The sequence below is a fragment of the Pelotomaculum terephthalicicum JT genome, from assembly GCF_022410535.1.
Classification (GTDB): domain Bacteria; phylum Bacillota; class Desulfotomaculia; order Desulfotomaculales; family Pelotomaculaceae; genus Pelotomaculum_D; species Pelotomaculum_D terephthalicicum.
This window is the reverse complement of the sequence record NZ_JAKNBL010000003.1, coordinates 115,344-173,014: the sequence shown is the minus strand read 5'-3', so window position 1 is coordinate 173,014 and position 57,671 is coordinate 115,344. Positions and strand designations below refer to the sequence as shown.

Annotated in this window: 39 protein-coding genes, 1 other RNA gene, 1 pseudogene and 1 other annotated feature (2 of these 42 cut by a window edge); of the genes and pseudogenes, 31 read left to right on the top strand and 10 right to left on the bottom strand. The window is 53.3% G+C overall.

Features of this window, described 5'->3' with window-relative positions:
* From L9W92_RS04305 to L9W92_RS04205, 21 genes are all read left to right on the top strand, one after another.
* A protein-coding gene (locus L9W92_RS04305; protein ID WP_240082511.1) for an Ig-like domain-containing protein crosses the window boundary here: on the top strand, nucleotides 1-1,156 show its end. It extends 2,333 nt beyond the left edge of the window; only the last 1,156 of its 3,489 coding nucleotides appear in the window; the start codon falls outside the window, past its left edge; the stop codon is at nucleotides 1,154-1,156.
* A gap of 355 nt (nucleotides 1,157-1,511) precedes the next feature.
* Nucleotides 1,512-2,615: a DUF3383 family protein gene (locus L9W92_RS04300; protein ID WP_240082510.1), complete on the top strand. Its 1,104-nt coding sequence runs from the start codon at nucleotides 1,512-1,514 to the stop codon at nucleotides 2,613-2,615.
* Nucleotides 2,616-2,781: 166 nt separating this feature from the next.
* Nucleotides 2,782-6,996, top strand: a complete 4,215-nt coding sequence (locus L9W92_RS04295; protein ID WP_240082509.1) for a leucine-rich repeat protein — start codon at nucleotides 2,782-2,784, stop codon at nucleotides 6,994-6,996.
* A 351-nt stretch (nucleotides 6,997-7,347) separates the two neighbouring features.
* Nucleotides 7,348-11,013, top strand: a complete 3,666-nt coding sequence (locus L9W92_RS04290; protein ID WP_240082508.1) for an Ig-like domain-containing protein — start codon at nucleotides 7,348-7,350, stop codon at nucleotides 11,011-11,013.
* A gap of 253 nt (nucleotides 11,014-11,266) precedes the next feature.
* Nucleotides 11,267-11,845, top strand: coding sequence for an ECF transporter S component (locus L9W92_RS04285; RefSeq protein WP_240082507.1), 579 nt, complete (start codon nucleotides 11,267-11,269; stop codon nucleotides 11,843-11,845).
* The gene (locus L9W92_RS04280) at nucleotides 11,793-11,951 is read left to right on the top strand and encodes a hypothetical protein (RefSeq protein WP_240082530.1); all 159 of its coding nucleotides are present in this window, start codon (nucleotides 11,793-11,795) and stop codon (nucleotides 11,949-11,951) included. Before L9W92_RS04285 ends, L9W92_RS04280 begins: the two co-directional genes overlap by 53 nt.
* Nucleotides 11,948-12,520 (top strand): ECF transporter S component, encoded by a 573-nt coding sequence (locus L9W92_RS04275; RefSeq protein ID WP_240082506.1) that lies wholly within the window; start codon nucleotides 11,948-11,950, stop codon nucleotides 12,518-12,520. The genes L9W92_RS04280 and L9W92_RS04275 overlap by 4 nt, the downstream gene beginning before the upstream one ends.
* 46 nt (nucleotides 12,521-12,566) lie before the next feature.
* A complete protein-coding gene (tsaA, locus tag L9W92_RS04270) occupies nucleotides 12,567-13,382 on the top strand; it encodes a tRNA (N6-threonylcarbamoyladenosine(37)-N6)-methyltransferase TrmO (RefSeq protein ID WP_240082505.1) in 816 nt (271 codons plus the stop codon).
* 555 nt (nucleotides 13,383-13,937) lie between these two features.
* Nucleotides 13,938-14,351 carry a hypothetical protein gene (locus L9W92_RS04265; RefSeq protein ID WP_240082504.1) on the top strand — a complete coding sequence of 138 codons (414 nt, stop codon included), beginning with the start codon at nucleotides 13,938-13,940 and terminating at the stop codon, nucleotides 14,349-14,351.
* A 125-nt stretch (nucleotides 14,352-14,476) separates the two neighbouring features.
* Nucleotides 14,477-16,156 carry a chitobiase/beta-hexosaminidase C-terminal domain-containing protein gene (locus tag L9W92_RS04260; protein WP_240082503.1) on the top strand — a complete coding sequence of 560 codons (1,680 nt, stop codon included), beginning with the start codon at nucleotides 14,477-14,479 and terminating at the stop codon, nucleotides 16,154-16,156.
* 44 nt (nucleotides 16,157-16,200) lie between these two features.
* Nucleotides 16,201-18,939 (top strand): S-layer homology domain-containing protein, encoded by a 2,739-nt coding sequence (locus tag L9W92_RS04255; protein WP_240082502.1) that lies wholly within the window; start codon nucleotides 16,201-16,203, stop codon nucleotides 18,937-18,939.
* A gap of 67 nt (nucleotides 18,940-19,006) precedes the next feature.
* A complete protein-coding gene (locus L9W92_RS04250; RefSeq protein ID WP_240082501.1) occupies nucleotides 19,007-24,232 on the top strand; it encodes a cadherin-like beta sandwich domain-containing protein in 5,226 nt (1,741 codons plus the stop codon).
* A 23-nt stretch (nucleotides 24,233-24,255) separates the two neighbouring features.
* Complete coding sequence (locus L9W92_RS04245; protein ID WP_240082500.1) at nucleotides 24,256-25,860, top strand: purple acid phosphatase family protein; 1,605 nt, start codon at nucleotides 24,256-24,258, stop codon at nucleotides 25,858-25,860.
* 14 nt (nucleotides 25,861-25,874) lie between these two features.
* Complete coding sequence (locus tag L9W92_RS04240; RefSeq protein ID WP_240082499.1) at nucleotides 25,875-26,369, top strand: hypothetical protein; 495 nt, start codon at nucleotides 25,875-25,877, stop codon at nucleotides 26,367-26,369.
* 229 nt (nucleotides 26,370-26,598) lie between these two features.
* Nucleotides 26,599-27,189: a hypothetical protein gene (locus L9W92_RS04235; protein WP_240082498.1), complete on the top strand. Its 591-nt coding sequence runs from the start codon at nucleotides 26,599-26,601 to the stop codon at nucleotides 27,187-27,189.
* Between the two features lie 558 nt (nucleotides 27,190-27,747).
* The gene (locus tag L9W92_RS04230) at nucleotides 27,748-29,571 is read left to right on the top strand and encodes an S-layer homology domain-containing protein (protein ID WP_240082497.1); all 1,824 of its coding nucleotides are present in this window, start codon (nucleotides 27,748-27,750) and stop codon (nucleotides 29,569-29,571) included.
* An 11-nt stretch (nucleotides 29,572-29,582) separates the two neighbouring features.
* Entirely contained in the window at nucleotides 29,583-31,157 is a 1,575-nt protein-coding gene (locus L9W92_RS04225) for an S-layer homology domain-containing protein (RefSeq protein WP_240082496.1), read from the top strand.
* Nucleotides 31,158-31,226: 69 nt separating this feature from the next.
* Complete coding sequence (locus tag L9W92_RS04220) at nucleotides 31,227-33,080, top strand: S-layer homology domain-containing protein (RefSeq protein ID WP_240082495.1); 1,854 nt, start codon at nucleotides 31,227-31,229, stop codon at nucleotides 33,078-33,080.
* A gap of 157 nt (nucleotides 33,081-33,237) precedes the next feature.
* The gene (locus L9W92_RS04215; protein ID WP_240082494.1) at nucleotides 33,238-33,822 is read left to right on the top strand and encodes a molybdopterin-dependent oxidoreductase; all 585 of its coding nucleotides are present in this window, start codon (nucleotides 33,238-33,240) and stop codon (nucleotides 33,820-33,822) included.
* Between the two features lie 106 nt (nucleotides 33,823-33,928).
* A complete protein-coding gene (locus tag L9W92_RS04210) occupies nucleotides 33,929-35,425 on the top strand; it encodes an S-layer homology domain-containing protein (RefSeq protein WP_240082493.1) in 1,497 nt (498 codons plus the stop codon).
* 101 nt (nucleotides 35,426-35,526) lie between these two features.
* The gene (locus tag L9W92_RS04205) at nucleotides 35,527-36,681 is read left to right on the top strand and encodes an Ig-like domain-containing protein (protein ID WP_240082492.1); all 1,155 of its coding nucleotides are present in this window, start codon (nucleotides 35,527-35,529) and stop codon (nucleotides 36,679-36,681) included.
* Nucleotides 36,682-36,717: 36 nt separating this feature from the next.
* On the opposite strand, the gene L9W92_RS04200 is transcribed toward L9W92_RS04205, so the two are convergent.
* Nucleotides 36,718-37,599 carry an Rpn family recombination-promoting nuclease/putative transposase gene (locus L9W92_RS04200; RefSeq protein WP_240082491.1) on the bottom strand — a complete coding sequence of 294 codons (882 nt, stop codon included), beginning with the start codon at nucleotides 37,597-37,599 and terminating at the stop codon, nucleotides 36,718-36,720.
* Between the two features lie 291 nt (nucleotides 37,600-37,890).
* On the opposite strand from L9W92_RS04200, the pseudogene tnpA reads away from it, so the two are divergent.
* The 4 genes and pseudogenes from tnpA to L9W92_RS04180 all read left to right on the top strand — a co-directional run bounded on the left by tnpA (nucleotide 37,891) and on the right by L9W92_RS04180 (nucleotide 40,784).
* Nucleotides 37,891-38,345 (top strand): annotated as a pseudogene (gene tnpA / locus L9W92_RS04195) (IS200/IS605 family transposase).
* Nucleotides 38,346-38,669: 324 nt separating this feature from the next.
* On the top strand, nucleotides 38,670-39,395 hold the full coding sequence (locus L9W92_RS04190) for an energy-coupling factor ABC transporter ATP-binding protein (protein WP_240082490.1): 726 nt from the start codon (nucleotides 38,670-38,672) through the stop codon (nucleotides 39,393-39,395).
* A complete protein-coding gene (locus tag L9W92_RS04185; protein WP_240082489.1) occupies nucleotides 39,377-40,069 on the top strand; it encodes an energy-coupling factor ABC transporter ATP-binding protein in 693 nt (230 codons plus the stop codon). Before L9W92_RS04190 ends, L9W92_RS04185 begins: the two co-directional genes overlap by 19 nt.
* Nucleotides 40,059-40,784: an energy-coupling factor transporter transmembrane component T family protein gene (locus L9W92_RS04180; RefSeq protein WP_240082488.1), complete on the top strand. Its 726-nt coding sequence runs from the start codon at nucleotides 40,059-40,061 to the stop codon at nucleotides 40,782-40,784. The genes L9W92_RS04185 and L9W92_RS04180 overlap by 11 nt, the downstream gene beginning before the upstream one ends.
* A gap of 286 nt (nucleotides 40,785-41,070) precedes the next feature.
* On the opposite strand, the gene gap is transcribed toward L9W92_RS04180, so the two are convergent.
* Nucleotides 41,071-42,081 (bottom strand): type I glyceraldehyde-3-phosphate dehydrogenase, encoded by a 1,011-nt coding sequence (gene gap / locus L9W92_RS04175; RefSeq protein WP_240082487.1) that lies wholly within the window; start codon nucleotides 42,079-42,081, stop codon nucleotides 41,071-41,073.
* A 332-nt stretch (nucleotides 42,082-42,413) separates the two neighbouring features.
* On the opposite strand from gap, the gene L9W92_RS04170 reads away from it, so the two are divergent.
* Both L9W92_RS04170 and L9W92_RS04165 read left to right on the top strand, forming a co-directional pair.
* Nucleotides 42,414-43,250 (top strand): DnaD domain-containing protein, encoded by an 837-nt coding sequence (locus tag L9W92_RS04170; RefSeq protein ID WP_240082486.1) that lies wholly within the window; start codon nucleotides 42,414-42,416, stop codon nucleotides 43,248-43,250.
* 48 nt (nucleotides 43,251-43,298) lie between these two features.
* A complete protein-coding gene (locus L9W92_RS04165) occupies nucleotides 43,299-44,033 on the top strand; it encodes an ATP-binding protein (protein WP_240082485.1) in 735 nt (244 codons plus the stop codon).
* Between the two features lie 35 nt (nucleotides 44,034-44,068).
* Here the strand turns inward: L9W92_RS04165 and L9W92_RS04160 are convergent, their stop codons facing one another.
* On the bottom strand, nucleotides 44,069-44,941 hold the full coding sequence (locus L9W92_RS04160) for a DUF2225 domain-containing protein (RefSeq protein ID WP_240082484.1): 873 nt from the start codon (nucleotides 44,939-44,941) through the stop codon (nucleotides 44,069-44,071).
* A 271-nt stretch (nucleotides 44,942-45,212) separates the two neighbouring features.
* Here L9W92_RS04160 and L9W92_RS04155 point away from each other — a divergent pair, with 271 nt between their 5' ends.
* Entirely contained in the window at nucleotides 45,213-45,914 is a 702-nt protein-coding gene (locus tag L9W92_RS04155) for a cell wall hydrolase (RefSeq protein ID WP_240082483.1), read from the top strand.
* A gap of 80 nt (nucleotides 45,915-45,994) precedes the next feature.
* On the opposite strand, the gene L9W92_RS04150 is transcribed toward L9W92_RS04155, so the two are convergent.
* The 6 genes from L9W92_RS04150 to hisS form a co-directional block, all read right to left on the bottom strand.
* Nucleotides 45,995-46,861, bottom strand: coding sequence for an Asp23/Gls24 family envelope stress response protein (locus tag L9W92_RS04150; protein WP_240082482.1), 867 nt, complete (start codon nucleotides 46,859-46,861; stop codon nucleotides 45,995-45,997).
* A gap of 160 nt (nucleotides 46,862-47,021) precedes the next feature.
* Complete coding sequence (locus tag L9W92_RS04145; protein WP_240082481.1) at nucleotides 47,022-48,335, bottom strand: replication-associated recombination protein A; 1,314 nt, start codon at nucleotides 48,333-48,335, stop codon at nucleotides 47,022-47,024.
* A gap of 90 nt (nucleotides 48,336-48,425) precedes the next feature.
* Nucleotides 48,426-48,755, bottom strand: a complete 330-nt coding sequence (gene trxA, locus L9W92_RS04140) for a thioredoxin (protein WP_240082480.1) — start codon at nucleotides 48,753-48,755, stop codon at nucleotides 48,426-48,428.
* A gap of 285 nt (nucleotides 48,756-49,040) precedes the next feature.
* Nucleotides 49,041-49,221: non-coding RNA, 6S RNA (gene ssrS, locus L9W92_RS04135), on the bottom strand.
* An 87-nt stretch (nucleotides 49,222-49,308) separates the two neighbouring features.
* Nucleotides 49,309-51,114, bottom strand: a complete 1,806-nt coding sequence (gene aspS / locus L9W92_RS04130; RefSeq protein WP_248285851.1) for an aspartate--tRNA ligase — start codon at nucleotides 51,112-51,114, stop codon at nucleotides 49,309-49,311.
* A gap of 75 nt (nucleotides 51,115-51,189) precedes the next feature.
* Nucleotides 51,190-52,470, bottom strand: coding sequence for a histidine--tRNA ligase (hisS, locus tag L9W92_RS04125; protein WP_240082528.1), 1,281 nt, complete (start codon nucleotides 52,468-52,470; stop codon nucleotides 51,190-51,192).
* Between the two features lie 52 nt (nucleotides 52,471-52,522).
* Nucleotides 52,523-52,756 (bottom strand) — a binding site (T-box leader).
* Nucleotides 52,757-52,931: 175 nt separating this feature from the next.
* Here hisS and L9W92_RS04120 point away from each other — a divergent pair.
* Together L9W92_RS04120 and L9W92_RS04115 are read left to right on the top strand one after the other, a co-directional pair.
* Entirely contained in the window at nucleotides 52,932-53,513 is a 582-nt protein-coding gene (locus tag L9W92_RS04120) for a TetR/AcrR family transcriptional regulator (protein WP_240082478.1), read from the top strand.
* Nucleotides 53,514-53,685: 172 nt separating this feature from the next.
* Entirely contained in the window at nucleotides 53,686-55,248 is a 1,563-nt protein-coding gene (locus L9W92_RS04115; RefSeq protein ID WP_240082477.1) for a sigma-54 interaction domain-containing protein, read from the top strand.
* On the opposite strand, the gene L9W92_RS04110 is transcribed toward L9W92_RS04115, so the two are convergent.
* Nucleotides 55,237-56,706, bottom strand: a complete 1,470-nt coding sequence (locus L9W92_RS04110) for a PAS domain S-box protein (protein WP_240082476.1) — start codon at nucleotides 56,704-56,706, stop codon at nucleotides 55,237-55,239. The two genes, L9W92_RS04115 and L9W92_RS04110, sit on opposite strands and share 12 nt — an antisense overlap.
* A 538-nt stretch (nucleotides 56,707-57,244) precedes the next feature.
* Here L9W92_RS04110 and L9W92_RS04105 point away from each other — a divergent pair.
* Nucleotides 57,245-57,671, top strand: the 5' portion of a protein-coding gene (locus L9W92_RS04105; RefSeq protein ID WP_240082475.1) for an acetate uptake transporter family protein. 209 nt of this gene lie beyond the right edge of the window; only the first 427 of its 636 coding nucleotides appear in the window; its start codon is at nucleotides 57,245-57,247; the stop codon falls past the right edge of the window.

Below are 57,671 nucleotides of genomic sequence, written 5' to 3'. Positions count from 1 at the left end.
CCTCCAGGCCAACTGGGCCCCTGTCTTTGAACAGTGTGAAGTGGACGCGGCTTTCGTCGGGCACCAGCATGTCTATATGCGGACTAAGCCCATTGAAGCCGGCCAGGTTGCCACTGACGGGAACGGCATCGTCTATGTCATGGGGAACGCGGGGACAAGTTATTTCGCTCCAGGCGACAACCTTGACTACATCGCCAAAGAAATCGCCTATGTCAGCAACTATGAGCTAATTAACATTGACGGCAACACATTTACCTTAACCACCAAGGATGCCAACGGACAGGTGATCGACAGCTATGTGATGACCAAGAATGCGGCGCCCATCACCTTAAGCGTGGAACCGTCCAGCGCCACCCTGGACGTGGGCGGTACCCAGGCCGTCTGTGTCACCACTGACCCGGCTGACGCCGTCCTGAGCTACGCTTCCGACAATATGTCCGTGGCCACCGTCAGCGCCGGCGGCATAATCTCCGCCGTGGCTCCCGGCAGCGCCACCATCAGCGTCACGGCCGAAAAAGCCGGTTACACCACGGCCACAGTGAATGTGCCGGTAACTGTGTACGCGGCGCCGTCCACCGATACTGCAGTTCCCGTCTGGCCCGCCGGCAACTCCTTAAGCGCCGCTGTTTCCGCCGACGGTCAGAGCGTTTCTCTTACTTGGAGCGCGGCCACCGATAATACCGGCGTAACAGGATACAGGGTCTACCGGAACGGCACTCCGGCAACACCGGCACCCGTGAACGGAACCAGCTATAATATTACCGGCCTGGCTGCCGACACCCAGTACACCTTCCGGGTTACCGCCGGTGACGCCGCGGGCAACTGGACCGTGACCGGCCCCAGCGCAACTGTAATCACAACCACACCATCCTCTGATCGGTCCGCTCCCTACTGGCCGGCCGGCAGCAGCGTGACGGCATCCGGTATTACCAATTCCGGGCTAACTCTGAACTGGTCCACTGCTAGTGACAACGTAGGCGTGACGAGCTACCGGATTACGCAGAACGGCACCCGGATCGCCACAGTGGACGGCACTACCAGCTACAGCATAACCGGCCTTAGCGCCAATACCCGTTACACCTTCCGGATCACCGCCGGCGACGCCGCGGGCAATTGGAGCCGGAGCAGCGTCTATGTGACCGTAACCACTCCCTAATCTGCGCGCAGTTGAACAACTTCCTCCCGGCCGGTAACGGACGGGAGGAAGATCCCAAACATCCATTTCAACCCGTTAATGACACAATAGAGTGGGCAATTGAACATGTTAGCTTGAGATTTACTTACGAGGAACCGGTACCCGCCATCCTCAATAAACGGCGGAGTGGCAGTACGGCGCGAGGGAATTTGTGCCGTTAAGGTTTTCTGGATGGTGAGATGTTGCCTGTACCTGGAAACAAAGAAGGGGGGATGTTTATGAACAACGGATGATAGCACTCATAGCTGGACAACACCGCAAAAACTATTGGCTATTATAGTCGGGCACAATTAATAAATAATAAGGAGAGATGATCATGATCATGCGTCTTATTCAATCGGGGCATAAGCTAAAGAGCTTGAAAACGGTCAGTTGCCTGGCCATATTGGCCGTTTTGTTCAGTTTGGCCTGCATTGTTTTCCCGGGTAACGCCGGCGCTGATTACGGTACTACCAGCTATCCTGCGTCGACACTGGAGATCAGGACCGGCTATTCCGGCGGGACCTATACCACTGTGGAAACTTTCACCCGCAGCGAGTTGGAGGCAATAGGCACGGAGCAGCATGCCTACAGCTTCATCGACAACATGCCCTGCACGGTGACGGACTCGGCAACGGGGGTGCCCCTGGCAGACATCCTGAGTGAATGCGGTATCGACGGGGCCGACGTGCTGAACTTCCGTTTTTGGACCACCGACATTACTGGCGGGCCCTATGAAACCTTAACCAAGGATTACCTTTTAAACACCACTCGCTACTACTTCCCCCACTGGGCGGACGATGAGGACAGTTGGAATTCTGACGGCGACGATATAGAATTTCCCGAACCCACCGAAGCCGCGTCCGGCATGGTTACGGTGCCGACGATGATAGCCATCCACGACAACTGGCAGAGGGAGTTCGCCGGTTCCCCCGTCACCCCGTATTATACCGACGGCGCCGCCGGCACTTGGACGGGTGCTTCCGGCGGCAGCACCGACATAAGCGGCGCCACCAGCCCCACTTTTAAGATTTCCGCCGACGGCTCATCCGCGACAAGCGTTACCCTGAACCCGTCCGGACTGACCAGCGGCGCGGCTATAGCCTCGGGTATGCAGAGCGCCATCCGGGCTCTGGGCGGCGGGTACAGCGATATCACCGTGTCGTATACCGACGGTAAATATGTCATTACTTCCGGCACCACCGGCTCCAATTCAAGCATCAGGGTGACGAACGGCGATTCCAACGATATCGCGGCCACCCTAAAACTCGACACGGCTAATGGCGCGACATACATTGACGGGACAGGGCCGGGAACCGACTCGATCCGTTACCGGCTGGTGTTCGGTAAGACTAACGATCTGGGCGCCGCCAATCCCGAGCATACCGCTTCCAAGTCCGCCAAATGGATTTACCGGATTGACGTGACCTTGGAACAGTAGCTGTGAACACCTTCGCAGCTGGAACAAAAGCAAATAATTAGCTAGCGTTATGGAAAAGGCGGGGGTGGACGTCATCAAGAGCAGACCGCATCCAGGCGATGGCCGTTCACCTCGCATTTCCAATCGCTGTTGGCATAAGAAACAATTTGGAAGAGAGGAAGGAGAAATGAAGCATTTTTTTGAAAACACCCTGGCCCGGCGGATTCACGGCCACACGTGCGCGTGTTTTTTGCTGGCCGCCCTGGTGTTTACCTGCGTCCTGACACTGGGACCCGGTCCTACGGATGCGGTAGAGTTCCAGGTCGATCATATCAAATACGAGCCTTCCGGAACTACGGCTACCGTCTCCGGTTATGACCCATCCCACCCCGGAGGTGCGGTTACCATTCCGGCGAGCGTCAACTTTAACAGTACGGATTATCAGGTGACAGCCGTCGGGAATAACGCGTTCAGGGGCAACACGAATATTACCTCCATAAGCATTCCCGACAGCGTGACGAGTATCGGCACGAACGCGTTTAGGCAATGCACGATGTTGGCTTCGGTAACGCTGCCGCAAAACCTGGACAAAATCAATGATTACATGTTCCAGGATTCTAAGGCGTTGACTTCGGTAACAATTCCGGAAAGCGTGACAAGTATCAACAAGAGCGCGTTTAAAAACTGTGAGGCGTTGACTTCGATAACAATTCCGGGTAACGTGACCAGCATCGGCATTGGCGCGTTTTCCGGCTGCAAAGGCATGGAATCGGTAACGCTGCCGCAAAGCCTTACCGTCATCGACCAGAACGCGTTTAACGGTTGTGAGGCGTTGACTTCGATAACGCTGCCGCAAAGTCTGCCCAGCGGAAGTCTCAGTATCAACCAGAGCGCGTTTAAAGGCTGTACGGAGCTTATTTCCGCAACTATTCAGGCAAACATAACTAGTACGGGTGACAGTGTGTTTTACGGTTGTACGAAGTTGGCTTCGATAACGCTTCCGGCAAGCGTGAACAGTATCGGCAGCAACGCGTTTTACGGTTGTGAGGCGTTGACTTCGATAACGCTGCCGGCGAACGTGAATAGCATCGGCCAGAGCGCGTTCCAGAATTGCAAGGAGTTGACTTCGATAGCAATTCCGGAAAGCGTGACAATAATCAATCTAAACACGTTTAACGGCTGCGCAAAGCTGGGCTCTATATCGCTGCCGCAAACCCTGGAAAGCATTGGCCAGCAAGCGTTTGAAAGCTGCAAGGCGTTTACTTCAATAACAATTCCGGAAAACGTGACCAGCATCGGCGTGGGCGCCTTTGGCGACTGCACGGCGCTGACCTCTATAACAATTCCTGAGAGCGTGACAAGTCTCAACAATAACATGTTTTCCGGTTGCACGGCGCTGACCTCTATAACTCTGCCACAAAACCTTACCAGTATTGGAGAAAGTTGCTTTAACTCTTGCACAGATCTGACTTCTGTAACTCTGCCGCCACATCTGAACAGCATCGGCATCAATGCTTTTAAGAGTTCGGGGTTGACCTCGCTGACGCTGCCGCAGAGCCTTACCAGCGTCGGTAATTGGGCGTTTAACGGCTGCACGGTGCTTGGCGCTGCGTACTTCCTGGGCGGCCAGCCGGCGTTCGGTGCGGATGTTTTCAAAGATACACCGGCCAATTTCATTTTGCACTACCATGTCGGCAATGCCGCCAGTTGGTCCGGCTACACGACCTATCCGGCCCAATCGTTCTGCACTCTGACTCTGGATCTGCAGGATGGCAGCACGCCGGCAGGCAGCTATGCGGCGGTGGACAGCAACGGCCATATTGCCGCTCCCACTGATCCCACCCTTCCAGGCTACACCTTTGGCGGCTGGTATAAGGAAGCGTCCTGTGCCAACGCCTTTGACTTCGGCAGCGAGACGGTAACCGGAGATATCACGCTGTACGCGAAGTGGACCAGCAACTCTTCCACAGTGGCAGTCACCGGCGTCAGCCTCAATAAGACCAGCGCCACCATTACCGTGGGTGGCACGGACCAGTTGACGGCGATCATCGCCCCGGCCGACGCCACCAACCAGAACGTGACCTGGGCATCCGACAACTCAGTGGCGGCCACGGTTTACAACGGCCTGGTGACGGCATTGGCGGCAGGCAGCGCTAATATCACCGTAACCACGGCGGACGGCGGCTACACCGCCACCTGCGCCGTAACCGTACAAGCCGCGGCAGGCGGCGGAGGCGGCGGTAGCAGCACCACATCTAGTATTATCTTGAATGTGACTCCACTCACCGTCACCCTGAATACCGGCGGCACTCAGACCGTCAGCGCATCCGTTTATCCGGACGGCGTCATCCTGAGCTATGCTTCCAGCAGCACAGCGGTGGCCACCGTCAGCGCCGAAGGCGTAATCACCGCCGTGGCTCCCGGCAGCGCCAGCATCACCGTTACCGCCACCATGGACGGTTACACCACGGCCACGGCAAGTGTTGCTGTTACCGTGGCAAATGCCGCGATTAACGGGACTGTGGCCACGCCGACCGTGTTCCCCGGCGGCGGAGCTGTGCCAGCCGGCACCCAGGTGACCATGAAGACCGCCACCAGCGGCGCAACCATCCACTACACCCTGGACGGCAGCACACCGACTACGGGCAGCCCGGCCTACACCGGACCCGTCACCATCGACCCGGCAGTCACGCTCAAAGCCATCGCCGTCAGGGACGGGATGGAAGACAGCGCCGTACAGACAGTTTCATACACTCTCGCTAAACCGATTAATTCCACAACTGTTAATGTAAGCGCAGACAACAAAGACTTGGCCATTACCCAGGCTACATTGCAACTGGGTGCTCCCACCACCGTGACTGTACCCAACACTGTGACCGACGCCAGGATCAGCGTGGCCGCGCTTATGAACGAGAATGCCGACGGTACCATAACCACCGGCCTCCTGCCCGCTCTGAACATAGCGGCCAGCACTGCCATTAGCGCCACTCCCGTGCAGGTAACCATCCCCGCCGGAGCAACAGTGAGCGCGCCGGCAGAGTGGAACGGTATTATCAACCTACCCAGTGTCCAGGAGAGAGACACCGTGTCGGTGACCCCGGACGCCGGCAAGACCGCCTCCGCCAACACAGTTATCGAGATTGGCTTTGGCGACGTGCCGCTGACCTTCGATAAGGCTGTGCGCATCTTAATTCCCGGACAAGCCGGGAAAGAAGCCGGGTATATCAGGTCAGGTGTGTTTACCAAAATAACAAGGGTGCTGAGCGCCGATTCCCAGGCCGCCGGAGACGCCTTGCCGGCCGGCGGGGACGGCAAAGTTGATGTTGACTCCGACCTGGTGATCTGGACCAAGCACTTCACTAAATTTGTCACCTACACCCAGACCGCGACACCCACCGGCGGCGGTGGTGGCGGTGGCGGCGGCAGTACAACACCGCAGCCAGTTACTTCCACAACCGGGTCGGCCAAAGTCACACCAGGCGCGGGCGGCACCATCAGCCTGGGCAGTGATGCTGCCGTTGTCGTGCCGGCCGGCGCGCTAACGGGGACCAGTTCAGTGGAAGTAAAAGTGCAGAAAGTAGCCGCGCCTCCCGCCGTGCCCTCAGGCTTCAAGCTGGCCGGCAGCGTATACGAGCTCAGCGTGGGCGGCAAGAACAGCTACAGCTTTGCTAAGAGCGTGACCATAAAACTCAGCTTCGATCCCGGCGCTGTCGGCGCGGATGAGACACCGGCCATCTACTACTATGACGAAGCTCTGGCTGAATGGGTGAACATCGGCGGCACCGTATCCGGCAGCACCATAAGCGTACAGGTGGACCACTTCACCAAGTTCGCCGTCATCGCGGCCGGGAAAGACGAAGATAAAACACCAGAGAAGCCGGCCGTATCATTAAATGACATTGCCGGCCACTGGGCCATGGACAATATTAACAAGCTGGTGGCCCTTGGCTGCATCAGCGGTTATCCCGACGGCAGCTTCAAGCCCGACAGCACCATTACCCGGGCCGAATTCGCCACCGTGCTGGTACAGGCGTTTAAGCTTGAGAACAACGGCGGCAAGATCTTTGCCGACACCGCGGCGCACTGGGCCAAAAACTATATCGCCGCCGCGGCGGCCAACGGGGTAATCAACGGCTACGACGCCGACACCTTCGGTCCCGACGACCCGATTACCCGCGAGCAGATGGCCGTGATGATCGTCAAGGCAGCTAAACTGGACATAGTGACAGAAGAGACTGCTTTCGCCGACAGCGGGAGCATCTCCGGCTGGGCCGGGGAAGCCGTGGCCACAGCCGCCAAGAACGGGATCATCAAGGGGTATCCCGACAACACCGTGCGGGCGCAAGGCAACGCGACCAGGGCGGAGGCCGTTACAGTTATTTTAAACGCGTTAAATCAATAAAGAATAGGTCGGTGCAATTAGCTATGAGACGGGTGTGCCGACGGCAACGCCGATAAATTAGAGCACTTTCATAATAAGGACAGACAGGAACACAAAGCAATCACAATTAGCTGGCGTTAGGGAAATAAGCGAGTGAACGTGATTAAAATGAAAGTCGTCAAGCAGTGAGCGTTCACCCTGCATTTCCTATAATTAATACCGGTTAATACCGGATTCTACAAATGGACAGGTTGTAGACGGTTTATCAAGAAAAAATTTGTTCACAATAAGAGGAGTGACAAAATGTATTGCATGAAAAGAGGTTTTAGAGGCGCACCCAGAAAACTTTTCAGCGGCATAGTGTTGTTGACCATGCTGATCGGTATGCTGGTTGCTTTCAATTCAAGCCCCGCGCTTGCGGAAGGCAGCGTCTGGGACGGCTCGGTCGACGTCACCTGGTACAACACCACCGATACCGTATTCTACATCGACACCCCGGCCAAGCTGGCCGGTCTGGCGGCCATTGTCAACGGCCTGGTGCCCCCCGGCGCCACAATTATCGGCAATTCTGCTTACATCCAAGCCAATGGCGACGAAAGCGGCCTTACCGGATCGACCTCGGCGACTTATCGCGGGATGGATGATTTTAAAGGAAAAACCGTTCAATTGACCGCTGATTTGGATATGGGCGGTGTCTATAACAGCGGTACCGGCGAATGGAGCGGCCCCAACTATATGCCGGTCGGCGGCCAGTATATGATAGACACTGCAGATACCAATACATTGCTCAATGCCCCCTTCAACGGCATTTTTGACGGACAGGGGCACACGGTCAAAAACATCTATTGCAACCGCTATACAACCGTAGGCTTTGATTGGAGCCAGTCGGTAGGCCTGATCGGCCGTCTTGGCGTTCACGATCAAGACGCTGTATCCTTGCGGGCCGACAACCCGGCCGTCCGCAATGTCGTGGTCACCGGTTATATCTACGCCAGGCGCAGCGTCGGCGGCATCGTCGGCAAAATCGGCAAAACCAACAATGGCGGCATCATCGAAAACTGCGCCAACTTTGCCACAGTCAGGGGCACCGATTCCAAGGGCACCGGAGGTATTGTGGGCGCGGGCTGGAACGGCGGTTACATCAAGAACTGCTATAACGCCGGCAATGTGATAAACAACTACAACGATGGGAACGGCGGCATCAGCGGCGCCAACGAAGTCAGTATCTACAACTGCTACAACATAGGCACCATTACGGGACCCGCCAGCTGCACCTATGCCATCGGCCACAATAACGGCGGCATTCACACGATAAGCAATTGCTATTGGCTGACCGGTTCGGCGCCCGGCGGCGGATATTCATCCGGTGGCGGGGTAACCGAAAGAACCGCGGCCGAGATGAAGACAGCCGCATTCCTTGAGGCGCTCAACGGCGACGGCAGGGCCTTTGTGGCGGATACCGGCAATATCAACAACGGCTATCCCATCCTGCGGGTCCAGGTGGGGGACAGCGCGACCTTAACCAGCATCACCAAGGAATCCGATCCCGCCAAGCTCAACTATGTGGCAGGACAGACCTTTGACACCGCCAGCCTGGCCATCTGGGCCAATTACAGCGACGGCACCAGGGAAAAGATCACCAACTACACGATCAGCAAAACCACTGCCCTCGAAACAACAGACACCACCATCACCGTCAGCGGCGTCTACGGCGGAACAGCATACAGCTACGACTTCACCATTGCCGTTCAAGCCAATGCCCTGGCCGGCATCGCCATTCAGACTCCGCCCGCCAATCTCCTGTATGCCGCGGGTGAGACCTTCAATCCCGCCGGCATGGTCGTGAGGGCCACGTATACCAACGGCATCACCGCGACCCTGACGGCCGATGCGTATACCCTCAGCCCCGACACCGGGACCGCGCTGACTCCAGCCGACACCAAGATCACCGTCAGCTACACTTACGAGGGCGTGACCATGACGGCGGAGCAGGCCATCACGGTTTCGGCTTCGCCCGCCCCCGGCAAGGACGCTGATGATGTCTACGAGCTTTCCACCGCCGACCATATGCTGTGGTTCGCCAACCAGGTCAACACCGGCCTTAACAATGCCATCAAAGGCAAGCTGATGAACGACATCGACTTGTCTGAAGTGACCTGGACGCCCATCGGCAACAGCAGTACCAAGAAATATGCCGGCGCCTTCGACGGCAGCGGCAGGACCGTCACGCTGACGATTAACGCCAGCTCGAACTATACCGGCCTGTTTGGCTATGTGCAGGATGTTACGGTGAAAAACCTGACCATGGCGGGCGCCGTCTCCGGCAATCAGTATGTCGCGGGACTTGTTGCTTATGCCCAGGGCGTATCTGTCATTGAAAACTGCGTCAACAATGCGGTCGTCACCGGGACTTCCCAGCGTGTGGGCGGCATTGTCGCTTATGCCAGCAACACTGCCACGGTAACCGGATGTACCAACAACGGGGCTATCACCGGAACCTATAACGTGGGCGGCGTCGTAGGGTACATCAACAACACCGTTACGGTAACCGGATGCACCAATAACGGGGCTGTCACCGGAACCTATAACGTGGGCGGCGTCGTAGGCACTAATCAGGACGCCTGCACGCTCAACAGGTGCGCCAATACGGGCGCCGTCACAGCGACGAGCACTGCTGCCTCCACAGGCTACAGCGTGGGCGGCATAGTGGGTTATGCTTATGCCGCCACGACGATGGATCAATTCTCCAATACCGGCGCGGTCAATGGCGGCGTGATGAACGTGGGCGGCGTGGTCGGCTATATGAACAATGGGTCCGCCATACTGACAAACGCCTACAACACCGGCAGCGTGACCAGTGTAAACACCTCCGGCACTGCCCGTACCGGCGGCGTGGTCGGCTGCACCAATAATGCTGCCTGCACCGTGCAAAACACCTATAACGCCGGCTCCATCACCGTGAGCAATACCGGTGCGTTTACCGCCGGCGTGATCGGCAATGCCAAGGGCAACACCAATGTCAGCAACAACTACTATCTCAACACCACAGCCTCAATAGGTCTTGGTTATGCAGCAGATAACGCTGTAAGCAAAACCTCCGACGAGCTGAAGGCCTTGGCTCCCGCATTGGGCCAATACTTCAAGCAAGGCAGCGTCTATCCCATCCTCACCTGGCAGCCCGACGAGACATCCACCATAAACGTAACAGGAGTCAGCCTCGACAAGACCAGCGACACCATCACCGTGGGCGGCACCGGCCAGCTGACGGCGACCGTTGTACCGGCCGACGCCAGCAACCAGAGCGTAACCTGGGCGTCCGACAACACCGCGGTAGCCACAGTCGACGGCAGCGGCCTGGTAACAGCAGTGGCCCCCGGCAGCGCCACCATCACCGTGACCACGGCGGACGGCGGCTACACCGCCACCTGCGCCGTGACCGTCAGCCTGGATTCATCTGCTGATAGCTCAGCCCCCGTCTGGCCCGCCGGTAGCTCCCTGAACGCCGTGGTTTCCGCCGACGGTCAGAGCGTGGCTCTAACCTGGAGCGCGGCCACCGATAATACCGGCGTAACAGGGTACCGCATCTACCGCAACGGCACACTGGCCACACCCGAGCCCGTAAGCGGGACCAGCTACAGCATTGACGGCTTGGCCGCCGACACCCAGTACACCTTCCGGGTCACCGCCGGCGACGCCGCGGGCAACTGGAGCGTCACCGGCCCCAGCGCGACTGTAATCACAACCACGCCGGCATCCGACAGGTCGGCCCCTTACTGGCCGGCCGGCAGCAGCGTAACGGCCACGGGTGTGACCGCAACCGGCCTGACCCTGAACTGGACCGCCGCTGCTGATAACGTGGGCGTGACGAGCTACCGGATCACTCAAAACGGCACCCAGATCGCCACGGTGGACGGCGCCACCAGCTACAATGTCACAGGCCTCAGCGCCAAAACCGGCTACACCTTCCGGGTCACTGTCGGCGACGCCGTGGGCAACTGGAGCCGGAGCAGCATTTATGTAACCGTAACCACTCCCTAGTCTGTGCCTTGAACTGTGCAGCAAAGAAACTTCCTCCCGGGCCGGCAACGGCCCGGGAGGAAGTCCCCCAAAAGTCCTCTGTGTAAAACTATTAATAACGCAAGCAATGCAATGCGGACAAAGCCTATTCGGGCCAGCCAGGTTGCAAATGACAGGAACGGATTGTCTGGTATCTAGGGAGATAGATTTAGGATATGGAAGGGAATAAGAATATTATATGAGCATATGGCAAAAGTTTCTGGATAAATTCTCAATGTTTGATTTAATCATTATGGCCATGATGTCCGCCTTGGGAATAGCCATTAAGCCGATAATTGTTCCCCTGGCGCATATTATCAGCGGGCCGCTCTTTATCCCTTCGGGGGCCGTGGCAGGCGGGTTCTATATGATGTGGCTGGTCTTAGGATTCGGTATTACCGGTAAACGGGGCACCATGACCCTGATTGGTCTTGTCCAGGCCATTTTGGTTATGGCCACCGGCATAGTCGGCTCGCATGGGGTAATAAGTTTAGTGACATATACCGCGCCGGGTATTCTGGCCGACCTGGGGCTGCTCCTGATCGGTCACCGGGTATGCTGCCTGCCGTGCGCCTTTCTGGCGGGGATGTTATGCAATATTGCCGGTTCCATTATGGTGAATTTCGTATATTTCCGCCTTCCTTTAATTCCCCTGGTCTTAAGCTTGAGTGCCGCAGCCCTGTCCGGCGGGCTGGGCGGAATTGTTGCTTATAAAATCCTGCAGCAAATATTGAAATTCCAAAAACGGGGTGGGAACACAAGTGAAGAACGAGACCCGAACATCGGTGGCTCCGGCGGCGGTACTGGCTCTTAAACCACCGGTACTAATCCCGGACGAAGTAATGTTCCAGCGTGATAAAGCCGGCAGAAGGAAGAAGGCCGCCGCTTTGGAAAGACTTAAACGGAGTGAGAATTCATGAGCGTTTGGCGAAAGTTTTTAGACAAGTTTTCTCTCTATGATTTGATCGTCATAGCCATGGTGTCCGCCCTTGGAATTGCCGTCAAACCAATAATCGCCCCCCTGTCGCATATCCTTGCCGGCCCGCTCTTGATTCCGCCGGGCGCGGTGACGGGCGGCATCTATATGATGTGGCTGGTCCTGGGGTTTGGCATTACCGGCAAAAGAGGCACTATGACCCTGATCGGTTTGGTCCAGGCCATTCTGGTAATGGCTACCGGCATGGTCGGCTCACAAGGGGTGATGAGCCTACTGAGCTATACCGCGCCGGGTATTCTGGCCGACCTGGGGCTGCTCCTGATCGGTCACCGGGTATGCTGCCTGCCGTGCGCCTTTCTGGCGGGGATGTTGTGCAATATTGCCGGCACCGTTGTGGTGAATTTAGTATATTATCGCTTTCCCGCGGTCCCATTGCTGTTAAGTTTGAGCGTGGCCGCCCTGTCCGGCGGTTTGGGGGGGGTTATTGCTTTTAAAATCGTATGGCAGATTCGGAAATTTCAAAAACAGGACCAAAATATAAGTAAAGGATGAGATATATATAATTAAATCCCTGCATTGGAGAAAGGATGTGTTAAAGGTGGCTGCGAGTGATGAGACCGGTATGATTAACATAAAACCAATAGGAATTGTCAAGTCCGAATTTAAGGCGCCGGAACAGGTGCCGATTACGGGAGGAGGCTCCCTGATCGAGATATTTCCTGAATACCGGCGCGGATTGTTGCGTATTGAGGAGAATTCTCATTTATGGATTCAAATGTGGTTTCACAAGGCGAGGCGCGATATCCTGACGGTCGTTCCCGGGAAGGTTAACCCCAACCTGCCCGAATATGGAGTTTTCTGCCTGCATGCTGTCAGCCGGCCCAACCCTATTGCCTTATCGCTGGTCCGTTTGGAGCAGGTGCGGGACAACCTTCTTTTTGTCAGCGGCCTGGATGCCATAGACAGGACTCCCGTGCTGGATATCAAACCATATTATGAGCAGGAAATTGTTTTCTCCCCGGTTACTCCGTACATCCGTCCGTTAAAAAGGGAGATGCGTCAGGAAATTTTCATGAAACAGGCCATGCTCCACCACCAGGAAAAGTGCGCCGGATTATTGCTGGGCGTACGCATGGCGCTTGTGGCCGACGATTATTTGGGCCAGCTCAATTCGAGAGTGTTGAAAGTAACGGTAAACGGTTCACCGTGCCTGGCCGATGTGGTGCAGGGTTTAAGCAACGCCCGTTTTGCCAATCCTCCGCGGTTCAGATATAACGAAACCGGTGACTTGGGGCAAAGCGTTTGGGAAAAGGACGGTTCCCGCTTGACGATAACCGCCAGGCGGCCGGTAACGGCGGACGAATTTTTTAATACTGACGATCAGCAAATTTTTTCAATTGAGTTTAAGGAATAGCGAAAAGAAGGAAGAGGACCGGCGACGTCTTAAAATGGGCATCGCCGGTCCTTTTTTTATTGGACTTTGTATGTGGCATTACATCGCCTTACATAAATAGACTTTATTGCGATACAATTATGCAAATCATGAATTGACATTTATGTTATGAGGATTTATATTGTGTGTAATAATGTTATATTGATCCATGTTAAATAATTACATACCCGCATCATGTTCACTTCAAAATCACTCCAAGTAATTTAGCACTGGTTAGTATCATGTACGTTCAGCGTTACAATTGAATTCGCGTAGGCCGGAAGCAATATATTTCCCGGCCATAGTCACTGTTTGAGGCGGTATTGGTCAACGAGTTGATATCCTGCTTCATACAAGCAATGCGCACTATTGCCGGATTAGGGGGGATGGCGATAACTAACAATAGCGTTACAATAGCATGATGAAAATATGAGTAGATGCACGGAAACCGTATGCGTTGGCGTAACGTCCCAACCTGGCGGGATCTGGCGACGCGGCAGTCGCAGTCAAAAACCACTACAAAAAAGGATGATAGTCATGAAAAAAATGTTTGGTATGTTATTAGCGCCCATTATCTGCCTGTGTTTAATGGGAGCTGCCTTAGCCGGGGGTAATGAAGCGTCAGTCAACCTTAATTCACCGAGTTCTTCCCAAAGCTATAAGCCGGGAGACAACGTCCGGATTTCCGGAGAAGCGCGAAATATCGACCAGGTCACCATTCTGGTGCGCAACGCCAAGGGGGGCATTGCCTACGCGGCGCAGCCGCCGGTGAAAAACGGCGCTTTTTCCACGGAGTTTCAGCTAAATGATGACGCGGTGGAGGGTCAATATACCATCGCCATAGGAGCGGACGGACTGGCCGCGCCGGTTGATTTCTTTTTCCAAGTTGGTAAGAGCGGCGCACCCTCCATTAACACCAGCGGCAATAGTGATGATATCGGAATGTTGTAAGCGGTTGTGATGACCGGCAGTACCGTCCGGCGCCAGGGCGGTGACGGTCATTGTGAAGGCGGTGAATAAGTAGTTGAAAATGATTATTTCTCATTATCATTTAGTGCTGTGAAAGGTGGAGAATAATGGAACATTATAGAAGGTTAAATTTTCGCAAACTAGCGGCCGGCCTGGTGATGCTGAGTGTTGTTATCGGGTTCCTGGTTACGGCGACGCCGCGAGTGTCGAGCGCGGACGACACGATCGCGTTAACGGTAAGAGGCAACGGAGTTGAGAGAGAAGTAAGCTTTACCATGGACGAGCTTAGGGCGCTGCCGCAAGCGACTTATACCTATTCCGGGTATAATCACTGGCCGTCCCTGCAAATTTATAGAGACAGCACCGGGCCAACCCTTAAAACGATTCTGGCCGTGGCCGGCTTAAAGGACAGCGCCACGATGTTCAGGTTTAAACAGGCCAGCAGCGGGTATCACGATATTACCAGAGCGCAGCTGCTGGAAGATCTCCGGTATTATTTTCCGGCAGGCGAAGCCACCGGTGACTTGAGTACATGGCCGCCGACCAATCGCTCTGAAGAAGGAAAAGTTCCGGTTGAGGCGATGATTGAAATCGGGCATTCGGAAGGAACATTAATGTATGGGCAGCGGTCGCCGATTGAACCGACCGCCTGCCATAGTGAGCAATTACAAAATTTGGTGCCGGGTGGAATAATTGAAGTGACTACAGCACCCCCGCCGCAGTGGGAGGCGCCGGACGCTTATCCCGCTCCCGGCACGGTTACCCCGGGCACGGAAGTAACGCTGCAGCACGGGGACGGAACGCCTTACGGAGCTATTGTGTACTATACCCTGGACGGGAGCGAGCCCACGGTAAAAAGCAATATTTTCAATATCAGCTATCCCACTTTTCAGCCGAAATTGAATAAACCAATACCAATAACAGGAGATATGACAATAAAAACCAGAACCATCGGGATAGGCAAATTAGACAGTGAGGTGGTCACTTATCAATATAATTTGGGAGCCCTGGCCTGCACCATTGAAGGCGAGGAATTGAGCAAGCCAGTCAAATACGCGGTTGAAACCTTGAAAGAGATGGACCCGGCCCAGGGAACCTATCAGTGTAAGGAGGACGGCAGTTCTGTCGACCTGGCCGGCAAAGGGGTGCTTCTGGGCACACTGCTCGACAGCCTTGGTGTTTCTGGTTTGAGCCAAGTTAAGTTTGTCACGGCCGGCGGCGAGGAATACAACGGCGGCACGGTGCAGGAATTAAAAAACCAGCAGTGCCTGCTGGCCTATGAAGTCAACGGCGCGGCAGTTGCCGATGCATCCGGAAGCGAGACGGTATATATACAGATTTTACGTAGCTTGAACAATGATTATTCACCGGACAACAGGCTGAAATACGTGAATAAGATCAAGCTGGTTAACGTTGCGGATAAAGTGACCATCAGCAACGTTACACTGTTGGATTGCCAGGGCAGGCAAATAACTTCCGTCGCCGCGGGCGGCGGGTACTGTATTAAAGCCCGGCTTGTCAATGCTATTAATGCCGCCAAGGACGCTTTGCTGATAATTCAGCTGCGCAACGGGGCAGGGGCGACAGCGACAACCGGGGGCAGCGTGGTGGGCTGCGCCGCCGTGCAGGCGGTGGTGGCAGCTTCCGGAGGCGAGGCCGTGGCTGAATTTACCCTGCCCGCCGGCCTGAGCGGTAAAGCCTATGTAGACGTCTTTATCTGGGATAATTACGATAATAAAAACCCGCTTGGAAGATCATACCATGCATTGAATTTTGATATTACCTAGATCGCCGGCGGCTCCTCTTTGGTTCAGGCAGGAGAAAGGAGAATATGATGAAGCTACTGCAGATCAGGAAAAAATTATGTGTTCTGATGATCCTGGCGATATTGTCTTCGCTGTTCGGCGTTGCTTATGCGGATAGTGGGATTGCCTATGTAAATCTGACTTCGCCTCAGGCCCTACAAGTGTACGGGCCGGGCGACACGGTTGAAATAAGCGGCACGGCGCAGAATTTGGTAGAAGTTTCGGTAGCTGTCCGAAACGCCCAGGGTGTATTGGTATTTGGCGCCCAGCCCAAAGTGGTGAACGGCACCTTCGCGACCAGCTTTACCCTTGAGTCCGACGCGGCCACAGGTAAATATACCTTTCTCCTCGGCGGATTGGGCCTTTCGGAGATGGAAAGAAAGTTTGTGGTCGGAGGCAACAGCGAAGCCGCCGTTGCCCTGGCAAAACCGGCGGCGGACGAAGAATTTAAAGCCGGAGACGTGGTGGAGATAGCCGGCACGACCCAACAGGTGAGTGATGTGGCTATTAACGTGCGCAACGGCAAAAACGGGCGGGTTTATGTGGCTCAGCCGCCTGTGGTCGACGGCGGCTTTGCGACCAGGTTTACCCTAGATGACGGCGCGATGGCCGGTGATTATGCCATTGCCATTACCGGAGCCGGGCTGGCCGCCGCCCAGACTTCTCACTTTACGGTAATTTCAACAGGTGAAGATGAATTAGGTGAAGAGGATGATTCATGGAAAAAACCAAACGCTATTTTATTCATTACTGGCAACGGGGTGTCTAAAAAAGTGTCTTTTACCCGGGCTGAACTGGAAGCAATGGACCAGGAAAGAGTGTTGTATTCAACGACAAGTGACATGCCTCAAGATAAATTTGTAGCTGCCGAAGGTGTTTCGCTGAAAACTTTATTGAATCAGGCCGGAATGAGTGGAGCCCGGATGATTACTTTTCAAGGCAGTGACGGATATACGATCAGCTTCACTGCAGATGAATTATTGAATACAACACGTTATAAATTCCCCGGTCAAACAGAGGTGAAGCCGATAATCGCCCTGAAACGGGTTGAAGGTTCTGCCAATTTTGGCTATATGAGCAATACTGATACACCGGTATTATGCTATGGCCAGCGGGCGCAAACAGAACAAACACTTCTTGGCTTTGTCAAAAGATTAGAAAACATTACCGTAACGACGAGTTCCCCGGATCAGTGGGCCAAGCCGTCGGCAAAGATCGTTGCTCCTGATTCCTCAAAAAAGGTGGACACGCAGAGCGGTGAAGTGGAAAGCGGCTCAAAAGTCTACCTGGAGACTGTTTTAAATACAAATATTTATTATACCACCGACGGCACTACACCGAGCCTTGACAGCAAGATCTTTAATCCACACGGCTGTGGCCCGCAACAAGGGGAGGTCGATCCGATTATTGTGAATACCACCACCACGGTCAAAGCCAAGGCGGTGGGGCGGGGCAAGCGGGACAGCGATGTTTTATCTTTGGAATTCACCGTCCCCGGCACTCTAGAGAATACTGAGGTTGCTAAGACTACTGTTGATGAGAAAAATATTAAAAGAGAATTAATCAACCTGGAAAACGGACGTAAGGGAGAAAAAATTACTTTACTGGCGGGCGTGTTGGAAGACATCGAAAAAGGAGAGCCGGGGGGCAGGCTGACGGTTACTCCCACCGCCGATGTGGATGAAGTGAGCATGGAAGTGCCCGCCGCGGTGCTGCAAAAAGCCCAGGAGAAAGGCATGCTATTGGAGATAGACAGCTTGATCGGGAATTACACCCTGCCCCTGGACGCCCTCAACCTTGACGAAATAGCCGCCGGGCTGGGCGTGAAGCCGGAAGAGTTGAGCATGAATATAGTTGTCTCCAAGGCAACGGAAGAGATGAAAAACACCTTGGCCGCCCAGGTCCGGGAAGGACAGCAAATGCTGGTTGACCCGGTGGAGTTCACCGTGGAAATTACCGCGCCCAATGGCAAAAAGGTGGAGTACAAGTCATTCGGCGGCAAGTACGTGGAGCGCGAGCTGACGCTTGGCGACGATCTCAACGTCAATCAAGCCACCGGCGTCCTGTGGAATGAAGCGAAAGGCGCGTTTTCGCCCGTGCCCACTCGCTTTGAAACCAGGGACGGCAAAAATATCGCAGTTATCCTAAACCGGACGAACAGTCTCTATACCGTTTTGCAATCAGCCAAGACCTTTGCCGACATCCAGGACAACTGGGCTAAAGCGGATATCGAGCTGCTGGCCGCCAAGATGCTGATCGCCGGACAGAGTGAAAATATCTATGAACCTGACAGCAATGTAACAAGGGCCGAATTCGCCGCCCTGCTGGTGAGGGCTTTAGGTCTGGAAGAAGGAGTTTTAAAGGCGGGACAGTTTCAAGACGTGGCCGGCACGGACTGGTATGCCGGCAGTGTCGCCGCCGCCACGGCTGAAGGCATCATCAAAGGCTACGACGACAACCTCTTTAAGCCGGACGCCAACATTACCCGCGAGGAAATGACGGCCATGATCGCCCGGGCGGCGCGTGTCGCCGGAAAAGAGGATGCCGCAACCGGCGACGAGCAAGAACAGCTGCTGGCCCAGTTTAAGGACAAGCAGTTAATTTCCGCCTGGGCGTCCGGGGACGTGGCTCTGGCGGCCAGGGCCGGCATCGTCAAAGGCATGCCCGACGGGGGCTTCGCCCCGCAGGCGTACGCCGACCGGGCCCAAAGCGCGGCGATCCTGAAGCGTTTCTTAATTTACGTCAATTTCATAACGACCAATTAAGCGGGAAATGACGGCAAGCGCTTAATGCCATGGAATGTCAATCAAAATAACAGGAGGAGCGGAGCAAATGAAAAGAATATTGTCGATCCTAATTTGTTTATCGATATTCTTTACGTATGCCTTTACTTATGCGCCGGCCGGCCTGGCGGACGAGCCAACCCCCCTGCCGCAGACCCCGGAAGCATACGCGGCCAGCGACTACGCCAAGTATGCCGCGAAGATGGCGGTCGGCAAGTACCATATGGCGGCGGTTAAGGCGGACGGCACGGTGGCGGTGTGGGGCGCTAACAATGACAATGACACTCATGATCAGCTTAATGTACCGGACGGGCTGTCCGGCGTCAAGGCCGTGGCGGCGGGACAGTTCTGCACGCTGGCCCTGAAGGACGACGGCTCGGTCACCGGTTGGGGCACCGGTTATTATAATGGTACATCGACCACTGAAGCACCTTATATAGATACAATTCCCGCCGAACTTAAACAGCCGGGGGCAGTGAAGTCGATAGCGGCCGGCGGCTCTATGTCTGCCGCGGTCAAAGCGGACGGCACGGTTGTTACTTGGGGCTTATATAGCGCATCACCCAACCTGGCCACGGTGCTGGCAGAACTGGCAGACGTGGCGACTGCAAACGTAGTGTCGGTGGCCATTAACAGTTATGGCGCCGTGGCCCTTAAGCAGGACGGCACCATCAGAGTCTGGGGACACGCTGATTGCATCACCGGTTTTCCGGAAACAGCAGATGTGGTAGCGGTGGCGGCGGGAACACAGCACTGGCTGGCCCTGAAAAAGGACGGCACCGTGGCAATATGGGGAACCACCACTCATGTTAACCAATGTAAAAACGGTACTTACAACATTTTATCGCAAGAGAATGTGCGGGCTATCGGAGCGGGGCGCCAACTGGCGGTAGTCCTGCTGGCTGACGGAACAATCAGGGGGTGCAGTACAGGTAACGGCTTGCCTGCGAATATAAACAACGGCGATATTGTTAATGTGAAGGCGCTTTCTGTGGGTGCAATATCACAGGCAAACGGCAAGGCGTCGAATGTTTGCGTTTTAAAGGGGGACGGCAGTCTTTCAGCCTTGGGTCCCAACGACTACGGTCAACTTGATTTCCCTGCCGGGCTCAATTTGCTGCCGGCGAGCAGCAACGCCAACCTGAGCGGGCTGGCGGTCGACAGCTACGCGCTGACCCCGGCTTTTGACGCGGCGGTTACCACTTACAGCGTCAGCGTGCCCAATGCCGTGTACAGCGTGGAGATAACGGCCACAGTAGCGGACGCGGGAGCGTTCCTGAAAATCGGCGGCGCGGACGCGGCAAGCGGTGTCGCGCAAACGGTTGACGACCTCGACGTGGGCGACAACCCGGTTGACATAACAGTAACCGCTGCGGACGGCACGGCTAAGTCCTACACCCTCACCGTCAAGCGCGGCTCGCCGGCGAGTAACAACACCGACCTGAGCGGGCTGGCGGTGGCCGGCTATGCCCTGGCCCCGGAATTTGACGCGGCGGTTACCGCATACAGCGTCAGCGTGCCCAATGCCGTGTACGGCGTGGAGATAACGGCCACCACGGCGGACGCGGGGGCAACCTTGAAAATCAACGGCGCGGACGCGGCAAGCAGTGTCGCGCAGGCGGTTTACGGCCTTGCCGAGGGCGACAACGCGATTGAGATAACAGTAACCGCGGGGGATGGCACGGCCAAAACATATACCCTCCACGTCACGCGGGCGGCCGGGGGCCCGGGCGGCCTGCCGCAGACCCCAGAGGTCTACGCGGCCAGCGACTACGCGCGCTACGGCGCCAGGATGGCGGGCGACAATAACTTTGCGGCGGCGGTCCTGCAGGACGGGACGGTGGTCGCTTGGGGCGAGGATAACACCTACGGGCAGCTGGCGGTGCCGGCGGGGGCGACCGGGGTGCGGGCCCTGGCGGCGGGAGACAGTCATGTGCTGGCCTTGAAGGTGGACGGCAGCGTCGTCGGCTGGGGGCTGAATAGCGAGGGCCAGTGCAGTCTTCCCGCCGCGCTGGCCGGGAAGAGCATAAAGGCCATAGCGGCCGACGGAAAAAACAGCGCGGCCCTCAGCGTGGACAATACGCTGGTTGTCTGGGGAACTAATTTGGATGGTGGCAAGACGCTGGACTTAAACGGGCAGGCCGCGGCGGCTGTGGCCTTAAATGGACAATATGTGCTGGCCCTCGGCGACGATGGCGCGGTAACCGCCTGGGACAGATATGACGACTACCGGCAGTGCGAGACGCCGGTCGGGTTCAGCGGCAATGTGGTGGCTATAGCAGCCGGCAGCAACGATCAGGTAGTGGCTTTAAAGGCGGACGGCACCGTCGTTTGCTGGAATGATAGCAGCCCTGTCCCGGCGACGCTCAGCGACGTGCGGGCCATAGCCGCCGGAGATAATTTCGGCGCTGCTCTTGCCGCGGACGGTACCGTTACGGTCTGGCAGAGTAGGAGCAGCTTTATGGCTTCCCCGCCCGAGCCAGGCCGGGCGCTGGCGCTGGCCGGTGGAATGAATAATCTTTTTATTCTTCAAGAGGACGGTGCGCTTGTTGTGTGGAACAGATCAACGGGCATAAGGGGAGATGTGCCGGCGGGGCTTAACCTGTGCAGCGCCGTCAGCAGCAACGCCAACCTCTGCGGCCTTACCGTGAGCAACGGGGCCGGGGAGGCGTACGGCCTCAGCCCCGTCTTTAACTGCGCTCAGACAGAATATGTGACTGACGTGGCCGGGGCGGAAATTCTCGTCACCGCGCAGCTCGTCAGCGGCACGGCGGCCCTGGAGATTAACGGGACGCCGGCCACAGCCGGCGTTGCCGCCGCGGTTTACGGCCTTGCCGAGGGCGATAACACCGTCACGGTCAAAGTAACGGCTGAGTCGGATGCTCAGAAAACCTATACCCTCCACGTCAGGCGGGTCAGCGGGCAGTTTACCCTGCCGCAGACCCCGGCGGCTTACCGGGAGAGCGAAACGGCCGCCTATGCCAGGCGGCTGGCGGCGGGGCAGAGCCACAGTCTGGCCCTGAAAAAAGACGGCACAGTGGTGGCCTGGGGATCGAATACCAAGGGCCAGTGCAATGTTTTGTACAATTTGCACGCTACCGCCCTGGCGGCGGGACAAGATCATAGCCTGGCCCTGAAAGCGGACGGCACGGTGGCGGCCTGGGGCGACAATACCTCTCACCAGTGTGACGTGCCGGCCGGCCTGAGCGGGGTGGTGGATATTGCCGCCGGCGGCAGCTTTTCCGCCGCCCTGAAGCAGGACGGCAGGATAACGGTTTGGGGCGACAACAGCTCCGGCCAGCTCAATGTGCCCGCCGGCCTAAGCGAGGGCGGCGGCGTGGCGGCCGTCCGGTGCGGCCTGGCGCATGTGCTGACCTTAAAGGCGGACGGTACGGTGGTGGCCTGGGGCGACGACAGCTACGGGCAGTGCGCCGTGCCCGCCGGGTTAAGCAACGTAGTGGCCATCGCCGCCGGCACCAGGCAAAGCATGGCCTTGAAAGCCAACGGCGAGCTCGTCGTCTGGGGGCAAAACGGGCTCGGCCAGGACGTGGGACAAACATCCCTGCAGTTTTTCACGGCCATCGGCGCCGGGGTGTCCCTTGGCGCAGCCGTCAAATGGGACGGCAGCCTGGCCGGCTGGGGTACTTATACTACTTCAACAGGGTCTTTAGCTAGTATGCCTTTTGCTGTACCCCCGGCTCTAGGGCGGGTCCTGGCCTTCAGCGGCTCCTGGGACCACTTGCTGGTCCTGTGCGCGGACGGCACGGTGGCGGCCCTGGGTTGTAACTATAAGGGGCAGTGCGCCGAAGAGCCGGCCGGGCTTAACCTTTTCGCGGACGACGTTCCCTACGCCGGGCCAGCGATCGGTATTCCCCAGACCCCGGAGGCTTACGCCGCCGGCGACTATGCCCAGGCCGTCGCCAGAATTGTTAAATCTGATCAGGAGCCGGTCGTGTTGAATATGGACGGCACCGTTAAGGCATATGATTCCAGTTACCAGAATAGTCCCCTGGTTAATGTGCCGGCGGGCTTGAATAATGTTAAGGCAATTGCAACTAGGGGAAGTAGCAACGCTATAGCTTTAAAAGAGGACGGCACGGTGCTGATCTGGGGCTATAACGACGACAACCAGTGCGCGGTGCCGGATGGCGTCAGGGACGTCATAGCCATTGCGGCTTCTCAGTATTGCTTTCTGGCCTTGAAGGCGGACGGCACGGTGGCGGCCTGGGGCGACAACAGGTACGGCCAGTGCGACGTGCCGCCAAACCTGGGCGGGGTCGCCGCCATCGCGGCAGGCAGTAATCACTGCCTGGCCTTAAAGGCGGACGGGACGGTGGTGGCCTGGGGCGACAACAGTTACGGGCAGTGCAACGTGCCGGCTGGCTTGAGCGATGTGGCGCGCATTTACGCCAAGGATAACTTGTCCATAGCCTTGAAGGCGGACGGGACGGTGGCGGCCTGGGGTGACAACAGGTACGGCCAGTGCGACGTGCCGGCCGGCCTGAATGATGTGGTGGATATTTCCTGCTATGATAATAATCCTAGGCCTACCTGTGCCGCTTTGAAAGGGAACGGCACCGTGGTGGTCTGGGGCGACAATAATCATGGCGCGCGGTATGTGCCGGCGGATTTACATGACGTGGCTAGTGTAACAGTTGATGCAAGTGGACAGATTTACGCCGTGAAGAAGGACGGCGCCGTGGTATCTTGGGGTGCAAGTCCGAGTGTTATTTCAGGCTTGGCAAATAGGCTGGCCGGCCTGGAGGTTATAGCTTTAACGCCTGGCGCCAATTATGCGGTCTGCCGGGGCGGCACGGTTAAATGCATAAAAGCTACCAACAGTGCCGAATTAAATGCAATCAACGCAATGCTGGCCGGGGTGAATGTGCTGGCCGGGCACTATTTTGCCGTGAACAGCGTGGAGTTGCTCGACCCGGCGGGGCAGAGCGTGACTTCCGTCCCCGCCCAGGGCGGTTGCCGTGTTCAGGCAAACATAGGCAACAATTACTGCGCACTTAAATCGGGCCTGGTAATTATCCAAGTGCGCGGCGGCGCCGGCGCCACCAGCGGCGGGGGCGGCCGGGTGCTGGGCTGCGTCGGGCTGGAAAGCGAGATCCCGGTTGTCGAGGGGTCCGCTGTCGGCGCCGATTTTACCATGCCGGCCGGTGTAAGCGGGCCGGCCTACGTGGATGTCTTTATCTGGGACGACTGGAACACCATGGTGCCGCGGGCGGGCGTCAGCCAGTCCTTGAGTTTCACGATTAACGAACAATAACCAAACGCGGGGGGAGTGATGTTATGGCAAGGGAAAAAGGCCGGCGGAAAAAGCTAGCCGCGCTGCTGGTCTGCGTGCTTTTGGTGGGCTTTACCTTAACGGGACCCGGTTGGGCGGCGGGGGACGCCGCCCAACCGGACCAGATCGTCCTGTCCTGGACGGCCGACCCGCAGACCAGCCAGACCGTGGCCTGGCGCATGAGCGGCACGGCAGGGAAAGTGCAGTACATGAAGGAAAGCGAAAAAACGGCGGATTTCAGCGGGGCGCAGGAAAAAGAAGCCATCGGCGTTGCGTTATATGACGGTTACAATCATTTTGAGGCGGAGTTGGACAACTTGCAGCCGGGTACCGCTTACGCCTACCGCGTCGGCGCGGACGGCTGCTGGAGCGAAGCGAGCACATTTAGCACGGCGGCAGCGACAGATAACTTTTCCTTCATGTATATGGGTGATGTGCAAATGGGTTATGAAGCTTGGGGGCAGCTCCTGCAGAGCGCCTGCGCCGCTTATCCGGAGCTGAAGTTTGCCATGCAGTGCGGCGATTTGGTCGACGAAACGAAAGATTCCGGGCAGTGGTCGGATTTTTTCAGCGCGGCGGCCGGTGTTTTCGACCGTATACCGCTGATGCCGGCCCTGGGCAACCATGAAAATGAAGATCCGACCCTGTACTTCAAATCTTTCGCCCTGCCCCAAAACGGCCCGGCGGGACTCAGGGAACACTTTTACTCATACGACTATGGTAATGCCCATTTTGTTGTGCTGGACAGCAACCGCATGGGAAATGACGACGCCGCCCAGGCGGGGATAGACTGGCTGGAAAGTGACTTGCAAAGCAGCGCCAAAGAATGGAAGTTTGTCATGTTCCACCACCCTCCCTACGGGGTCAATTCCGGCAACTCCGGCGACGATGAAAAAGCCGCCATGATGCAGGAAAAGTGGGTGCCGGTGATGGAGCGCAACGGTGTGGACATGGTCTTTGTCGGGCATCAGCACATGTATATGCGCACCTATCCCCTGCGCGAGGGGCAGGTCAAGAATATGCCTTCGGAAGGTATCACTTACCTGATGGGCAACGCGGGCACCAAGAATTACATTAACTCGGAGGCGCATGATTATATCGCCAAAGTGTTCGAAGGTGACGACGGCTGCAACGAATATACGGTAATCAGTATTGACGGCGGCGTGTTGACCATGACTACCAGGAACGCGGCCGGCAGCGTGCTGGACGAGTACAAGATTAACAAGAGCGGGGCTATGGACTCCCGGGTCACCGTGAGCAGCGTCAAGCTCTTGAACAGCGAGAGCGAGGCAATACCCTCCGTATCCGCCGGAGGATATTGCCGCCTGCAGGCCCGCCTGAATAATAACACGGGCGGACGGCAGACCGCGACGGCCGTGCTTCAGGTGCGCGCCGGAGAAGGCGCCGCGGTGGACTGCGGCGGAGAGCCGCTGGGGATAGTCAGCTTGCAGGCGGACGTTCCGGCATCCGGGGCGGATGTTTACGCTGATTTCAAAATACCCGATCTGCCCGCAGGCAGGGCTTATGTAGACGTTTATGTCTTCGACGAGGGCGGCATGCCCATTGACCTGCCTTATCAACAATTCAGTTTCACTATTACGTCTGATTAGGTATGACAGCCGTAATGAAAAGAATATGGCCGTTCCTGATTTGTTTGTCGGTATTCTTGACGTATGCGCCTGCGGGTTTGGCGGATGAAGCAAGCCCAAGCCCTCCGTTGCGCGCACCGCGGGCGCACGCGGCCGACGCTTTGAATATCGGCTGGGTGCGCCTGCTGAATCCGTTAAATAACGAAGAGATCGATACCGTCGCGGGGCAAGGCGGATATCGTGTGCGGGTCCGGATAGACAATAACGGCGGCGAGACAATCAACGGACTGGTCATTGTTCAGGTGAGGAATGGAGCTGGGGCCACCGCCGGAGGCGGGGGCAGGGTGCTGAGCTGCGTGGCGGTGTCGTCCGGCATTACCGCCGCGGGAGCGGTTGTGAGCGCGGATTGCGTCCTGCCCGGCGGTGTGAGCGGCGAAGTTTACGTCGACGTGTTTGTCTGGAGCGGGTGGGATGCCCAGACACCGCTGGCTGCTCCCTGGCAGAACACAAGCTTCACCGTAACCAATTAACCTAAACAGTGTATCAATAAAAACAAAAAATAAAAAAACATTACTTAAATATTGAATAAGTTATTTACAGTAGTTTCATGTTGGTTTATAATATATATTGATACATGGATAATTTATGAAAATGAGGATAATACAGAAAGGGGAGGTGAAAAACGGGTAAGTCCATAGTTCGATCTAACGACTGGCTTGGCCGCGGCAGTGCAAAAATAAAAAAACGAGGAGGATAAAAATGAAATTAAGAAGCCTGAAAACACTGGGTGTATTGCTGCTGGTGGCATTGTCCATTTGCCTGACCAGCGTTGCCGCTTTCGCGACTACCAATTCCGTGGATGTTTATCTGCACGACATCAGTGACAATACGGACTCACATTTAGCAACGTATAGCAGATCCGATTTGGAAACTAATTTTACTAATGCTAAGTATAATTATTCAACCGTTGATTGCTCCGTGCCGCCTGTGTATAAGTATTACACCGCCAAGGGGCCGGAATTAGAGGACGTTTTAGAGAATGCCCTGGGGAGTAGTCTGGACAACGTTGAGAGCATCAAGTTTGTAGCCTCCGACGATTACGTTGTGGAACTCGACAAGAGCAGTTTGCTGGACACTACACGCTACTATTATGATTCGGTCAGCCATTCGCTACAGTACGCGGTGCCGGCGATACTTGCCACCAAGTATGCCAACGGCGAGGATGTTGCTGACGGTTCTTTAAGCACCAGCAATACCATCAGGAATTTCTACGGTCAGACAACTGAAGATGATTACACCATAAATAACTTTAATAAAAACATTACAACAATTTACATCAATGTTCCTTAAAAATAACCGCCGGTTGGCAGAAGGTTACAGAGTAAAGTAATAGATTGATTGTCAACTGCCGCGGCCTATGGTTTTGGGAACGCTATTAAAGCGGCCAGTGCCTTTTCATGGTAACTGGCCGCTTTTCTGCATCTTATAACCTAATTTCTTCTAGGCGAAGCGGGTGCCCCCATATTGCCGGTGTGGCACCGCAGGGGGAATTATGCTGTATCCATGACCAAGAGACAGCGCAACTACGGGAATAATAATCAATATAACACAAATGAACAATAGTGCTGTTAATTGACAACTATGTTACGTTAGTTTATACTTTGTATGGTTATTTATACTATTAAGCATATTTACGCAAAATATTACATCTATAGCGCGGAGCCATCATATAAATTCTTCAAGCAGTTTAACACACTTGATTCCAACACCTGCTCAAAGCATACTAACACCGACAATCCTAACCCGGGTCAAAAAACATTACTACGATTTACGATAAATATAACACAATTTGCCAGAGATACGTCCGTCATGTATTATCATCAATATTTCTTTGGGGGGGAGATGTTTTTGCTCAGCCTTGAAAACAAGATATTGCGCGCCCTGTTCCCGGCGGTGATCGCCTTGGCCATGCTGTTAAGCCATGGCTTCGCGCAGCCGGCCGGGGCGGCGGAGGCCGCCGGCGACACGCTGTTGTCCGCGGGCGGGCTGAAAGAGGCGCCCGCCCTGGCGGCTGACGCGGCGCAGAACGTGATCAGGAAGCCGGTGGAGCTGACCTTCGCGGACGACGCGTCCTGGCGGGGGGCGATCAGCGGGGTCAGCGTGGACGGCGCGGCGCTGGAGGCCGGGAAATACGTCATAGACGCCGGCAAAATCACCATCGATAAAAGTGTGTTCCGGACGTCCGGGGATTACGCCGTCGCCGTCCAGGCCGGCGGCTATGCGGACGCGCAGGTAACGCAGAAAATAGGCCTGCTTTATATCACGGGCGACGGGGTGCCGCGGGAAATTGTCTTTACCCGGGCCGAACTGGCGGCGATGGAGCAGGAAAGGGCGGTGTTTTCCGCGACGAACGACTTCCCCGCGGATTTAACGGTGGCCGCGGCGGGGGTGCCGCTGCGGGCCTTGCTGGCGCAGGCCGGAGTGAAGCCGGAAGCCCGGATGATTACCTTTACGGGCAGCGACGGGTACAAGGCCGAATTCATGATCGATGAGTTGTTGAAAACAAAACGCTACATATTCCCCGACAAGACGGAGGTCGAGCCGCTAATAGCGCTGGAGCGGGCGGAGAGGTCCACTGATTTCAGCCAGGTGAGCGAGCAGGACACGCCGGTGCTGTGCATCGGCCAGCGGGCGCGGACTGAGCAAACCCTCTTGAGTTTCGTCAAGATCCTGCAAACCATCACCGTAACCACTGATGCTCCGGGGCAGTGGGCCGGGCCGACGGCGCAAATCATCGACCCGGCCACCCGGCAAAAAGCGGCCACGCCGGGCGGCGCGGTAAAGCGCGGCGCGCAAATCGCCCTGGCGGGCGACCCGAAAACAAAGATTTATTACACCACCGACGGCAGCGCGCCGGACCTCGACAGCGAGATCTACAACGCCCACGGCTGCGGGCCGCTGGCGGGCCAGGCCGAGCCGATCGTGGTGCAGACGGACACCACGGTCAAGGCTAAAGCCGTCGGATACGGCAAAAGGGACAGCGAGGTTGTTGCATTTACTTTCACGGTGGACGATACGCAGCCTGACCAGTCAACTGATGAACAAGTTGTTGAGGACAAACCTGCCGGGCAAGAAGCGCCGGCCGCTGAAAAAGGTACGGCCTTTACCGATATTCAGGACAGCTGGGCCAGGGAGGATATTGAATTTTTGGCGGCCAGGAAACTGATCCACGGCAAAAGCGATACCACCTATGAACCCGGCAGCGAGATCACCCGGGCGGAGTTCGCCGCCCTGCTGGTGCGAGCGCTGGGCTTGCCGGAAGGTGTTTTGCCGGAAGGGCGGTTTCAGGATGTGGCCGCTGCGGACTGGTACGCCGGCAGTGTGGCCGCCGCCGCGGATGAAAAGATCATCATGGGCTGCGCGGGCGGCTTCTTTAGGCCGGGCGCTCGAATCACCCGGGAGGAAATGGCGGCCATGCTCGCCCGGGCGGCGCGCGCCGCCGGGAAGGAGGAGACTTTATCCGGCGGCGGGCTGGAACAGCAGTTGGCCCGGTTCAAGGACCGGCAGCTGATTTCACCCTGGGCGGCGGAGGATGTGGCCATGGCTGCCCGGGCCGGGATCATCGAGGGCCTGCCCGGCGGTGACTTTTCACCCGGGGCTTATGCCGACCGGGCCCAAAGCGCGGCGGTTTTGAGACGGTTCCTGACTTATATTGATTCCAATACAATGTGAGGTGGATAGTGATGATTAACATTAGGGGGTTTAGACTTAATAAACTGCTGGCGGCTGTCGTGGGGTTATGCATAATCGCCGGGCTGCTGGCCGCGGCGCCGCCGCCGGGGGCGGGCGCGGCTGAGCCGGTGGCGCTGACGGTGACGGGCGACGGGGTGGAAAAAACGGTGCAGTTCACCCTGGCCGACCTGCAGGCGCTGCCGCAGAAAACGTACACTTACTCCGGATATAACCACTGGCCTTCTTTGCAGATTTTTAAAGACATGAAGGGGCCGACGTTGAAAACCCTTCTGGACGCGGCGGGATTAAAGGAAAACGCCACCATGATCAGGTGCAAACTGTCCGCGGATGTGTATAGCGAGTTTACCAAGGCACAGCTGCTGGACGAACCCAGGTATTATTTCCCCGATGGGGAAGACGAGGATAATCTGGGGAAATGGCCGCCCACCCGCAGTGAAAGAGGGAAAGTGCGGGTGGAAACGATGCTCGCCCTGAACGAGTCCAACGGCAAAATAATCTATGGCCAGTGCGCGCTGAACGAGCCGACTTGCTGCAAGAACCAGATGCTCGGAGGGCTCTGCGAGGGGGGAACGATTGAAGTAACGACCGAGCCCCTGGCGCAGTGGGAGGCGCCTGCCGCCGATATTCCGTCCGGCGCGGTTGCTTCGGGCAAGAAAGTAACCCTGCAGCACCGCGACGGGACGCCTTATCACGCCATCGTGTATTACACCCTGGACGGGAGCGAGCCCACATATGGAAGCAACATATTCAATATCAGCTACCCCACCTTCCAGCCCGAGTTGAACAGGCCCATCCCGATTAGCGGCAATATGGTCATTAAGACTAAAACAATAGGCATGGGCAAGTTGGACAGCGAGGTGGTCACTTATCAATACAATACGGGGTCAACGCCCCAAGCCGGCGCGGTTGAAGAAAAAACCGCGGACAAGGCAGAAGACGTAAACAAGCCGGAAAGCGCCGCTGAGGCGGGGGACAAGGCGGCGGCAGCGGCAAAACCTGAACATGCCAGGTATTTTACCGATCTGGAGGGGCACTGGGCTAAAGACGATATCTATTCATTGGCGGATAAAGGCATTATTGACGGGGTGACCGCGACGGAATTCCAGCCGGAAGAAAAGATCACCCGCGCCCAATTTGCCAAATTGCTGGTCACGGCGCTAAATATTGAAGCAGAGCAGGATGCGGCGCTTGCCTTCGCCGATGTGCCGGCCGGGGCGTGGTATCGCGATTACGTGGCGGCGGCAGTCCGGGCGGGATTAATTATGGGCTACACCGACAGCGCCTTTGCTCCCGAGGAAAACATCACCCGGGAACAAATGGCGGTGATCCTGGCCCGGGCCTTGCAAATGAAAGCACCGGAGGCGGCTTCCGGCGATGCCGGGCAAGTAATGGACAAGTTTGCGGACAAGGGAGAAATCTCGCCGTGGGCGGGGCGGGAAATAGCGCTGGCAGTATCGCGCGGTCTGGTAAGCGGCCTGAGCGCGGATACTTTCGGGCCGCAAATAACCGCCACCCGGGCCGAGGCGGCGGCCATGATTTTGCGGCTGTATAAGCAAGTACAGTGACCGTAAATGTTTCAAAGGTAAGTCCGGAAAGATTGTGCAGTAACTTTGAAGAGGTGAGTAAGAAGCATTATGAAGCCGCTTCGGATGGTCAAGTTATTAGCGTGTGTCTTGACGGTTCTGGCCGTGTCTTTGCTGCTGTCCGGCGCCGGTTACGCGGATGACGGGGAGGTCAAGGTGAATCTCACTTCGCACAGCTCCCACCGCGTGTACGGACCGGGCGACCGGGTTGAAATGGAGGGAACGGCGCAAAATCTAAAGGAAGTTTCCATAACCGTTCAGGATGAACGGGGCGAGTTGGTATACAGCTGCCGGCCCCAGGTGGAAAAAGGTGTTTTTACGGCCGGCTTCACACTGGAGCCCGCGGCGGCCGAAGGCAAGTACACCATTATCCTCGGCGGCGCGGACCGGCCGGAGTTGAAAAGGTATAAATTTTCAGTATCTTCAGCAGGGGGTCCCGAAGACCAAACGGCGGCGGGCGCTGTTCTTACCATTAATGGCGACGGGGTGGCAGAGGAAGTTTCTTTCACCCGCGCCGAGCTGGAGGCGATGAGCCGGGAAAGAGAGATATTTTCAGTGGTCAGCGACTGGCCCGGCAATTTATTTGTGGCTGCAGAGGGTGTGCCGCTGCGGACCCTGCTGGAGCAGGCCGGCATGAAGCCGGAAGCCCAGATGATTACTTTCCTGGGCAGCGACGGTTACCGGATCGACTTCACCGTGGATGAACTGTTGAACGAGCCGCGCTACTATTACCCCAATCTGATGGAATCGTCAACCGACGGCAAAGAAGCGGTGCAGCCGCTGATTGCCCTGCAGCGGGTGGAGGATGACGACGATTTCGCCAAGATGAGCGACCGTGACACGCCGGTGTTGTGCTTCGGCCAGCGGGCGCTGACGGAACAAACTCTTTGCGAGTATGTCAAAAGGTTGAAAACCATTACCGTCACGACGGAATCCCCGGCGCAATGGGAACCGCCGGCTGTAAAAATCATCGACCCTGATACCCGGCAAGAAGCCGCGGTGCCGGGCGGCAAGATTAAAAAAGGCTCGGAAATCGTCCTGACAGGCGACCCAAAAGTAAAAATTTATTATACCACCGACGGCGGCACACCAGACCTGGAAAGCAAAATCTACAATGTCAGCTTTCATGTTCCGACTTTAAACAAGCCGATTGCAGTGGAAAATGACATCACCGTTAAAGCTAAAACCGTCGGGTGGGGCAAGCGGGACAGCGAGGTTGTTACCTTTACATTTACAGTGGACGGGTTGCAGCCCGGTCAGTCAGCTGCCGAACAGGCCGTTGAGGATAGACCTTCCGGACAGGAAGCCGCAGCAACTGGAAATGGCGTGGCTTTTACCGATATCCAGGAAAGCTGGGCCAGGGAGGATATAGAATATATGTCGGCCAGGAAGCTGGTCCGCGGCAAAAGCGAGACTACTTATGAACCCGGCAGCGAGATCACCCGGGCGGAATTCGCCGCCCTTTTGGTGAGGGCTCTGGATTTGCCGGAGGGTGTTTTACGGGAAGGGCAGTTTCAAGACGTGGCCGGTACGGAATGGTATGCCGGCAGTGTGGCCGCCGCCGCATATGAAGAGATCATCACGGGCTATGACGGCGGTTTCTTTAAGCCGGATGCCTGCGTCACGCGGGAGGAAATGGCGGCCATGATCACCCGGGCGGCGCGGGCCGCCGGGAAAGAGGAGACTTTATCCGGCGGCGGGCGGGAACAGCAGCTGGCCCAGTTCAGGGACCGGCAAATGATTTCACCCTGGGCGGAGGAGGATGTGGCCCTGGCTGTCCGGGCCGGGATCATCAAAGGCCTGCCCGGCGGGGACTTTTCACCGCTGACAAACGCCGACCGGGCTCAAAGCGCGGCGGTTTTGAAACGATTCCTGACTTATATCAATCCCGCCGCGGCGCAGTAATAGAAAATGGTATTTAAAAATAAAATTTATCGTGGGATAAGTGAACTTTGGGTATGTAAATAAACGGCGATTTTGAGGCCTTATTCAAAGAGGGAGTGAGTCCGGGGATAAGCGAGGGATTGTTTGAGACGTGAATTGGTGCTCAGGGGGTGGCGAAATGCCTGAAAATAATGCTGATGAAAGTAAAGTGAAAGGTATTAGTAACAAAAAGTGGCTGGCCCTGGGGGTTGGACTGCTGGTCCTGATTATTGCCGTCTGCTCATATTTAACCCGGGAAAGCGGCCCGCAGGAAGGAACGGTGGTAATTAAAGCCGGCGCCGACACATTAGGCAGCTTTACCGTTGCCGACCTCCGGAAATTACCGGCCGTTGAAAAGAAAGTGATGGTTCAATCCAATTGCGGCAATAATTGCGGCAATAATAGCGGCAATAGCAGCGATAGCGGCGAGAACATCATTGAGTACGATTTTACCGGCACGCCGCTTCTGACTGTATTGAATAGTATTGATCCCGGTCTGGCCCAAAAGCACAAAAAAATCATTACCAGGGGGGTCGACTACTACAGCCAGGTGCTGGAAATGTCTGAAGTGCTGCAGCCGGACAATGTGTATATTGTTTATGCGGATAATGGCAAATCATTGCCAACCAAGGCAGGCGGGGAGGGGAGCCTGCAAGCCGTTGTTTGCGGCGACAAATCCGGGCAGCGCTTTACCAACTGGCTCGTGAGCCTGGAGCTCCAGTAAGCGCCGCCGGCGCGGAGTACGGGAGTGAGTGGCGGCGATAACGCCGTGTGGAGCGGCGCGCTTTACTGAAGATATACGTTTAATGTTTTGTGCGAGGTGAAGAGTAATGATAAACAGCAGGGGTTTCAAGCTGCGTAAATTTCTGGCCGCCATGGCGGGGCTGTGCCTGGCTGCCGGTTTCTTGTTCATGGCCGTGCCGCGGGGCGCGGGCGCGGTTGCTGAACCGGCGGCGCTGACGGTAACAGGCGACGGGGTTGAAAAAGAAGTGACCTTTACCATGGCTGATTTACAGGCGCTGCCGCAGAAAACTTACACTTATTCCGGGTACAACCACTGGCCGGCGCTGAAAGTTTTTCAAGATATGACCGGACCGTCGCTGCAAAGCATTTTAGACGTGGCCGGCTTAAAGGACAATGCGACTCTGCTCAGGTTGAAACCAACCGGCGGCAGGTTTGTGCACGCTGATTTCACCAGGGAACAGTTGCTGGAAGAACCCCGGTATTATTTCCCCGAGGGTGAAAATCCCGGCGATCTGGCGGATTGGCCGCCCATTCGCGGCGAGAAGGGAAAAATACCGGTGGAAACGATCATTGCTCTGAACGATTCCCAGGGCCGGATATGTTTTGGCCAGCGGGCGCCGAATGAACCCACCGGCGGTGATTGCGTGATGATTCAGGAAATGTGCAACGGGGGAGTCATTGAAGTGCTGACGGCGCCCCCGGCGCAATGGGAGGCGCCCACCGCCGATATCCCGTCCGGCACGGTTGCCCCGGGTACGAAAGTAACCCTGCGGAAGCCGGATGAGGCCGCGGATAATGTCATGGTGTACTACACCCTTGACGGAAGCGAACCTGATTATGGAAGCTATATATTTAACATCAGCTACCCCAGCTTCCGGCCGGAACTGAACAAGCCGGTGCCGATCAACGGCAATTTGATAATTAAGGCAAAAACCATCGGTTTCGGCAAATTAGACAGTGACACGGCAACTTTTCAATATAACATCGCCACAGGAACGGCAACGCCTGCTCTAGCCAGGGATTTTGCCGACATAGCAGGGCACTGGGCCGGGGACGACATTAAAGCTTTAGCGGAAAAAGGAATAATTGACGGGGTGACCGCCACGGAATTCAAACCGGAAGAAAAGATCACCCGCGCCCAATTTGCCAAGCTGCTGACCGCGGCTTTAAAGATCAAGGCCGGGCAGAATACGGGTATTTCTTTTGCGGACGTGCCCGCCGGGGCGTGGTATCACGATTACGTGGCGGCGGCAGTCAAGGCGGGACTGATCATGGGCTATAGCGACGACATTTTTGCTCCCGATGACAACATCACGCGGGAACAAATGGCGGTGATTATTTCCCGGGCGCTGAAAATGAAGTCGACGGCGGATCTGTCTCATAGTGTAACTGAGCAAATAATTGACAAGTTCAAGGATAAAGGGGATATATCGCCGTGGGCGGGAAATGAAATATACCTGGCGGTGTCTTGCGGCATAGTAAGCGGCGTGAGCGAAGACACCTTCGCCCCGCAAGTGACTGCCACCCGGGCGGAAACGGCGGCCATGATTTTGCGCTTAATGCGCTGGAGTGAAAAGCAATGAAGTTGAGAGGGCCCGAATTCAGACCTGGGCCATGGAAAGCCGTCGTCGTCGTAATGCTGCTGACCGCGCTGCTCAGCCTGTTGTGGGTTGCCGGGCCGGTCATGGCGAGCACCGGCTGCGGCACCGGCGTTGAAGGCGTGGCGGCCGACACGCTGACCATTAAGGTCGGCTATTTCGGCGGGCCCTATTACACGAAGAAGGTCTACACGCTTAGCGACCTGGACGCGCTGCCGCAGGTCAGGCAGGCCTATACCTTCATCGACAGCCTGCCGGCGGTGTGCGTGGACGCGGCCACGGGGGTCAAGCTGACCGATTTGCTGGAAGACGCCGGCATCGACGTAAACTCCGCGCAGAAATTTTATTTTTTTTCAACTGACGTCAAAAAGGGATGGTACCAGTGTTTAGACAAGTCTTTCCTGCTGGACACCCCCCGTTTCTATTATCCTAATCTGCCTGCAGGCTGGGATTACGAGACCGCCTCGTCCACACCCGAGGCGGTATACGGGGCGGTCCGGGTGGAGCCGCTCATAGCGTACAAGGACAACTGGCAACGGTTTGACGCCGCCCCGGATTTTAGCACTTACGATACCTCGACCAGGTTCAGGCTGCTGTTTGGTCAGAGCGACGCCGATGAGCATACTGCTCCCCAGTCTGTCAAATGGGTGCATGCGATCGAGGTGATGCTGGGCGGCACGCCGCCGGCCGGGGTCACCCTCGACCGGGACATGGTTAACCTCAAGGTCGGCAGCATGGTCCGGCTGAAGGCGACCGTGGCTCCGGATGAAGCCACGGACAAGACCGTGCGCTGGAGTTCCAGCGACACCGGTGTGGCCACGGTCGATAAAAACGGCCTGGTGACGGTTGTCGGCGAGGGTACGGCTACGATCACCGTGACCACTGTGGTCGGCAATTTGACGGCCGCCTGCGTCGTGAACGGTCCGGACCAGGATACTGGCGGGCAGGGTATTGCGTCAAACGACGCCGGTGAGACGCGGGGGACTCCTCCCGGGCCGCCGGAGTCCGCCCGGCGTTACCTGGCGGAAAAGGATGCGGCGGTTGCCGTTTCCATGGCCGCTGCGCCGGAACAATCGGGCTACCAGCCCTGGCGCGTATTCGAGATGTCGGCCGACGCCGTGCCCCTACGGCGGCAGGAGCAAAGCAAGGCGGGTATCTATGGGGCGGTTTTATTTATTATTCTGTTCCTTTTCGGGCTGGTCAGAAGATATAAGGAGTATTTAAGGGAAATAGCAACGTGACAGCTTTTGCGCCACAGCCGCGGCGTTTCGCTCCTGTCATTCTTTGCGGAGTGCCGCGATCTCTTCTTTGCTCAGTCCGGTCGTGAGGGAAATTTGTTCGTCTGTAAAATCTAATGATAGCATTTTTCTGGCAATGTCCAGCGCCTTTATTTTTTCTCCTTGCTCAATTCCTTGTTTGATTAAATACTCTTCGCTGGATACACGGTCCAGATACCATTTGCGCCTTTGTTGATAAGCTGCCCTGGCAAATTCGTCCGCGCTGGCCCGGGCGAGGATTTTTTCAGCCATTGCAATCACCTCGTTCCGTTTTTTAATGGTTTCGATCAGTCCCCGCTTTTTCATGTTTGCCGCGTCTTTGATAAAGATGAGCCATTCTTCCAAAGTGGTGAGGCCGGTGGCGTCAGCTTGGCCGGATAACTTGTTTAGCTGCAAGTAATGTATCTCCAGATCGCCCACCAGTTGGAAACCGCGCCGGCGTTCCCGGATGTCAAAGACACTGTGGTAGTGCTCATTTTCCCGGATCAGGTTGAAATCAAGGATATTGATGACAATGCAAGGATTGATCTCAAAGTAAGACTCGCCTGCTACAATTTGTTCGGCGTACATGGCGGACCAGTAGTAAAGGGAACGTTTGCGGTAGTTGTCCGTATTTCTGATTTGTATTTCAATATCCACCAGTTCGCCTTCGGCGGTCTTTACTTTAATGTCCATGATTGATTGTTTGGCATCATCAAAGGGTTTGTCAGTATAAGGGTTGAGGTAAATAATATCCGTAATTTGTTCATCCTCGTCCCGGTCCAGGATAGCGTTTAAAAGAGCTATTAAGACAGTTTTGCTCTCTTGTGAATTTCCGGCAAATATCTGTTTAAAGGCAAAGTCTATCTTGGGGTCCATTAATTTAATCCGGGTTTCGGACAAGTTGGTCCACATCCCTTTTCGTTTATATAGCAATATTGCAATATTGCTATATTAGTTATTATACCAAATTCCGGTGGATATAGTAAGCGCAACGAATATGTTTAAAAATAATTGCACCGCCCCCGTTGATTCTACTTTAGTAAGTTCTCCTGGCATGATTTTAGCCAGGAGAACAAAAAACCGCCCGCTATGCGGGTGGGATTCAATGCTTAAGCAAAGCAACACCTTTCTGCCTTCTGTTAAAATGATGAGTGTTCAAGCCATCAATAAAACAGAAGAAAGGTGTTGCTTATGGCAGAGAGTTTAGCACATACTAAATGGCTGTGCAAGTACCACATAGTGTTCATCCTAAATACCGAAGGAAAATAATATACAACGAGCTACGGGCAGATATAAAGGAGATAATTAAAGATTTATGTAAGTGGAAAGGTGTTGAAATAGTAGAGGGGCACATGATGTCTGACCATATCCATCTGTTGCTTAGTATTCCGCCGAAATATAGTGTGTCGCAGGTGATGGGGTACTTGAAGGGAAAAAGTGCGATGATGATTTTCGACAGGCACTCAAACCTGAAATATAAATTTGGCAACCGGCATTTCTGGGCCGAAGGATATTATGTCAGTATAGTAGGGCTGAATGAAAAAACCATAGCAAAGTATATACGCGAGCAAGATAAATATGATCAAATAATGGATAGAATTTCGACGAAAGAACTTGAGAACCCTTTTAAGGGTCCTGCCAAGTAATCAGTGCACATTGGCTTGAACGAAGTTTAAGCCAGCGTCATTTAGGCGCTGGCTAGTAATTAGCCCTTATAGGGCTCGTGCAAGCCACCCCATTTTGGGGTGGTCTTGACTAGATTTTGAAACAATATAACAATATGCGCGACGCAGCGATTCTTGCTTGAATAAACTACGTTGCAACGTGATTATACGGGCCATGGATTGACAATTATGTGATGAGGATTTATATTATGTGCATTAATGCAGCCAGATTCAGGCTGCTGGAGGCGTTTTATGAGCGGGCGGCAAAAATGGGACGGGATGTGAAATTCACTGACGGATGCTGTGGTGGCGCGGGGACTGACTTATCAATACCGGCCGGGCGGTCCCTTCATATTAAATAACATCAGTTTTCAGGCAGGCCGGGGAGAAATAGTGGTAGTGGCCGGCTTGAGCGGCTGCGGCAAGAGCACCCTGTGTTTTTGCCTGTGCGGAGCCATCCGCCACAACCGGGACGGCGTGCTGGCGGGGGAAGTGCTGCTCAACGGCAAGAACGTGCGGGAATTGAGGGCGGCCGGCCTGGCGCTTGAGGTGGGCATGGTCTTTCAGGACCCCGACACGCAGCTTTTTTCGCCGACGGTGGAAGATGAAATTGCTTTTGCCCCGGAGAATCTTTGTCTGCCGCCCGGCCGTATCCGCGAGCGAGTAGAGCATGTGCTGGATCTCCTGGGGATTGCCGCTTTAAGGGAGGCGAATCCTTACCGGCTTTCCGGCGGCGAGAAACACCTGGTGGCTTTGGCGGCGGTGCTGGCGCTTGACCCGCCGGTGCTGCTCCTGGATGAAGTAATGTCCAGTCTTGACAGCGCGGGCAGGAAGAAAGTGGCGGCCGTTCTGGAAAGACTCCGCGGCGCGGGGAAAACCATCATTGCCGTGGAGCACGACCTGGAGGCGGTTGATTTTGCCGACCGGTTGATGGTGATGGAAAAAGGGGCGCTGCTTCGTTATGGCCGGACGGAAACGCTTCTTGCCGACCGGGATTTTATGGGAGAGAAGTTATGGCATTCTTGGAACTAACCCGGGTTTCTTTTTCCTATCCCAAGCGCGGCAGGCGCGTGCTGACGGAAATCGACCTGGCGCTTGACCGGGATGAGATAACGGCTATCGTCGGGCCGAACGGCGGCGGCAAGACCACCTTGACCAAGCTGATGATCGGGGTTTTGCAGCCGTCCGGGGGACAGATCCGCCTGGACGGCCGTCCTCTGGCGGGATATTCGCTGGGGGAAATCGGCCGCCGCGTCGGCTACGTTTTTCAAAATCCGGACGTGCAGCTTTTTTGCGGCACGGTGGCCGAAGAGATAGGTTTCGGCTTGACCAACCGGGGTTATAAGCCGGAAATGGTGGAGGAAAGGATTCAGTTCTACCTGGATTATTTTGAACTGGGGGTCTATCGCAATGTCTTTCCCCTGCACTTGAGCCGGGGGGAAAAACAACGGCTGGCCATAGCCGCCGTGCTGGCCAACGAGCCTTTGTTCCTGATCCTGGACGAGCCCACCGCCGGCCTGGACGCTTACCGGAAAAAGCTGCTGGCGGATTATTTGCAAAAAATTGCCCGGCTGGGCAGAGGCATGATCCTGGTCAGCCATGACGAACCCTTTGTCGGCAGAATGGCGGAACGGGTGGTCGCCTTGAAAGACGGCCGGATCCAGTCGGACAGCGGGCGGAAAGGAAACGCTGCCTATGAAGCTTGACCCCCGGACCAAAATGGTGATGGTTGTTTGCCTCTCAGGCCTGGCCTTGCTTTATAACACGCCGGGACAACTGCTCCTGGTGTTTGCGGTTACTGTGGCGCTGTTAATGATTTTTCATTTTGAGCTTAGTGTTATCGGGGATTATCTAAAACCGTTTTTATCCTTGATGCTGTTTCTTTTGGTAATCCAGTGCGTCTTTTCGCCGGGGGGCGAGGTGCTGCTGGCCGCGGGGCCGGTGCCGTTGATTACCACCGGGGGCTTGAGCATGGGGGTTTGTGTCGTTTTGCGCATTATGACGGTTGCCGCCGCCGCCATGCTGTTCACGACGTTCAGCTCCAGGGACTTTATCCTGGGCCTGGTGCAGTGGAAAGTTCCTTATGAACTGGCCTTCATGGTTTCCATCGCGCTTCGTTTTTTGCCGGTTTTCCGGGATGAATTGAGCAACGTGGTTACCGCGGTCCAACTGCGGGGAGTTGAACTGAAGAAGGTCCCCTGGAGGGAAAAGATGGCGTTGTACCGGCGCTTGTTTTTTCCCGTGGTTTACGGGACCATGCTCAAGGCTCAACAACTGGCGGTGTCCATGGAGGCCCGCGGCTTCAGGGTTTATCCCCGGCGCACTTACCTCAGGCGGCTGAATTTGCTTGGCGCCGATATTGCAGTAATGCTGGTTTGCCTGGTGAGCACCATTATGCTTATCGCGCTGCATTTCACTTGAAGCCAGGTTGTCAAAAAGAGCCAATTAACGCGGCTTTGAGGATTGGGAGGCCTTTTTTATTATCTGTGAAACAAGCACCGATTAATCAGGAACGACGTATATTAATAAAAAAATAGGGAGGTTATAAGCAGTATGGAAGCTAAAGCGGAAGGTTTGGGCGGTATTGGTTTAATATTCCTGGTTTTCATCTTGCTGATTTTCGGTTGCTTCTGTTTCTTTATTTAACAGGTAAAAGCAAAATGAAAGGCTTCCATACCGGAAGCCTTATTGCTCGTTATACCGTTCACTAAATGCCCTTTTCCCCGATATGCGCGATAAGGTCGATAATCCTGTTGGAATAGCCCCATTCATTATCATACCAGGCCACTATATTGATCATGCTGCCGTCAATGACCAATGTGGACAAGGCGTCAATGGTAGCCGAGTGCGGATTGCCGTTGTAATCGTGTGAAACGAGAGGGAGCCCGCTGTAAGCGAGAATCCCTTTTAATTTGCCTGCCGCCGCGGATTTAAGCGTTTCATTAATCTCTGCCGCGGTGGCCGTCCGGGTAATTTCAGCGGCAAGCACTACTGTGGAAACGTTGGGAGTCGGCACACGCATGGAAAGGCCGTTCAGCTTGCCTGCTAGTTCCGGTATGACCAGCGCCACCGCCTTGGCCGCACCGGTAGTGGTAGGGATGATGGACATGGCCGCGGCCCTTGCCCGGCGCAAATCTTTGTGCGGCAAATCCAGAATTTGTTGATCGTTGGTGTAAGAATGGATGGTAGTCATTTGACCGTGCAAAATGCCGTACCCGTCGTGAATGGTTTTAACGATGGGCGCGAGGCAATTTGTGGTGCAGGAAGCGTTGGAAATGATCCGGTGCCGGGCCGGATCGTACTTGTCCTCGTTTACCCCCATGACAATGGTGATATCTTCATTTTTGGCCGGGGCGCTGATCACAACTTTTTTAGCGCCGCCGTGAAAGTGTTTTGAGGCGCTTTCGCGGTCGGTAAACCGGCCGCTGGATTCAACCACTATATCCACTCCATAATCGCTCCAGGGGATGGCGCCTGGTTCCGGAATGGCAAAGGCTTTGATCTCTTTGCCGTTAACCCGGAATTCTCTTTCCTCGTTCGCGTAAATATCGGCGTCAAGGTAACCATGCACCGAGTCGTACTGTAAAAGGTGCGCCATGGTGCAGGCGTTTGTCAGGTCGTTAACGGCTGCGATGTCGATATCCGTTCTTTTCATCGCCGCCCGGAAAACAGCGCGGCCTATGCGCCCGAAACCATTGACGCCAACTTTTAGAGACATGTCGGGACCCTCCCTTGAATAATATGCGGGCATTAAGCTTGCCATATAGGAAGTTTGCGCAATATATTTTCCTGCAGGCTTGTTTCAAAATCATTGGCATGTTGTTTTTTCTTATAGTTCCCAAGGTATATGAAAACTACTCGCGTTCAAATAATCTTGTTGAGACTGCCAAAGCTTGCGGACAACTTTGCTTACTATTAGTTAGGGGGAATGTGACGGAACGCAATGAAATGAGCAGCGGCCGTTTTACGGGGTAGAACGAGGGTGGACAAATATCCAGCCTTACCATAAAATAAACTATAAGGACAAACTAGGGGAGGTTTCACGTTCTGATGATTGAATGGCATAAGGAAAAAATTATCAAATGCGACCAAAAAGTTAATATTACGGCCGCCTTTGGATCAGAACTGGTGCTTGAGGGTTCAACGGCCATCCCCAATATATTATTGAAAATCTATAATAAAATCGGTATTTCCGACTTTCAGATGATCATGTTGATTCAAATGATCAGGCTTTATGTTGAGGAAAAAGAGCTTTATCCGAGTCCGGAGAAGCTGGCGGACTGCATGGAAGCCGATCCTGCCCGGATCGAAAAGGAACTGGCTGGCTTAATGGAAAAAGAGATTATCGCTGTCAGCGAATATTTTGACAGCGAACGGAAAGTAATTTTTGAAGGATATGATTTTGAACCTCTTTTTCTAAAGATTTCGGATATATGGGCGGGAATCCGGGCAAAGGATATCGAAGAGTCTGAAAGGCTATTGAGAATTACGGTCGACGGCCGCGATTTTGACGACAAAAAGTTTGATGACAGCGCGGCCGCCCTGATTCCGATATTTGAAAATGAATTCGGCCGGGCTCTGTCTCCGTTGGAAATTGAACAAATTGAACAGTGGGCGGAGGAAAGAGATCCCAGGCTGGTTGTTGAAGCTTTGAAGCAAGCTGTCTTAAGAGGCAAGCATAACTTCAAATACATTAACACTATCTTGATGGGCTGGAAAAAGAACAACCTGAGGACCCTGGAAGAAGTCGCGGATTATGACCGGGAATTTCAGAGCCGCCGTTCAAGCCGTACCGGCCAGGGGGGCGAAACTGGAAAAGGCGGCCTGAATAAAGCCGACAGAAACAACTCCCGGAAAAAAGCTTTCATTAAAACGCTGTACATATAAAAACGCTGTACATATAGGTATTATTTAAGGAAGATGAGGTAGGAAATATTGGGAAAGGCTTGCGATCTGTGCGGGGACCGCGGAATTATCCTGCAGGGAGATGTGGCGGTGCCCTGCAGCTGCGGCAGGCAAAAAGCTATCGCGAGGCTTTTTAGAAATTCCTGTTTGCCCCAAAAGCTTTTAAATTGTTCATTAGCCAATTTTAACTTCAAGTATTACGCCAGAGACTGTGTGGATGAAAGCAAGGGGATTTCTTATTATGAGCTCGCGCAGCTGGCATATCAGGCCGCCAAAAAGTTTATTGCGAAATTCTTGCAGGAACCCCGCACGGATGGACTGATGTTTACCGGCCAGGTGGGGAGCGGCAAAACTTTTCTCGCCTGCAGCATTGCCAACGCTTTATTGAAAAGGGGCAAAACGGCCCTTTTTGTGGTTGTGCCCGACCTGTTGGATCAGATCAGGTCGACATATGATATTGCGCGCAATGCCGGCGATTACACTGAGTTTGATCTGGTGGAAACCGCCAGGCAAGTGCCCTTGCTTATTCTGGATGATCTGGGCGCGCACAACTATACGGAGTGGTCAAGGAACAAAATTTATTCCATCATCAATTACCGCTTGAACCACTGCCTGCCGATTATTGTAACAACCAATATCACACCGGAGGATCTGGAAGAATACCTGGGGGAAAGGACTACTTCACGGCTGCTGGAGATGTGCAAGCCTTACCGCCTGCTGGTGGATATAGATATCCGCGCTGTTCAGCGCAAAGAAAGAGATTGAAAATCCCGCCCTTGCTCATGAGGACGGGTTTTTATTTAACATCGGTTTTTTAACTGTTGATTGTTCTCGCGCAGCATTTGCCGCACCTCGTCCCATAGTTCCCCGGCCTGTTTTGACACTATGGGATGAACAGGCCTGTGCCGGTTCAATAAAATCCGTTCCAGCCACCTGGCTGATTCATAATACCTGCCGGTTCTGAAATATAAAACGGCAATTAAGTATGTGATATTTAGTTCTTTCTGTATTTCTTGGAAAATTTCATTGTTATAAGCGGACACAAGGGATGAGAGCGCCTTTTCAATATAATCCGATTCTTTCGCCGGGTTGTTCTTATAACGGTACAGCCAGGCTATCTTTAAATACAACATTCCTTTTGTTGAGCCTTGAGCCGGCTTTCCTTGAAGCGCCAATAAGGCCAGCAGGAAAGTTTCCACTGCTTGATCCAGATTGCGGACGCCGCTGTAGTCTCTCGGCGGGCGATCAGGCAAAAGTTTTTCCAAACGCGATTTTATCGTTTTACGCTGCTCATCGCTCAAGCGCATCTTTTGGATCTCTTCGGTGTAAGCAAAACCGCAATGGGAACAAACCATTACTTCGTAATTAAGCGGGTTGACGGAATCATAGTATTTGCAGTAATCATTATCCATGTGGGTCATGCGCAGGTACTTGGACCTGACCTTTGGTGATTCGAATCTCTTGCCGCAAAGTGGGCAGACAGTTTTTACATAATACAGCATATCCTTTTCTTTAATATTTATTTCAGCTTTTTTCGCGCTGTCCTCGAATGTATCTTCACTAATATTTTCCAAATATTGCTCTAATGTTTCGGCGAGCACACTGTGCTTGCCTTTGCTTTTAAAGGCGAACGTATTTTTCCCCTCCGGGCACCGTTCTGCAGCCGTGTTCATATTATCACCTGCCAACTGAATTAATATGACTAAATTTTACTTTTTATTTGTCATGTTTTCTGTGACCGTTGTCACATAACAGCGGCAGATGAAATTTAAGCGTCGCCAAAGACCCTGGAGGAAATGGGCGCCATTTTTGAGAGAAGTATTTTTTTAAGGGGAAATGGTAATAATTTCAGGAAGAGTAAATAAATTTAACCTGATAAAGAAAAATGCATACAAACTTGATAGATGTGCAGAATATTTTTTGGATTCGGGAAAGGAGGAGAAAATGAGTAAATATGTTCCAAGACTTGCCGTAAACTTTTTTAAGGCAACGTTGTTAGCGTTAGCGTCATTGGCGGTATTGACCATCGCCTTGCCGCGCGGCGAGTGTTTTCAGAACACAGGTGCTCAAATTACGGACCAGTCCGATTCCACGTTAAATTGCATTGTGCAGGAGGGTGATACCTTATCTGATATCGCGTGCCGCCGTCAGGTGTCGGTCCGTGAACTGATGAAGGTCAACAATTTGACCGGTAGTTTAATCATACCCGGGCAAGTGTTGATTATGCCTGAAAAATCAAAGAGTGAAGAATCATTATCCCGTGGTGATGTTTCCAGGGAGGATTTAATGCTTCTGGCCAGGCTGATTCACGCCGAGGCGAGAGGAGAAAGTTTCGAAGGGCAGGTTGCCGTCGGCGCTGTGATTTTGAACAGGCTGGCCAGCCCGCATTTTCCGAAAACAATCCGGGAAGTAATATATCAGAAGAGCAGCCGGGTATATCAGTTCTCGCCGGTAGGAGACGGTTCCATCAACCTTGAGCCTAATGAAAAGGCGATGCAGGCTGCCGTGCAGGCGCTGCAGGGAACAGATCCGACTGGTGGAGCGTTGTTCTTTTACAACCCGGACATCAGCAGGGACCAATGGATACGAACCCTACCGGTGATAATCAGGATCGGCAATCACGTGTTTGCCTCAGTCACCACGTAAGGGAAAAAAAGGGGGTCAGGCTTTACTTTGTGAGATTCTAGAATCTCACAAAGTAAAGCCTGACCCCGCGGGAGGCGGCCTTAACTGGTCGCCTCTGTTTTTTTCGGGAAGCTTAAACCTTTAATTTTGATGTTTACTTCTTTAACCTGAAGACCGGTCATATTCTCCACCGCTGTTTTAATTTGACGCTGCAGCCTGCCGGCGACCTCGTGCAAAGCGCAGCCGAAAGAGAGCGTGGGCGAAATATCTATCGTAATAACGCCTTCCTGCTCAACTTTTACGTTAATCCTTCCGGTGCCGGCGACATTCTCGACAGACCGGGCGGCATGGCTGACAATAGCGCTTATGGCGCTGTCGGCTATGGTTAGCTTTCCGTTGGATGTAAATGTTGGCCGTATAACGGATTGCTCAAGCCAATCCTTCTTGCCGGGTGTTCCTTTTTTCCTTAGAAAAACACGGAGCGGGTCCACCAGGATGCCCGGGAAGCTTTTTTTCACTTCCAGAATAGGGGCGGGGATAACATGCCTGCTGAACCTTGTCCGGTGGAACTTGGCTTTTCTAATTTCCTTTTCACTGGCGATTTCTTCGATTTTCGTTATATTTGACGGCTGCGGCAGTTCAAGCCGGCCGGCGATGCGCTGAACCATACCGACAGATGTGCCTAAAATCAACACTTTTTCCGGGGCGACCCGGGAAAGCGTTGATTTTATTTCTTGCGCCTGCCGGTTATCCATAAATAGAGCCGCTTTTATCGCGCCTATTCTGGTAGGCTGGCGTTTGGCCGATGAACCGGCGATAATCCGGTTGCCTTGAATCAGCAGGCCGTCGTCGATGATGGCCTGCGCTCCAAGTTTATTGGCTACAATGGCGGCCCGGTGGCTTTTGCCCGTGCCGCTGGGGCCGACTAGAGCATAGACTTCCAAAAAAGAGCACCAACTTTTTTTCAAGTAGTCAGAATTCAGGAGTTAGGATTCAGGATTTAAAATTCAAAATGCTTTTTAAATAATAAACCTTTTTAGGTTTCGATTCTGACTCCTGAGTACTGTTCCTTTAGCATATGCATTCAAGTGCCATAAGTCAAGAAAAAACAGAAAATGCTGCAAAAAGTTACCGATTAAGCTTATCCAGCCGTTTTTTTATTTCCGCTTCCAAACCGTTGACGGAAGGTTTATAGAACTCTTTGCCTTTAATATTACCCGGCAGGTATTGCTGCTTGACGTAATTGCCCGGGTAATCGTGCGGGTACTTGTAGCCCCTGCCATGGCCCAGCTCAGACGCGCCTTTATAGCCGGTTCCCCTTAGATGAGGCGGGACAGGTTCAGCCCTTTCGGTCTCCACCTCTGAAAGCGCCTTGCTGATTCCCGCGATGACAGAATTACTCTTAGGGGCGGTGGCAAGATAAAGAGCAGCCTCGGCCAGGACGATTCTTGCTTCCGGCATGCCGATCCGCTCTACGGCGAGAGCAGCGGAGGTTGCCACCACCAGAGCCTGGGGATCCGCCAGACCTACGTCTTCAGCGGCGTGGATCATAATCCGGCGGCTGATGAACTCGGGGTCTTCCCCCGCGTACAGCATCCTCGCCAGCCAGTAGAGCGTGGCCTGCGGATCGGAACCTCTCATGCTCTTGATAAATGCTGATATAACATCGTAATGCTCATCAGTCCGGTTATATTTTAATACTTTTTTCTGAATGGCTTCTTCCGCCACGGCCAGAGTAATGCGCCGGACCCCGTCCGCCCCCGGTGGAGTGGTCAAGACAGCCAACTCAAGGGCGTTCAAGGCAGCCCTGGCGTCACCGTTGGCCACTTCGGCCAGGTGAGCGAGTGCCTCCCGGCAAACGTCCGTCCGGTACCCGCCCAGTCCCCTTTCTTGATCTTTTAAGGCTCTTGCCAGGAGGCGTTTTAACGCTTTCCCGGTGAGAGGTTCGAAACGGTAAAGCTGAGAGCGGGACAGGAGCGGACGATTAACGGAAAACATGGGATTTTCGGCTGTCGACCCGATTAAAGTGAGCAAGCCGCTTTCCACAAAAGGGAGGAGGGCGTCTTGCTGAGCCTTGTTGAAGCGGTGAATCTCATCAATGAATAAGACGGTTTTTTCGTCATATAAGGAACGTCTTTCCTGGGCTTCGTTGACTACCCGCCTGATGTCGGCTACGCCGGCCATCACCGCGTTGATAATGACAAACCGCGCTTTGGTGATTCCGGCGATAAGCAAGGCCAGGGTGGTTTTACCCGTGCCGGGCGGGCCGTAAAATATCGCCGACATCAGCCTGTCCGTCTCAATTGAGCGCCTCAACAAGGTGCCGGCTCCCACGACAGCGTTTTGCTCTTCAAATTCCGCCAGAGATGCGGGCCTCATCCGGGTGGCCAGAGGGGCGGTCATTTTCATGTTTTTTTCCATGGCTTGTTTGAAAAGATCCATCAGGCTTCTCCTAAAAACATATGGGCGAACTCCTGGTCCGCCCATAGATCTTTTGATTAGTATGCCAATATTTTGAAGTAATAATTTACTCTATAGATGTTTAGTCAACCAGCGAAGAATTTCATCTTTACTCTTGTAGCCTACGGAGCGCTCAACTTCCTTGCCTTCCTTAAAAATAATCAAAGTCGGAATGCTGCTGACTTTTAAACTGCCCGGGACGCCCTGGTTTTCGTCTACATTGAGCTTGCCTACCTTGACTTTGTCTTTAAATTCCGTCGCAACTTCTTCTACTATCGGGGCAATCATTTTACATGGTCCGCACCAAGCTGCCCAAAAATCTACTAGAAAAGGCATATTGGTCTCATTGATTACCTGATTAAAATTATTATCTCCCAAAGCAAGGATTATTTCGCTGGCCAATTGACTCTCCCCTTCCATGATAAAATTCAAATTTTCTTTTTCTCTAGGTAACAGGGTAGCCGGTAAATGAGCACTTAGAATGGTAGAATAATAGCTTGTGGCGATATCTATTACTTATAACTTCTATCAACCTTAATTATAATTTCATGCAAAACGTCTTGTCAATTACTAACATTAATCATTCTGCGATTTAATTTGACAACAGATAAACATATTATCAAAAATTCAGCGTCTTTCCGGTAAATCAAAGGGTTTTCAGTCAAACCGAAAACCGTGCAAGTTAATAAAAACCCCACTCATGCCGTGAACACCCAAAGTTCGAACCTGTTCTCACAGGTGGGTGCCCTCCTGAATGATTTTCGCTTCCTCAACTGGGAGGCATGCAAGCCACATCCAGAGTCCGGGCTCCCTTTTTTATGGTGTTGGCTCAAAACTTCAAGGTGGGTCACGCACATAGCAGGGTATTTTTTTTACACATTTATGTTAGCACATCGGCTATCCATTTACAAGGGCCACTTGTGAACCTCTTTTTTCCGGAGTATGCCGTACCGGCTTAAGTTGCCCTATTAGTTTTAGCTCCTGGGGGGTTGCTTTTTATGTTCAGTTTAATGTTTAATTCTTTCAACTGTGCGGGTGAGACGTTACCCGGCGCCAAGTTCATTAGATCAGTAGCGCTTTGTGTTTTGGGAAAAGCGATGACGTCCCGGATAGTATTTTTCTTAGCCAGCAGCATGATTAACCGGTCCAATCCAAAAGCAATGCCGCCGTGCGGCGGAGTGCCGAATTCAAAGGCTTCCAGCATGAACCCGAATTTTTCCATCGCTTCACTTGCACCGATGCCGATGGCCGCGAACATTTTTTCCTGGATATCCCTGCGGTGAATCCGGATACTGCCGCCGCCCACCTCCACGCCGTTTAGAACGATGTCGTATGCCTTGGCACGGGCCTTTCCGGGTTCGGATTCCAGCAAGGGAATGTCGGCTTCCCTTGGTGATGTGAAGGGGTGGTGCATCGCCACATAACGTCCTTCCGCCTGGTCATAGTCCAGCAGGGGAAAGTCAACCACCCACAGGAAGTTATAGGTGTTTTCGGGGATCAGGCCGAGACGCTCGCCCAAGTGCAGCCGCAGAGCACCCAGTGAGTCGGCCACCACCTGCGGCTTGTCCGCCACAAAAAGCAAGAGATCCCCTGGTTTGCCCGCCAGCCGGCTGATGATGGCGCCAAGTTCCTGCTCGTTGAAAAACTTGGCAAGGGTTGACTTGACCCCGTCCTCAGTAACGATAAAGTAAGCTAAACCCTTGGCCTTGTAAATTGCCGCGAAAGCGATCAGGTCGTCAATTTCCTTCCGGCTGAAAGAGCCGCAACCGGAGGCGTTTATCCCCTTGACCTGTCCGCCGCCGTCCACGACTGATGAAAAAACCTTGAAACCGCACCCTGCCGCGATATCGGAGATATCTTTTAATTCAAGCCCAAAGCGGGTGTCCGGTTTGTCTGAGCCGAAGCGATCCATCGCTTCCTGGTAGGAAAGCCTGGGGAACGGGCGGGGTACGTCCAGGCCGATTGTTTCACGGCACATCCGCGCTACCATTTCTTCCATCAGGCTCAGAATATCATCTACATCCACAAAAGACATTTCTATATCGATTTGGGTGAATTCGGGTTGCCGGTCCGCCCGGAGGTCTTCGTCCCGGAAACAGCGGACGATTTGGAAATATTTGTCCAGACCGGACACCATCAGAATTTGTTTATAAAGCTGCGGCGACTGCGGCAGGGCATAGAACTTGCCGGGGTTGACCCGGCTCGGCACCAGATAATCCCTGGCCCCTTCCGGAGTGCTCCTGGACAGCATCGGGGTTTCTATTTCCAAAAAACCATTTTCATCAAGGAAGTCACGGACCGATTTGGCAACGCGGTGGCGCAGGATCAGCGCCTCTTGCATTTCCGGCCGGCGCAGGTCGAGATAACGGTAGCGCAGCCGTACGTTTTCATCTACATCAACGCCGTTTTCAATATAAAAAGGCGGTGTTTTGGCCCGGTTTAAAATGCGCAGTTCTTGGGCGAGCACCTCCACTTGCCCTGTTGCCAGATTAGGGTTGGCGGTGCCTGCGGGACGCACCCGCACCATTCCGGATACCGCCAGCACATATTCGTTGCGCACGCTCCCGGCTTTGTCGAAAGCTTCTTTGTGCAGATCCGGACTGAACACTACCTGCACCAAACCCGACCGGTCCCTGAGGTCGACAAAGATCAAGCCGCCGTGGTCGCGCCTGCGCTGCACCCAACCCATCAAAACAACCTGCCGGCCGGCCTGTTCACTGCGCAAAACGCCGCAATAATGGCTGCGCTTCCACTCATTCATAAAATCAATCACATTAAAACCTCCCAATTATGTGTAAGATGTATTCTGACATTGTTGCGCCGGGGTCTGAAAGTATCAAGGAAGACGCGGTGCATGCCGCATTTTAGCCTGCAGATACTTGATTACTTCCCCCATGGCCACGGTTGCCTGCTCTTGCGCGTCCATATCCCTTACTACGGCGGTATCGCTTTTCAGTTCCTCTTCGCCGATGATGACTGCGAACCTCGTCCCGGCTTTGCCGGCGTATTTCATTTGCGCTTTAAGACTGCGGTTCAGGTAGTCCTTGTCGGCGGAGATGCCGGCGCGGCGGATTTTAAACAGGAGGTGAAAAGCTGTATGCTCCGCCGCTTTCCCTGCTGTAACCACGAACACGTCCAAGCCCGGTGACCTTGGTATGGCGCAGCCCTGGTTTTTCATGGCCAGAATGATCCGTTCCAGGCCAAGCGCGTAGCCGATACCCGGAGTGGGAGGGCCGCCGCAGGTTTCCACCAGACCGTTGTACCGCCCGCCGCCGCCGATGGAACTCTGGGCGCCGATGTCCGGCGCCATTATTTCAAAAGCCGTGTGTGTGTAATAATCCAGACCGCGCACCAGCCGGCGGTCTACTATATAAGGCAAGTGCAGCAAATCAAGATGTTTTTTTACTGATGCGAAGTGTGTCAGACAGCTGTCGCAAAGACAGTCAATAGTTGTCGGCGCTTCCGCGCCGAGCTCGCTGCAGCGGCTTTCTTTACAATCAAGGATGCGCAGCGGGTTTTTTTCATATCTCTCCCGGCAGTTCGGACAAAGGCTGGCAAGCCTGGGGCGGAAAAAGTCCTGTAATTGCCGGCGCAGATGCGGGCGGCAGGCCGGGCAGCCGACACTGTTGACATGCAATGCCAGGTTTTTGAGGCCGATTCTGCCATAGAAATCCATGCTCATGGCGATTACTTCAGCGTCAACCGCCGGGTCGTGCGAACCGAACACTTCAACCCCGAATTGGTGAAACTGGCGGTAACGGCCGGCCTGAGGGCGGTCGTAACGAAACATCGGCCCGGTGTAATACAACTTGACCGGCTGCGATCCGGCGTACAGCTTGTCTTCCAGGTAGGCCCTGACGGCGGACGCCGTGCCTTCGGGCCGCAAAGTGACGCTGCGCTCTCCCCGGTCGATGAAAGTGTACATCTCTTTTTCCACAATATCAGTGGTGTCACCCACACCGCGCAAAAACAACTCCGTATGTTCGAAAATCGGCGTCCTGATTTCCGCATAGCCGTATTCGCCGCAGATGTGGCGCAGCTGCCTTTCAAGGTATTGCCATGTTTCGACCTCGCCGGGCATGATATCGTTGGTGCCGCGCGGCCGCATTGTCAGCATGATATTCTCCCCTTTCAAAAGCGAAAACCGCCCCCGGTCAATGCTTGACATTGCCAGGGACGGGTTGTTAACCGTGGTGCCACCCTGTTTGGATAATATTAAATACTATCCCTTTAAGCCCGTAACGGCGGCTTCCGGGCCAGTCTACCGGCACATTGACATTGTGCTTTCGGTGGCCGCTCCCGGGAGTTTTTCAATACCTGCTTTTGCGGAAGGTTTTCAGTCTGCGGCCCTCCGTCCCTGTCAAAAACGAGTGATATTTACTCGGCCCGGTCATCGCTTTCATTTACCTGAGCATCATTTTATGCAATATAGACGCTTTTGTCAATTCAGACATCTTTTACTTCAGATATCAAAACAATCTAAAAATTTAAAAATATTAAAATAGTTATTGACACGTGATATCCAGAATTAGTATTATATTAATATACCAAACGGTTGTCGCAGAGAGGTTAATAAATATGTCTACATCATCTGAAGAACGTCATGCTGAAATTATGGATACGGCGATTAAATTATTTCGTAAAAAAAACTATCACGGCACATCAATGCAGGATATCGCCGAAGCGGTCGGGATCTACCGGGGAAGCCTTTACCATTATATCAACAGCAAAGAAGAAATACTGTACCACATTGTTGAACGGCCGGTTTCTAAAGGTGTCAAGTATCTAAAAAAGATTCAATTGGAAGATCTGCCGCCGGCGGAAAAGCTGCGCCGGGCTATGGAATACCATGTCAGGTATTCGACGGAGCATCAGGCGGTGGTGGCCATTATGCTTGAAGACACCAAGCATTTGTCTGAAGAATGTCAAAAGCAGATTCGCGAGGCGCAGAAAAAATATGAGGATACTTTCCTTAATATCATTAGAGAAGGTATTCAAAAGGGAGATTTCAAAAAATTAGATCCCAAGGTCGTTACTTTTGCAATTTTGGGTATGACCAACTGGATGTACCGATGGTTTGATGTTGATGGAAAACTGTCGGCCGGTGAAGTCACTGAGCTTTTTCTGGATATGATTTTGAACGGGCTGTTAGTTGAATAAGTAAATTTTAAAATATGGGTGGAAATGAAACAGAATTTGCAACGAACGTTTAATTTTTATTGTTTGATTATTTTAATAATACTGTAAAATTTATAAATTCAAAAAGAAACTATCATTAATTAGCACACTCCTGTTCCTAATGATTAAAGGTAAATTAACGGGAGAGATTACAATGAATAGTGAAATGAATTATGAAATGATTATGGAAAATAGTTTAAGTTCAGTAACTGAGGGACTGAATATCGGCAATTTCGCAGTTGACAAGTTGTGCCGGATAGTTAAAGCTAACAAAATTGCCGGAGAAATTTTAATAAAAGAAAAAATCCAGGGTATGAATGTACTGCAGGTTATTCATAATGAGTTTAAGGAGCTAAATTCAATTTTCCAGGATTCTTACGACGGTATTAGTATAGTCAATATGAATGGCGTAGTAACACGTTTGAATAAAGCTTTTGAACGGGTTACCGGTTTAAAAATTGAAAAAGTTCTGGGTGTCAACCTCTACGATGTGCAGAAAAAAGGTCACTATTTTGACCCGGATGTGGCGCTGAAAGTGTTGGAAACGGGCAAGCCGGTAACCATCCTGCAAAAACTTGCCAGCGGAAAGGAAATAATGGCAATCGGTAATCCGGTTTTCAACAATAAAGGTGAAGTAGTCAGGGTGGTAGTAAACTTCAGGGATATTACCGAATTGAGGCAACTTCAGGAGGAACTGAGGCAGACCCAGGAATTAAATGCCCAGTATCTGTTTGAGATGGAAAGTTTAAGAGAAAGATATACCAAAGAGCATTGTGTGATTTTTAAAAGCAAAGAGATGGAAAAAATCATCGAGTTGGCCACAAGGGTTTCTATAGTGGAGAGTCCCGTCCTCATTCAAGGAGAGTCCGGGGTCGGCAAGGAAATAATTGCGAACATGCTTCACAACCTGAATCCGAAAAGAAGAAAACACCCGATGGTCAAAGTGAATTGCGGCGCAATTCCTCAGGAATTAATGGAAAGCGAATTTTTCGGGTATGAATCCGGTGCTTTTACAGGAGCCAGCAAATCTGGGAAACCGGGCTATTTTGAATTGGCAAACAAAGGCACAATCTTCCTTGATGAAATAGGCGAACTCCCGCTGGGTTTACAGGTCAAGCTATTACGTGTCCTGCAGGGGCAGGAAGTTACCAGGGTCGGCGGGGTAAAAACAATTAAGGTTGATGTTCGGGTAGTGGCTGCCACTAACAGGGACTTGGAGCCGATGGTCAAAGAAAATTCCTTTCGGGAGGACCTTTTTTACCGTATTAATGTCATTCCCATCCGGATTCCATCCCTGCGGGAGCGCAGGGATGATATCACTCCCTTGCTCTTCCATTTTCTTGATATTTATAATAAAAAATATAACCTGAAAAAAAGCTTGTCAGATGAAGTGGTTGATTACCTGACAAGGTATGACTGGCCGGGGAATGTCAGGGAACTTATTAATTTAATCGAAAGGCTTGTTGTAACTACCGACATTCAGCAAATAACTTTAGAAAGCCTCCCGCAAAAGTACCGTATTGAAAAAAATGACAATTTGTATCGAGTAAAACAGATGAACTTGACGGTAGCTGTTGAGGAGTTGGAAAAGTTTCTGGTTACCCGGGCTCTAAATTTGCACAAGAGCACTTATAAGGCTGCCAAGGTGCTGGGCGTCAGCCAAAGCACGGTTGTCCGCATGGCTAAGAAATATAAGCTTACCAGTTCAAATTGCTAATTTTTCCATATTATTATTAACAGTTCCGAAGCGGACAAAAACGGTAGTTCCGCGGGGATCTGTTTCTATATCGATGACGGCGTTATGCCTGGCGGCGATGCTGTAACAAACGGCAAGACCTAAACCTGTGCCGTTGTCCTTTGTTGTGAAAAACGGCGTGCCAATCTTTTCAAGCACTTGCGGCTCAATCCCGGAACCTTGATCCCGTACCGATAAAACAGCCGTGTCACCATCCGTTGACGTGCACAAGGTTAGTTTTCCACCCGCTGGCATTGCTTCAAGTCCGTTGCGCGCAAGGTTGAGAATAAGCTGGCGTATTTCTTTCTCGTCCATGAGCAAATCAGGAGTTTCCGCCAAATCTGTTTCTATATACTTGTCAGCATTCAGGGCGTCTGCTTGAATCAAAGGAAATAGGGTTTGCACAATATAATTTAAATTATGCAGTTTTAAATCCACCGGCTTGTTTTTTGCCATGGAGAGGAATTCCGTAATGATTGAATTAGCCCTGTCCAGTTCACTGATCATTAAATTAAAGTAATCTTTATAAATGGCGAGTTCCTTTTTTCTATCAATCATTTGCAGAAAACCACGTACGGTGGTCATCGGATTTCTGATTTCGTGGCCAATACCCGCGGCCATTTCTCCCACCAGATTCAGACGCTCCAGTCTGGCCATCTCTTTTTCCATTTTCCTGCTTTCAGTGACATCATTACCTATGACTAGCAGACATTGCCTGCCGCCAAGCTCAATCATTTCCACCGATAACAGACACAAACTAATCTCACCCGCTTTGTTGCACAACTCAATTTCCATGTTGCGCACGCTTCCCTGCTCCATGACGGCCTGCAACATGTTGGCGCGGTCCAAGGGATCCGTGTATAAATGTAAATCCGTTGCTGAATTGCCGATAACCTCTTGGCGGGAATAACCGGTAGCGCGAAGAAAACTGTTGTTCACGTCAATGAATCGTCCGTCTTCAATGGTAGATATGGCCATTGGATATGGACTGCCGTTAAAGGCTTTAGAGAAACGTTCCTCTGATGAACGCAGCATCTTTTCAGTTCGTTTGCGCCAAGTGATGTCAACGCAGTTTCCCAGTATGGCCGGTTTCTTTTGATACTGAATAGGGGCGACCGTTTCCATGACCCACCTGGTTTTTCCGTCTTTTCTTAAAAGCCTGTATTCATAAGGAGTTAAACGTTTTCCCTTCAACATTTTATTGGCATTTTCCCTGACTGTTTTTCTGTCCTCAGGAAAAACGAATTCCGATGGGTTCGCGCCGATTAATTCATTTTCAGCGCAGTCCGTATATTTCTTGAACCGGGAATTAACAAATTGGAATTTGCTGTCCTGTATTATGAAAATGCCGACCGGTGAGTTATTTGTCAATATTCCAAAAAGTTCCTCCGCCTGCATGCGCTCGGTTATATCATTCATTACAGCGGTATTGTCGTCCATTCCTAACACCTCAGCCGAGTATTTATATTTCTTTTTTTGACAGGATTCGATAATTTCCTTAATAAATAATGTTGTCCAGTCAATTATAAGAAAATCGAACTGGACAATAATATTTTAAAATTTAATTATCTAAACATTAAAGTTAATACGACGTAAATTTAAATTTTCCTTCAATTATTTTAAGCCGTCTACTCAAATTTATTAATACCTCTCGATTTTGCTTCTTGCAGATGGCCGGTCAAAAAGTTAATGCCGGTTTAAATAAGTTGAAAACAACTTAACATCCTGATTTGGCGAACTCTTCAAATATTGGACGCCCAAATGTGTTAGTCGAATTAATTCAGTGATGAATTAAACTAAAAAGTTCCCCCAAGGGAGCTGAGGAGATTTTCTTTTTTTTTAGCATTTGCTTGCAATTACCCTGAAGGCATGTATTTTGCAATGTTCTGTATTGATAGAAAATTGAAAAATTGAAAGGAGGCTTCTTGCTTTTTCGGATTTCCCGAGGAAAACTATTTTTCAAAGGAGGATATCTTCTATGTCGGAGAAAAGTCACAGTTGGGCCACTCCGGCCCCGGCAGGTTTGGTAGCGCTGGCAATGGCTTGTTTCACCTTTTTTGCGCTTTTGACCGGAAAAATAACCCCTGCCTCCAGCGGATTAATGGGTATATGGCTGTTAGGCGGTTTTGCCGTACAGGTTATCGTCGGCATTGTGGAGCTGAAAGAAGGTAATATCTTAAGCGGCAATATTTTTACGTTCTTCTCCGCTTTCTTTATGCTGGTCACCGGACTGGAATTTATTTTTAAGTATTTCGCGTCTGTGAACGGCTGGAAAATTGATGCCCACGTTGACGGTTGGGGCTGGCTGCCTCTTGCCGCCGCGGTTACCCTCTGGGCGCCGGCTTACCTCAAGTCCCCGAAATGCTTGTTTGGAGTTGTAATCAGTTTGACGCCGGCCCTTTGGA

What these genes read in the sequence shown, in the direction of transcription:
- L9W92_RS04300 (WP_240082510.1), top strand. Translation starts at nt 1,512, where the DNA reads ATGATCATGCGTCTTATTCAATCGGGGCATAAGCTAAAGAGCTTGAAA.
- L9W92_RS04295 (WP_240082509.1), top strand. Translation starts at nt 2,782, where the DNA reads ATGAAGCATTTTTTTGAAAACACCCTGGCCCGGCGGATTCACGGCCAC.
- L9W92_RS04290 (WP_240082508.1), top strand. Translation starts at nt 7,348, where the DNA reads ATGCTGATCGGTATGCTGGTTGCTTTCAATTCAAGCCCCGCGCTTGCG.
- L9W92_RS04285 (WP_240082507.1), top strand. Translation starts at nt 11,267, where the DNA reads ATGTTTGATTTAATCATTATGGCCATGATGTCCGCCTTGGGAATAGCC.
- L9W92_RS04275 (WP_240082506.1), top strand. Translation starts at nt 11,948, where the DNA reads ATGAGCGTTTGGCGAAAGTTTTTAGACAAGTTTTCTCTCTATGATTTG.
- L9W92_RS04265 (WP_240082504.1), top strand. Translation starts at nt 13,938, where the DNA reads ATGAAAAAAATGTTTGGTATGTTATTAGCGCCCATTATCTGCCTGTGT.
- L9W92_RS04260 (WP_240082503.1), top strand. Translation starts at nt 14,477, where the DNA reads ATGGAACATTATAGAAGGTTAAATTTTCGCAAACTAGCGGCCGGCCTG.
- L9W92_RS04255 (WP_240082502.1), top strand. Translation starts at nt 16,201, where the DNA reads ATGATGAAGCTACTGCAGATCAGGAAAAAATTATGTGTTCTGATGATC.
- L9W92_RS04250 (WP_240082501.1), top strand. Translation starts at nt 19,007, where the DNA reads ATGAAAAGAATATTGTCGATCCTAATTTGTTTATCGATATTCTTTACG.
- L9W92_RS04245 (WP_240082500.1), top strand. Translation starts at nt 24,256, where the DNA reads ATGGCAAGGGAAAAAGGCCGGCGGAAAAAGCTAGCCGCGCTGCTGGTC.
- L9W92_RS04240 (WP_240082499.1), top strand. Translation starts at nt 25,875, where the DNA reads ATGAAAAGAATATGGCCGTTCCTGATTTGTTTGTCGGTATTCTTGACG.
- L9W92_RS04235 (WP_240082498.1), top strand. Translation starts at nt 26,599, where the DNA reads ATGAAATTAAGAAGCCTGAAAACACTGGGTGTATTGCTGCTGGTGGCA.
- L9W92_RS04225 (WP_240082496.1), top strand. Translation starts at nt 29,583, where the DNA reads ATGATTAACATTAGGGGGTTTAGACTTAATAAACTGCTGGCGGCTGTC.
- L9W92_RS04220 (WP_240082495.1), top strand. Translation starts at nt 31,227, where the DNA reads ATGAAGCCGCTTCGGATGGTCAAGTTATTAGCGTGTGTCTTGACGGTT.
- L9W92_RS04215 (WP_240082494.1), top strand. Translation starts at nt 33,238, where the DNA reads ATGCCTGAAAATAATGCTGATGAAAGTAAAGTGAAAGGTATTAGTAAC.
- L9W92_RS04210 (WP_240082493.1), top strand. Translation starts at nt 33,929, where the DNA reads ATGATAAACAGCAGGGGTTTCAAGCTGCGTAAATTTCTGGCCGCCATG.
- L9W92_RS04205 (WP_240082492.1), top strand. Translation starts at nt 35,527, where the DNA reads ATGGCGAGCACCGGCTGCGGCACCGGCGTTGAAGGCGTGGCGGCCGAC.
- L9W92_RS04185 (WP_240082489.1), top strand. Translation starts at nt 39,377, where the DNA reads ATGGCATTCTTGGAACTAACCCGGGTTTCTTTTTCCTATCCCAAGCGC.
- L9W92_RS04180 (WP_240082488.1), top strand. Translation starts at nt 40,059, where the DNA reads ATGAAGCTTGACCCCCGGACCAAAATGGTGATGGTTGTTTGCCTCTCA.
- gap (WP_240082487.1), bottom strand. Translation starts at nt 42,081, where the DNA reads ATGTCTCTAAAAGTTGGCGTCAATGGTTTCGGGCGCATAGGCCGCGCT.
- L9W92_RS04170 (WP_240082486.1), top strand. Translation starts at nt 42,414, where the DNA reads ATGATTGAATGGCATAAGGAAAAAATTATCAAATGCGACCAAAAAGTT.
- L9W92_RS04160 (WP_240082484.1), bottom strand. Translation starts at nt 44,941, where the DNA reads ATGAACACGGCTGCAGAACGGTGCCCGGAGGGGAAAAATACGTTCGCC.
- L9W92_RS04155 (WP_240082483.1), top strand. Translation starts at nt 45,213, where the DNA reads ATGAGTAAATATGTTCCAAGACTTGCCGTAAACTTTTTTAAGGCAACG.
- L9W92_RS04145 (WP_240082481.1), bottom strand. Translation starts at nt 48,335, where the DNA reads ATGGATCTTTTCAAACAAGCCATGGAAAAAAACATGAAAATGACCGCC.
- aspS (WP_248285851.1), bottom strand. Translation starts at nt 51,114, where the DNA reads ATGAATGAGTGGAAGCGCAGCCATTATTGCGGCGTTTTGCGCAGTGAA.
- hisS (WP_240082528.1), bottom strand. Translation starts at nt 52,470, where the DNA reads ATGCTGACAATGCGGCCGCGCGGCACCAACGATATCATGCCCGGCGAG.
- L9W92_RS04120 (WP_240082478.1), top strand. Translation starts at nt 52,932, where the DNA reads ATGTCTACATCATCTGAAGAACGTCATGCTGAAATTATGGATACGGCG.
- L9W92_RS04115 (WP_240082477.1), top strand. Translation starts at nt 53,686, where the DNA reads ATGAATAGTGAAATGAATTATGAAATGATTATGGAAAATAGTTTAAGT.
- L9W92_RS04110 (WP_240082476.1), bottom strand. Translation starts at nt 56,706, where the DNA reads ATGGACGACAATACCGCTGTAATGAATGATATAACCGAGCGCATGCAG.